General features: G+C 56.2%; 58 protein-coding genes and 1 tRNA gene (2 of these 59 running past the window's edge). 26 read left to right on the forward strand and 33 right to left on the reverse strand.

Annotated elements, in window-relative coordinates; translation table 11 throughout:
* On the reverse strand, positions 1-355 hold the 5' portion of the coding sequence (locus AC2FHW_RS02250) for an SIMPL domain-containing protein (protein WP_271946528.1). It extends 341 nt beyond the left edge of the window; the window shows 355 of its 696 coding nt (coding positions 1-355); its start codon is at positions 353-355; its stop codon lies beyond the left edge, outside the window.
* Positions 356-519: 164 nt separating this feature from the next.
* Here AC2FHW_RS02250 and AC2FHW_RS02255 point away from each other — a divergent pair, with 164 nt between their 5' ends.
* Positions 520-2,397 carry a hypothetical protein gene (locus tag AC2FHW_RS02255; RefSeq protein ID WP_496821363.1) on the forward strand — a complete coding sequence of 626 codons (1,878 nt, stop codon included), beginning with the start codon at positions 520-522 and terminating at the stop codon, positions 2,395-2,397.
* A gap of 43 nt (positions 2,398-2,440) precedes the next feature.
* Here AC2FHW_RS02255 and hppD read toward each other — a convergent pair whose 3' ends face one another.
* The gene (gene hppD / locus AC2FHW_RS02260) at positions 2,441-3,538 is read right to left on the reverse strand and encodes a 4-hydroxyphenylpyruvate dioxygenase (protein WP_271946524.1); all 1,098 of its coding nucleotides are present in this window, start codon (positions 3,536-3,538) and stop codon (positions 2,441-2,443) included.
* 146 nt (positions 3,539-3,684) lie between these two features.
* Here hppD and AC2FHW_RS02265 point away from each other — a divergent pair, with 146 nt between their 5' ends.
* Positions 3,685-4,140, forward strand: a complete 456-nt coding sequence (locus AC2FHW_RS02265; RefSeq protein WP_142634408.1) for an Lrp/AsnC family transcriptional regulator — start codon at positions 3,685-3,687, stop codon at positions 4,138-4,140.
* A gap of 19 nt (positions 4,141-4,159) precedes the next feature.
* On the forward strand, positions 4,160-6,040 hold the full coding sequence (locus AC2FHW_RS02270) for a monovalent cation:proton antiporter-2 (CPA2) family protein (protein WP_142634410.1): 1,881 nt from the start codon (positions 4,160-4,162) through the stop codon (positions 6,038-6,040).
* A 28-nt stretch (positions 6,041-6,068) separates the two neighbouring features.
* On the opposite strand, the gene cobT is transcribed toward AC2FHW_RS02270, so the two are convergent.
* On the reverse strand, positions 6,069-7,082 hold the full coding sequence (gene cobT / locus AC2FHW_RS02275) for a nicotinate-nucleotide--dimethylbenzimidazole phosphoribosyltransferase (RefSeq protein ID WP_142634412.1): 1,014 nt from the start codon (positions 7,080-7,082) through the stop codon (positions 6,069-6,071).
* Positions 7,083-7,161: 79 nt separating this feature from the next.
* Between cobT and cobS the strand changes: the two genes are divergently transcribed.
* Positions 7,162-7,926 (forward strand): adenosylcobinamide-GDP ribazoletransferase, encoded by a 765-nt coding sequence (gene cobS / locus AC2FHW_RS02280; RefSeq protein ID WP_496821364.1) that lies wholly within the window; start codon positions 7,162-7,164, stop codon positions 7,924-7,926.
* A gap of 83 nt (positions 7,927-8,009) precedes the next feature.
* On the opposite strand, the gene AC2FHW_RS02285 is transcribed toward cobS, so the two are convergent.
* From AC2FHW_RS02285 to AC2FHW_RS02305, 5 genes are all read right to left on the reverse strand, one after another.
* On the reverse strand, positions 8,010-8,528 hold the full coding sequence (locus tag AC2FHW_RS02285; RefSeq protein ID WP_142634416.1) for a CarD family transcriptional regulator: 519 nt from the start codon (positions 8,526-8,528) through the stop codon (positions 8,010-8,012).
* 282 nt (positions 8,529-8,810) lie between these two features.
* The gene (fdxA, locus tag AC2FHW_RS02290; RefSeq protein ID WP_085821728.1) at positions 8,811-9,149 is read right to left on the reverse strand and encodes a ferredoxin FdxA; all 339 of its coding nucleotides are present in this window, start codon (positions 9,147-9,149) and stop codon (positions 8,811-8,813) included.
* A 66-nt stretch (positions 9,150-9,215) separates the two neighbouring features.
* Complete coding sequence (locus AC2FHW_RS02295) at positions 9,216-9,581, reverse strand: RNA-binding S4 domain-containing protein (RefSeq protein WP_271946509.1); 366 nt, start codon at positions 9,579-9,581, stop codon at positions 9,216-9,218.
* Between the two features lie 6 nt (positions 9,582-9,587).
* Positions 9,588-12,407: a helicase-related protein gene (locus tag AC2FHW_RS02300; protein ID WP_271946506.1), complete on the reverse strand. Its 2,820-nt coding sequence runs from the start codon at positions 12,405-12,407 to the stop codon at positions 9,588-9,590.
* 22 nt (positions 12,408-12,429) lie between these two features.
* The gene (locus tag AC2FHW_RS02305) at positions 12,430-12,999 is read right to left on the reverse strand and encodes a tetratricopeptide repeat protein (protein ID WP_416383904.1); all 570 of its coding nucleotides are present in this window, start codon (positions 12,997-12,999) and stop codon (positions 12,430-12,432) included.
* Positions 13,000-13,068: 69 nt separating this feature from the next.
* Between AC2FHW_RS02305 and AC2FHW_RS02310 the strand changes: the two genes are divergently transcribed.
* The 3 genes from AC2FHW_RS02310 (at position 13,069) to AC2FHW_RS02320 (ending at position 16,223) form a co-directional block, all read left to right on the forward strand.
* Positions 13,069-13,359 carry an SCP2 sterol-binding domain-containing protein gene (locus AC2FHW_RS02310; RefSeq protein WP_142634424.1) on the forward strand — a complete coding sequence of 97 codons (291 nt, stop codon included), beginning with the start codon at positions 13,069-13,071 and terminating at the stop codon, positions 13,357-13,359.
* Positions 13,359-14,300 carry an alpha/beta fold hydrolase gene (locus AC2FHW_RS02315; RefSeq protein WP_271946500.1) on the forward strand — a complete coding sequence of 314 codons (942 nt, stop codon included), beginning with the start codon at positions 13,359-13,361 and terminating at the stop codon, positions 14,298-14,300. Before AC2FHW_RS02310 ends, AC2FHW_RS02315 begins: the two co-directional genes overlap by 1 nt.
* A gap of 102 nt (positions 14,301-14,402) precedes the next feature.
* Entirely contained in the window at positions 14,403-16,223 is a 1,821-nt protein-coding gene (locus AC2FHW_RS02320) for a M3 family oligoendopeptidase (RefSeq protein WP_271946498.1), read from the forward strand.
* Positions 16,224-16,276: 53 nt separating this feature from the next.
* Here the strand turns inward: AC2FHW_RS02320 and AC2FHW_RS02325 are convergent, their stop codons facing one another.
* Positions 16,277-16,495 (reverse strand): GDCCVxC domain-containing (seleno)protein, encoded by a 219-nt coding sequence (locus AC2FHW_RS02325; protein ID WP_271946496.1) that lies wholly within the window; start codon positions 16,493-16,495, stop codon positions 16,277-16,279.
* 4 nt (positions 16,496-16,499) lie between these two features.
* Positions 16,500-16,823: a hypothetical protein gene (locus tag AC2FHW_RS02330; protein WP_271946493.1), complete on the reverse strand. Its 324-nt coding sequence runs from the start codon at positions 16,821-16,823 to the stop codon at positions 16,500-16,502.
* A gap of 89 nt (positions 16,824-16,912) precedes the next feature.
* On the opposite strand from AC2FHW_RS02330, the gene AC2FHW_RS02335 reads away from it, so the two are divergent.
* Positions 16,913-17,302, forward strand: a complete 390-nt coding sequence (locus AC2FHW_RS02335) for a MerR family transcriptional regulator (protein ID WP_496821365.1) — start codon at positions 16,913-16,915, stop codon at positions 17,300-17,302.
* A gap of 33 nt (positions 17,303-17,335) precedes the next feature.
* On the opposite strand, the gene AC2FHW_RS02340 is transcribed toward AC2FHW_RS02335, so the two are convergent.
* From AC2FHW_RS02340 to AC2FHW_RS02355, 4 genes are all read right to left on the reverse strand, one after another.
* Positions 17,336-17,605 (reverse strand): DksA/TraR family C4-type zinc finger protein, encoded by a 270-nt coding sequence (locus tag AC2FHW_RS02340; protein ID WP_271946490.1) that lies wholly within the window; start codon positions 17,603-17,605, stop codon positions 17,336-17,338.
* Between the two features lie 59 nt (positions 17,606-17,664).
* The gene (locus AC2FHW_RS02345) at positions 17,665-18,642 is read right to left on the reverse strand and encodes a Gfo/Idh/MocA family protein (protein WP_281972403.1); all 978 of its coding nucleotides are present in this window, start codon (positions 18,640-18,642) and stop codon (positions 17,665-17,667) included.
* A gap of 130 nt (positions 18,643-18,772) precedes the next feature.
* Entirely contained in the window at positions 18,773-19,669 is an 897-nt protein-coding gene (rpoH, locus tag AC2FHW_RS02350) for an RNA polymerase sigma factor RpoH (RefSeq protein ID WP_142634432.1), read from the reverse strand.
* 145 nt (positions 19,670-19,814) lie between these two features.
* Entirely contained in the window at positions 19,815-20,849 is a 1,035-nt protein-coding gene (locus AC2FHW_RS02355; RefSeq protein ID WP_271946488.1) for an RluA family pseudouridine synthase, read from the reverse strand.
* Between AC2FHW_RS02355 and AC2FHW_RS02360 the strand changes: the two genes are divergently transcribed.
* Positions 20,848-21,150 (forward strand): DUF6476 family protein, encoded by a 303-nt coding sequence (locus AC2FHW_RS02360; protein ID WP_142634436.1) that lies wholly within the window; start codon positions 20,848-20,850, stop codon positions 21,148-21,150. The two genes, AC2FHW_RS02355 and AC2FHW_RS02360, sit on opposite strands and share 2 nt — an antisense overlap.
* A 2-nt stretch (positions 21,151-21,152) precedes the next feature.
* Here the strand turns inward: AC2FHW_RS02360 and AC2FHW_RS02365 are convergent, their stop codons facing one another.
* The 9 genes from AC2FHW_RS02365 to AC2FHW_RS02405 all read right to left on the reverse strand — a co-directional run bounded on the left by AC2FHW_RS02365 (position 21,153) and on the right by AC2FHW_RS02405 (position 31,700).
* Entirely contained in the window at positions 21,153-22,136 is a 984-nt protein-coding gene (locus AC2FHW_RS02365) for a hypothetical protein (RefSeq protein WP_271946485.1), read from the reverse strand.
* Positions 22,137-22,162: 26 nt separating this feature from the next.
* Positions 22,163-23,161 carry a glycosyltransferase family 2 protein gene (locus AC2FHW_RS02370; protein WP_271946483.1) on the reverse strand — a complete coding sequence of 333 codons (999 nt, stop codon included), beginning with the start codon at positions 23,159-23,161 and terminating at the stop codon, positions 22,163-22,165.
* Between the two features lie 106 nt (positions 23,162-23,267).
* Positions 23,268-25,286 carry a hypothetical protein gene (locus AC2FHW_RS02375; RefSeq protein ID WP_496821366.1) on the reverse strand — a complete coding sequence of 673 codons (2,019 nt, stop codon included), beginning with the start codon at positions 25,284-25,286 and terminating at the stop codon, positions 23,268-23,270.
* Positions 25,283-26,218: a hypothetical protein gene (locus AC2FHW_RS02380; protein WP_496821367.1), complete on the reverse strand. Its 936-nt coding sequence runs from the start codon at positions 26,216-26,218 to the stop codon at positions 25,283-25,285. The genes AC2FHW_RS02375 and AC2FHW_RS02380 overlap by 4 nt, the downstream gene beginning before the upstream one ends.
* 5 nt (positions 26,219-26,223) lie before the next feature.
* The gene (locus tag AC2FHW_RS02385; protein ID WP_496690735.1) at positions 26,224-27,207 is read right to left on the reverse strand and encodes a glycosyltransferase family 2 protein; all 984 of its coding nucleotides are present in this window, start codon (positions 27,205-27,207) and stop codon (positions 26,224-26,226) included.
* A 265-nt stretch (positions 27,208-27,472) separates the two neighbouring features.
* Entirely contained in the window at positions 27,473-28,255 is a 783-nt protein-coding gene (locus tag AC2FHW_RS02390; protein ID WP_271946472.1) for a dimethylarginine dimethylaminohydrolase family protein, read from the reverse strand.
* Between the two features lie 18 nt (positions 28,256-28,273).
* Positions 28,274-29,869 (reverse strand): 5-guanidino-2-oxopentanoate decarboxylase, encoded by a 1,596-nt coding sequence (locus tag AC2FHW_RS02395; RefSeq protein ID WP_496678104.1) that lies wholly within the window; start codon positions 29,867-29,869, stop codon positions 28,274-28,276.
* Positions 29,866-31,053, reverse strand: a complete 1,188-nt coding sequence (locus AC2FHW_RS02400) for a pyridoxal phosphate-dependent aminotransferase (RefSeq protein ID WP_496678107.1) — start codon at positions 31,051-31,053, stop codon at positions 29,866-29,868. The genes AC2FHW_RS02395 and AC2FHW_RS02400 overlap by 4 nt, the downstream gene beginning before the upstream one ends.
* Positions 31,050-31,700: a TetR/AcrR family transcriptional regulator gene (locus AC2FHW_RS02405; RefSeq protein WP_142634456.1), complete on the reverse strand. Its 651-nt coding sequence runs from the start codon at positions 31,698-31,700 to the stop codon at positions 31,050-31,052. Before AC2FHW_RS02405 ends, AC2FHW_RS02400 begins: the two co-directional genes overlap by 4 nt.
* A gap of 96 nt (positions 31,701-31,796) precedes the next feature.
* On the opposite strand from AC2FHW_RS02405, the gene AC2FHW_RS02410 reads away from it, so the two are divergent.
* The 4 genes from AC2FHW_RS02410 to AC2FHW_RS02425 are packed head-to-tail and all read left to right on the forward strand — an operon-like array spanning position 31,797 to position 34,909.
* Complete coding sequence (locus AC2FHW_RS02410; protein ID WP_496821368.1) at positions 31,797-32,573, forward strand: ABC transporter ATP-binding protein; 777 nt, start codon at positions 31,797-31,799, stop codon at positions 32,571-32,573.
* Between the two features lie 31 nt (positions 32,574-32,604).
* The gene (locus AC2FHW_RS02415; RefSeq protein ID WP_281972279.1) at positions 32,605-33,378 is read left to right on the forward strand and encodes a transporter substrate-binding domain-containing protein; all 774 of its coding nucleotides are present in this window, start codon (positions 32,605-32,607) and stop codon (positions 33,376-33,378) included.
* Between the two features lie 47 nt (positions 33,379-33,425).
* Complete coding sequence (locus AC2FHW_RS02420) at positions 33,426-34,139, forward strand: ABC transporter permease (protein ID WP_425595846.1); 714 nt, start codon at positions 33,426-33,428, stop codon at positions 34,137-34,139.
* On the forward strand, positions 34,139-34,909 hold the full coding sequence (locus AC2FHW_RS02425; protein ID WP_425595839.1) for an ABC transporter permease: 771 nt from the start codon (positions 34,139-34,141) through the stop codon (positions 34,907-34,909). Before AC2FHW_RS02420 ends, AC2FHW_RS02425 begins: the two co-directional genes overlap by 1 nt.
* A 160-nt stretch (positions 34,910-35,069) precedes the next feature.
* On the opposite strand, the gene AC2FHW_RS02430 is transcribed toward AC2FHW_RS02425, so the two are convergent.
* Positions 35,070-35,156, reverse strand: a tRNA-Leu gene (locus AC2FHW_RS02430).
* Between the two features lie 142 nt (positions 35,157-35,298).
* On the opposite strand from AC2FHW_RS02430, the gene AC2FHW_RS02435 reads away from it, so the two are divergent.
* Both AC2FHW_RS02435 and lipB read left to right on the forward strand, forming a co-directional pair.
* Complete coding sequence (locus AC2FHW_RS02435) at positions 35,299-35,958, forward strand: DsbA family oxidoreductase (RefSeq protein WP_496728126.1); 660 nt, start codon at positions 35,299-35,301, stop codon at positions 35,956-35,958.
* A 38-nt stretch (positions 35,959-35,996) separates the two neighbouring features.
* The gene (lipB, locus tag AC2FHW_RS02440) at positions 35,997-36,656 is read left to right on the forward strand and encodes a lipoyl(octanoyl) transferase LipB (protein ID WP_496751386.1); all 660 of its coding nucleotides are present in this window, start codon (positions 35,997-35,999) and stop codon (positions 36,654-36,656) included.
* A gap of 292 nt (positions 36,657-36,948) precedes the next feature.
* On the opposite strand, the gene AC2FHW_RS02445 is transcribed toward lipB, so the two are convergent.
* The gene (locus AC2FHW_RS02445) at positions 36,949-37,875 is read right to left on the reverse strand and encodes a cation diffusion facilitator family transporter (RefSeq protein ID WP_496709299.1); all 927 of its coding nucleotides are present in this window, start codon (positions 37,873-37,875) and stop codon (positions 36,949-36,951) included.
* Between the two features lie 81 nt (positions 37,876-37,956).
* Between AC2FHW_RS02445 and AC2FHW_RS02450 the strand changes: the two genes are divergently transcribed.
* Positions 37,957-38,370, forward strand: a complete 414-nt coding sequence (locus AC2FHW_RS02450; RefSeq protein ID WP_281972282.1) for a MerR family transcriptional regulator — start codon at positions 37,957-37,959, stop codon at positions 38,368-38,370.
* A gap of 15 nt (positions 38,371-38,385) precedes the next feature.
* Here the strand turns inward: AC2FHW_RS02450 and AC2FHW_RS02455 are convergent, their stop codons facing one another.
* Both AC2FHW_RS02455 and AC2FHW_RS02460 read right to left on the reverse strand, forming a co-directional pair.
* Positions 38,386-38,805, reverse strand: a complete 420-nt coding sequence (locus tag AC2FHW_RS02455; protein WP_496678134.1) for an HIT family protein — start codon at positions 38,803-38,805, stop codon at positions 38,386-38,388.
* Between the two features lie 81 nt (positions 38,806-38,886).
* Positions 38,887-39,642 carry a glutathione S-transferase family protein gene (locus AC2FHW_RS02460; RefSeq protein ID WP_496700077.1) on the reverse strand — a complete coding sequence of 252 codons (756 nt, stop codon included), beginning with the start codon at positions 39,640-39,642 and terminating at the stop codon, positions 38,887-38,889.
* 188 nt (positions 39,643-39,830) lie between these two features.
* Between AC2FHW_RS02460 and ctaD the strand changes: the two genes are divergently transcribed.
* From ctaD to AC2FHW_RS02475, 3 genes are all read left to right on the forward strand, one after another.
* Positions 39,831-41,504, forward strand: a complete 1,674-nt coding sequence (ctaD, locus tag AC2FHW_RS02465; RefSeq protein ID WP_142634476.1) for a cytochrome c oxidase subunit I — start codon at positions 39,831-39,833, stop codon at positions 41,502-41,504.
* A gap of 139 nt (positions 41,505-41,643) precedes the next feature.
* Positions 41,644-42,243: a 2-hydroxychromene-2-carboxylate isomerase gene (locus AC2FHW_RS02470; protein WP_142634478.1), complete on the forward strand. Its 600-nt coding sequence runs from the start codon at positions 41,644-41,646 to the stop codon at positions 42,241-42,243.
* Between the two features lie 44 nt (positions 42,244-42,287).
* Positions 42,288-42,779 carry a DUF2244 domain-containing protein gene (locus tag AC2FHW_RS02475; RefSeq protein WP_271946438.1) on the forward strand — a complete coding sequence of 164 codons (492 nt, stop codon included), beginning with the start codon at positions 42,288-42,290 and terminating at the stop codon, positions 42,777-42,779.
* Positions 42,780-42,800: 21 nt separating this feature from the next.
* Here the strand turns inward: AC2FHW_RS02475 and AC2FHW_RS02480 are convergent, their stop codons facing one another.
* Complete coding sequence (locus tag AC2FHW_RS02480; protein WP_142634482.1) at positions 42,801-43,280, reverse strand: GatB/YqeY domain-containing protein; 480 nt, start codon at positions 43,278-43,280, stop codon at positions 42,801-42,803.
* Positions 43,281-43,464: 184 nt separating this feature from the next.
* Between AC2FHW_RS02480 and carA the strand changes: the two genes are divergently transcribed.
* Complete coding sequence (gene carA, locus AC2FHW_RS02485; RefSeq protein ID WP_281972285.1) at positions 43,465-44,631, forward strand: glutamine-hydrolyzing carbamoyl-phosphate synthase small subunit; 1,167 nt, start codon at positions 43,465-43,467, stop codon at positions 44,629-44,631.
* Between the two features lie 73 nt (positions 44,632-44,704).
* The gene (locus AC2FHW_RS02490; RefSeq protein WP_496821369.1) at positions 44,705-46,576 is read left to right on the forward strand and encodes a glycosyltransferase; all 1,872 of its coding nucleotides are present in this window, start codon (positions 44,705-44,707) and stop codon (positions 46,574-46,576) included.
* Positions 46,577-46,579: 3 nt separating this feature from the next.
* On the opposite strand, the gene AC2FHW_RS02495 is transcribed toward AC2FHW_RS02490, so the two are convergent.
* Complete coding sequence (locus AC2FHW_RS02495; RefSeq protein ID WP_142634488.1) at positions 46,580-47,227, reverse strand: GntR family transcriptional regulator; 648 nt, start codon at positions 47,225-47,227, stop codon at positions 46,580-46,582.
* A 99-nt stretch (positions 47,228-47,326) separates the two neighbouring features.
* On the opposite strand from AC2FHW_RS02495, the gene AC2FHW_RS02500 reads away from it, so the two are divergent.
* From AC2FHW_RS02500 to AC2FHW_RS02510, 3 genes are all read left to right on the forward strand, one after another.
* A complete protein-coding gene (locus AC2FHW_RS02500) occupies positions 47,327-47,971 on the forward strand; it encodes a pyrimidine 5'-nucleotidase (RefSeq protein WP_142634490.1) in 645 nt (214 codons plus the stop codon).
* 85 nt (positions 47,972-48,056) lie between these two features.
* Positions 48,057-48,305, forward strand: a complete 249-nt coding sequence (locus AC2FHW_RS02505) for a hypothetical protein (protein WP_271946430.1) — start codon at positions 48,057-48,059, stop codon at positions 48,303-48,305.
* A 74-nt stretch (positions 48,306-48,379) separates the two neighbouring features.
* Complete coding sequence (locus AC2FHW_RS02510; protein WP_271946428.1) at positions 48,380-49,576, forward strand: UbiH/UbiF family hydroxylase; 1,197 nt, start codon at positions 48,380-48,382, stop codon at positions 49,574-49,576.
* A gap of 10 nt (positions 49,577-49,586) precedes the next feature.
* On the opposite strand, the gene AC2FHW_RS02515 is transcribed toward AC2FHW_RS02510, so the two are convergent.
* Positions 49,587-50,714, reverse strand: coding sequence for an aminotransferase class V-fold PLP-dependent enzyme (locus AC2FHW_RS02515; RefSeq protein WP_281972289.1), 1,128 nt, complete (start codon positions 50,712-50,714; stop codon positions 49,587-49,589).
* 229 nt (positions 50,715-50,943) lie between these two features.
* Here AC2FHW_RS02515 and hutC point away from each other — a divergent pair, with 229 nt between their 5' ends.
* A complete protein-coding gene (hutC, locus tag AC2FHW_RS02520; protein WP_142634498.1) occupies positions 50,944-51,645 on the forward strand; it encodes a histidine utilization transcriptional repressor HutC in 702 nt (233 codons plus the stop codon).
* A gap of 7 nt (positions 51,646-51,652) precedes the next feature.
* Here hutC and AC2FHW_RS02525 read toward each other — a convergent pair whose 3' ends face one another.
* Positions 51,653-52,111, reverse strand: a complete 459-nt coding sequence (locus AC2FHW_RS02525; protein ID WP_142634500.1) for an Lrp/AsnC family transcriptional regulator — start codon at positions 52,109-52,111, stop codon at positions 51,653-51,655.
* Positions 52,108-52,563, reverse strand: coding sequence for an Lrp/AsnC family transcriptional regulator (locus tag AC2FHW_RS02530; RefSeq protein ID WP_271946422.1), 456 nt, complete (start codon positions 52,561-52,563; stop codon positions 52,108-52,110). Before AC2FHW_RS02530 ends, AC2FHW_RS02525 begins: the two co-directional genes overlap by 4 nt.
* Positions 52,564-52,695: 132 nt before the next feature.
* Here AC2FHW_RS02530 and ilvC point away from each other — a divergent pair, with 132 nt between their 5' ends.
* Positions 52,696-53,718, forward strand: coding sequence for a ketol-acid reductoisomerase (gene ilvC, locus AC2FHW_RS02535; RefSeq protein ID WP_142634504.1), 1,023 nt, complete (start codon positions 52,696-52,698; stop codon positions 53,716-53,718).
* Positions 53,719-53,757: 39 nt separating this feature from the next.
* Here ilvC and AC2FHW_RS02540 read toward each other — a convergent pair whose 3' ends face one another.
* Positions 53,758-54,096, reverse strand: the 3' portion of a protein-coding gene (locus AC2FHW_RS02540) for a hypothetical protein (RefSeq protein WP_142634506.1). Its footprint extends 6 nt past the window's final position; only the last 339 of its 345 coding nucleotides appear in the window; its start codon lies off the right edge, out of view — the gene reads right to left on this strand; its stop codon occupies positions 53,758-53,760.

The following is a 54,096-nucleotide window of genomic DNA, read 5'->3' on the forward strand; positions in this document are numbered from 1 at the left end:
CACGCACCACGACGCTGTTGGATGCGACAAAGCCGGAAATCTCGGGCCGCTCTCCGCTAGAACTGTTCCGCCCAGACCATACCGGCGACAAAGACAGATCACGTGTTTGCACATCACGGGTTTCGATCCCCATCTCATCCAGTCGAGTCAGAATTTTGGCAACCGCGTCCGAAGTCGCCTGCATCGCATTTGATGCCTGTGCATCTTCGTTTGTTACACCCAGGGTAATGGTGGCCATATCCGGGGCCGCATGCACCATGCCTACCGCATCAACAATGATGCGACGTTCTTCCGCAGTTGCCATCCCTACCGACGTCATGGCCAGCACAGCGGCCAGAAAAGCGATTTTCTTCAATATCTTCCCTCCAATTATCCTGATTTCAACATGGGGCTGCACCGGGTCACGGGGCAAGAGGAGACGCAGGCTTTTTCTTTCCCTCGGCGAGATCCTGCTTTAATGTCGGTCTGCGGACGAGGCATCGTTTGCATTGCAACTGACAATTATGGTTCCTCCGGATTATGAAACCCGCTTTTGCGCTGTCCATTTCTACAACCGGAATTTCTTTGCACCACAATTCCGATGGCGACTGGTTCGCCATAGGTGAGGTGTCGTTGGATGCCTCCAACTTGGAAGAGCAGTTGAAAGTGCTTCGGGACAAGGGGTTTGCGCTTGAAAATGACCTGAGTTGCAAGGTCGTTATCCCAAGGGATCAGGTCAAATTCATCAAAGTCGATACGGCCGGATCATCCTTCGAAGACACCGAACAGGCTGTGCAAAATGCTGTATCCGATGCCACCCCTTATGACCTGACAGAGCTGGTATATGTCACGGCAGATGACGGGGCGACCACATGCGTCGCCGTCGTTCCACGCGATACACTGGAGGAAGTTCGGGGGTTTGTGCTGGGATACGGATTCGTTCCGGTCGCGTTCAGCGCTGCATATGAAACAGATGACTTTCCGACCGAACCGTTTTTCCCGCTTGGGGACGCGCCTGCGACCACAAACGCGCCCAAAGTGATCCCCACAGACCCCGCGCAGGATATTACGGTTGTTCATGCGATCGCCGATTCTACCGCTCCGACCAGCTTTTGGCCTGTCCAAAAAGTGGCCGCACCTAACTGGACCTCTCTGCCATCAGTGCGAATTGCAGCGGCGGTGGCTTTGATGTTGGTGGCCGGTGGCATATGGAGTCTTTTCAGAGACGACAGCCCTGCCCCTGCTGATTCAGAACTCGCCCTGCTGGACGAAACAATATCCCAACCCGAACCGAGTTCTGGACCTGTCGAGCCCGCAGAGACACCCGCAGAACAGGCAGAAGTCACAGAGCCCGAGACTGCAGAGCCAGAAATGGCACCGACCTCTGAATCAGAGTCCGAGCTGTCTGCAACCGACCAGGCCATTCTTGAGGCGCTGAACGTTGCGCCCGCGTTGGTAGACGAAATCGAGCTTGAGCCTGAACCTCAGTTAGTTCCGACACAGCCGGAGATCGAAATCACGTCACCGGGCCTTTTGATAGCGCCAGCGCAGGATCCGCAAATTGAGCTGTATCTGGCCTCCAAAGACGACTCGAATCTGTCGCGTGATGCAATCGCATTGCCGCCAGTACACACATACGACACCGACCTACCATTTGATTTCGAACCACTTTCAACCGCTGCCGGGGCAAGGTTCAGCCTTGACGAGCGCGGGCTGGTAATACCAACCAAAGAAGGCGTCTTGAACCCGGACGGAGTGGTTGTCTATTTGGGAACACCTTCGAAAACTCCCCCTCCATCGGCTTTGGTCCGGCTGGAAAAGGCACCTGTTGAGGAAGTGGTCGACAACAGGCTGGCGACATTGCGACCAAAACCAAGGCCCGAGAACCTGACCGAAAATTTTGAACGGCAACGGCTTCAAGGGCGTACATTGAAGGAATTGTCCGGAATTCGCCCGAAACCGCGCCCGGAATCCCTGTTGCGTGCTCCGCCGCCCCCGGAATCGACTGAGCCCCTTGCGGAAATGAGGGTGCCGCGCCCCAAACTCCGACCGGCCGGACTGACCCGGCAGGCCAGTGCAGGTACTGCGACTTTGGGTTCGGCAGCTGGAATTGAACAGCTCAACAATGAGGTCGGAACGTTCCAGCCCAAAACCACAGCGCCCAAAATCCCATCCTCGGCTTCGGTTGCACGGCAGGCCACAATCGACAATGCAATCAACCTGCGGAAACTGAACCTGATCGGGGTTTACGGCAGCCCATCCAATCGCCGCGCATTGGTTCGGCTGCCCAGTGGCAGGTACAAAAAGCTCAAGATCGGGGACAGGCTTGACGGCGGCAATGTCATTGCTATCAGCGACAATGAATTGCGCTATCAGAAACGCGGGCGAAACGTGGTTCTCAAGATGCCACGTGGTTAAGGGGCGGCCTGCGCGAGTGACCACGCAGGATTACCTTCTTGCATCAAGCTGCTGAAATTTCTCCACTTTCAATCTGCTCTCGCTCGATGGATTCGAACAGCGCCTTAAAGTTTCCCTCGCCAAACCCATCGTCGCCTTTGCGCTGAATGAACTCGAAGAAAATCGGTCCGATGACCGTTTTCGAGAAGATTTGCAGCAGAATCCGGGTCTCACCACCGTCCAGAACGCCCTCTCCATCAATCAGAATGCCGTGCTTCATCATCCGGTCCAACGGCTCTTCATGATCGACCACGCGGGTTTTAGACAACTCATAATAGGCTTCGTTCGGGCCGGGCATGAACTTCAGCCCCTTTTCGGCAATCGCATCGGTCGAGGCATAGATATCCTCGCTGCCCACAGCGATATGCTGGATGCCCTCGCCCTTGTATTTCTTCAGGTAGGAAACGATCTGCCCGGTTTCACCGCGATCTTCGTTGATCGGAATGCGGATACGCCCGCATGGAGACGTCAGCGCGCGACTAAAAAGACCGGTGAATTTGCCCTGAATGTCAAAAAAACGGATTTCACGGAAGTTGAACAAATCACCATAGAACTTGAACCACTTGTCCATATTGCCCTTGTAAACATTGTGGGTCAGGTGATCGAGATAATAGAACCCATCCCCCCGGGGCTTGGACTGTTCGGTCCATGTGAATTCCTGATTATAGGGCGATGTTTCGTAATATTGATCAATGAAATAGATCAACGATCCGCCAATCCCCTTGATTGCAGGCACATTCAGTGTCTTGTCTGCCGCGTCATAAGGTTCAGCCCCTTTCGCTACAGCGTGCTCATAGGCTTTCTGCGCATCCACTACGCGCCATCCCATCGCCGGAGCACAAGGGCCATGCTCGTCCACGAACCGGGCAGAATAGCTGTCGGGATCTGCATTCAGGATGTAAGTCACATCACCCTGTTGCCACAACTCAATCGCAGGCTTGTCCTTGTGGTGACCTACCAGCGCGAATCCCATCTTTGCGAACAGATCGCGCAGCTCTTGCGGCTCGGGATGTGCGAACTCGACAAACTCGAACCCATCGGTTCCGGCGGGGTTTTCATCCGATATGATTGATTTCGGGGCGTTGTGAGGGAAAGGACCCATGGCGCGTCTCCGTTAATACAGGAATTTATTTGCTGATTTCAAAATACGTCTTAATCGGCACTTTTTTCGCGCATAGTTTTCCAATAACTTAAAGGGGCGCGCGTAAATTGCGCATAAGATTGGCCAATCACGGAGTTTTTCCGCACATGCTTGATTCCACTGATACGCGCCTGCTGTCAGCGCTGCAGAAAAACGCCCACCTAACAGCACACCAACTTGGAGAGATGTTGAACCTGTCGCCCAGTCAGGCTGGTCGCCGGCGCCAACGGCTGGAGGCTGAAGGGTATATCACCAGCTATGTCGCTCGCCTCGATCCTCTAAAGTTAGGGTTGCAGGTGCAGGGTTTTGTTCAGGTTCATCTGAGTACGCACGGCCCCGAGCAATCTGAAGGCTTTGCCCGTATGGTCGAAACACGCGCCGAAATCACCAGCGCATGGACAATGACAGGTGAGGCCGATTATTTACTACATGTCTATTGCGACGATCTATCCGCGCTTAATCGCTTGCTTCATCAGGTAATCCTTCCACATCCTGCAGTGGCTCGGATACAAAGCCAAATCGTTATGGATCAGCTCAAACGCGACGCCCCCCTGCCCACCTGAGCGCATTGAAAGGACGATCATGGACAACTTCCTTTACCAGGCGACGATCTATCTGGCTGCGGCTGTGATCGCCGTGCCGCTTTCGGCGCGTCTGGGACTGGGCTCTGTACTGGGATATCTGGCCGCGGGCCTTGTCATAGGGCCGTTGTTCGGATTGGTGGGTGCGGAAACGGAAAACCTGCAGCATGTGGCTGAATTCGGCGTAGTCATGATGCTGTTCCTGATCGGACTTGAACTGGAACCGCGCGCTCTTTGGGATATGCGGGACAGGCTTTTGGGGCTTGGCGGCCTCCAGGTGCTTTTATCGACCGCAGTGATCGCCAGCGTCGCCATGTATGCAAATCATCCATGGTCCGTAGCCCTGGCAGTGGGGTTGACGCTTTCCCTGTCATCAACTGCGATTGTTTTGCAGACCCTGTCGGAAAAGGGCTTGATGAAAACGAATGGAGGACGGGCGACCTTTTCAGTACTGCTGACTCAGGACATCGCGGTCATACCAATCCTGGCACTGCTTCCACTGCTGGCTCTGCCTGCCATTCCCCAGATTGCAAATGACGGATCTATCAACCGCATATCCACGGGGCACCACGGCGCGGCGCATCATAGCTTGTCATTGGTCGAGGGGTTGCCAGGGTGGGCGGTAACGCTTGTCACCATTGCCGCGATCGGTTTCGTCATTCTCGCCGGAGTGTACCTGACCAGGCCCTTGTTCCGCTTTATTCATGCGACCCGCCTCCGCGAGATGTATACGGCGCTGGCGTTGATGATTGTGGTTGGCATTTCCTTCCTGATGACGCTGGTTGGCCTGTCACCCGCTCTGGGCGCGTTTCTTGCAGGTGTGGTGCTGGCCAGTTCCGAGTTCCGGCATGAAATGGAGAGCGACCTAGAGCCGTTCAAAGGCCTTTTCCTTGGTCTGTTTTTCATCACCGTTGGCGCGGGCATCGATGTCGCCTATTTCTTTGACGATCCCTTCGACCTGATCGGACTGGCCCTGTTGGTAATCTTGGTCAAAGGGATCATTCTGTTCCTGGTTGGCCGCGCCTTTAAACTGCGCGGACGCGATCACTGGCTGTTTACACTGGGGCTGGCGCAAGCAGGTGAGTTCGGCTTTGTCCTGCTGGCGTTTTCGACCCAGCAGAATGTGATTCCAGGGGATCTGTCACAAAAACTTTTGATGATCATTGCGCTGACCATGCTGATCACGCCGCTTTTGTTCATCATTTATGATCTTCTCTCGCGCCGGATGGGGGATGGCACACCGGCACCCGAACCGGATGAGATCGACGAGAAAGGCCCGGTCATCATCGCCGGGATCGGGCGATTTGGTCAGATCGTCAATCGTCTGGTGCAGGCAAGCGGGTTCAAAACCATCGTTCTTGACCATAACATCGAAACCATCCAGCTGATGCGTCGCTTTGGCGTAAAAGGGTTCCTGGGGGATCCGACCCGTCCGGAATTGTTGCGCGCGGCCGGCCTTGAAAAAGCATCTGTTCTGGTGGCTGCGATGGATGATCGCAAGAAGGTGACGCGTCTTGTCGGCTATGCGCGCCGCCAGCGCCCAGACCTACACATCGTCGCGCGGGCACGGGATCGGACCCATGTGTACGAGCTGTATCAAGCCGGCGCGAACGACATTGTGCGCGAGACATTCGATGGCTCATTGCGGGCCGGGCGATATGTGCTCGAGAATGTGGGTCTCAGCGAATACGAGGCAGCGCAGGCCGAACAGACTTTCTACCACCATGATCGCATGTCGGTTCGTGAACTGGCAGAGCTCTGGATTCCCGGGCTGCCCACCGCCGAGAACAAAAAATACATCGAGCGGGCGCAGCAGCTGGAAAAAGACCTTGAGACCGAACTGCTGGAATTGGCGGAAGAAAACGACAAAAAATCGGCCTGACCTTCAACTGACGGTCAGGCCGCGCGGATCAACTGTCCGAGACGCCAGCTTCGGCAAAGGTCGCCATGCCGGAATGACAGGCAACAGCGCTTTTGAGGATATTGATCGCCAGCGCCCCGCCAGAGCCCTCACCCAGTCGCAGCCCCAGCTTCAGCAAAGGCTCTTTACCGAGCTTGGCCAACACAGCGCCATGCGCACCTTCCGCGCTCTGGTGCCCGGCGATCGTGTGATCCAGCGCGCTCTCTGAAATGTCAGACAGACACGCGGCGGCCGCTGAGCAGATAAAGCCATCCAGAATAACCGGAATGTGCAGCGCGCGTGCGGCGGCAATGGCTCCGGCCATAGCGGCGATCTCGCGTCCGCCCAGACGGCGCAGAATCTCTAGCCCATCGCCCGAACCGCCATGTAGCATAACACCTTCGGCCACCACACGGGTTTTGTTTGCTAGTCCCGCATCATCGACACCTGTTCCGCGACCAGTCCAATCACCCGCCTCACCTCCGAACAAGGCGCAAGCAATCGCCGCTGCGGGGGTCGTGTTGCCGATACCCATTTCACCAACAACAAGAAGATCGGCGTCTGGTCTGACCGCAGCCCACCCGGTGCGCAGCGCCTGCAACAGGTCGTCCTCTGACATAGCTGGACCTGATGTGAAATCCGCGGTCGGTCGTTCAAGCTCCAGCGCGTGGACATCCATCGTAGCACCAGCCGCCTTGGCCAGCTGGTTGATGGCCGCCCCGCCATGTTCAAAGTTCAACACCATCTGCACGGTCACTTCCGGCGGAAAGGCCGAAACACCCTGTGCTGTGACACCGTGGTTTCCCGCAAACACGATAACCTGCGGCGAGGTGATCTGCGGGCGGGCATCCCCGCGCCAGCCTGCATACCAGATTGCCAGGTCTTCCAACCGACCAAGCGCGCCCGGAGGTTTGGTCAGCTGCCCATTACGGTCAGTCGCCCCTTGCGCAGCGGCATCATCGGGCCCGGAGGCTTGCCGGACAGCTTCGCGGAAAGAATTCAGATTGTTAATTTCGGGCAGCATCCAAAGCCTCGTTGCATCAGAGTGGTCCTGCGTGTTTAACCGAAGCGATCAAACCGACAAGACCCTGAAAGGCGCAGGAGTGCTAAAAAACGACACCAAGCTCATTTCTGCCTGGGATATTCCGCTGGCTTTGGTCCTGTTGACGCGTTTGCCCGTGCCGCGGCTGCCTGACAGAGTGTTCTCGCGTCAGGCCAGTGCCGTTTGGGCCTTTCCATTGGCGGGGCTTGTTGTCGGCCTATTGGCCTGTGCCGTGGGATGGATGGCGACGGCCATGGGGCTGCCGTCGATAGCGTGTGCCATACTTGTCGTTCTTGTCCTGACCATCACCACCGGCGCGATGCACGAGGATGGGCTTGCAGATACCGCTGACGGGCTGTGGGGCGGTTTCACGCCTGAACGGCGGCTAGAGATCATGAAGGACAGCCACATCGGCACCTATGGCGTCCTTGCCCTGATTTCTTCGCAACTGCTGCGCGTGTCGTTGATTGCCGCGATCCTTTCGAATGCGGGTTTTACCACCGTATTGGCCGCATGCATCGTTTCGCGGGCTATGATGCCTGTTGTTATGTCCGTCCTTCCAAATGCCCGCCAATCGGGCCTTAGCCATTCAGTGGGCGCACCCGGATCGACCGCGGTGATACTCGGCGGAGTCATGGCGCTGCTGCTCACTCTGCCAATGATCGGGTTGCAGGTGGTTTTCCCTACGCTGATTGCCGCTTTGTCTGCGGTGGCAATGGCGATGCTAGCCAAGGCCAAGATCGAGGGTCAGACTGGTGATATACTGGGCGCCACTCAACAACTGGCCGAGATAGGGTTTCTTATGGCCGTAGCTACGCAGGTTTAGTGGCCCCGATTTCATCTGGTGACTGCAATATAAAAAGGCCACCTCCTTGCGGGGATGGCCCTAAAATTTTGATTTCAGCAGGTTCAGGCCGCCGCTGCCGCGCGCGAGGTCAGAACCTCATCCACCTGCCTGGCCGCAGACACTTCGCCTGCGCCGGACACTGCCGCGACTTCGCGGGTCAGACGCTCAAGCGCGGCTTCATAAAGCTGACGTTCGGAATAGCTCTGTTCGCGCTGATCATCGGTGCGGTGCAAATCGCGGACCACTTCGGCAATCGAGATCAGATCGCCCGAGTTGATCTTCTGTTCATATTCCTGTGCCCGGCGGGACCACATGGCGCGCTTGACCTTGGCCTTGCCCTTCAGCGTCTTCATCGCCTGGCTGATGACATCCGGCGAGCTGAGCGAGCGCAGACCGGACTCGGTCGCCTTGTTGGTCGGCACGCGCAGGGTCATTTTGTCTTTCTCAAAGGAAATGACGAACAGCTCGAGCGAGTATCCCGCAACTTCCTGTTCTTCGATCGAAATGATCTGACCGACACCATGGGCCGGGTAAACAACATAGTCGTTGGGGCGAAACTCAAGCTTCTTCGACTTAGACATACAGGTTCTTCCTTGGTTACGAGAGCGCGGGACAGACAACAAAACGACCCACCCCGTGCCAGTACGGCCCGGTCAGGTTGCTGTGTTTTCAACTAATCAGAACTCCAAAGCGAGCATACTTACGGAGTCATCCCCATCTCAATCAACGTTCAATTTCCGAGTATATCACAAAATTGAGACACTCGAAAGGCTGCCCCTTTCCACTTGAAAGAAAGGTGTTAAGAAACAGATAGATAAGGCGCCATCCCACTGCTGAACTGACAAGTTCAGAGCGCGAATCGCTTAGCCGCCTTCGCCGGGGGCCTCAGAGAAGTATTTCTCCATCTTACCCTCTTCGCCATCACGCTCTTCTGCATCAGGCAGCGGGTCTTTCTTGGTCACGATCACCGGCCACTGCTCGGAGAACTTGCGATTAAACTCGACCCATTGATCCATGCCCGGCTCAGTATCCGGACGGATCGCATCAGCGGGACATTCAGGTTCACATACTCCGCAATCGATGCATTCATCGGGATGGATGACCAGTGTATTCTCACCTTCATAGAAACAATCCACCGGACACACTTCGACACAGTCGGTGTATTTGCAGGCGATGCAGTTTTCAGTGACAACATAGGTCATGGTGAATTTCCCGTTTGCGGTTTGGGCGTCTAGCTAAATCAGTATGGCGTCAGCTTCAAGATATGTTCAGCTATCTTGATTGCGAGAAAGATCAAGTAGACGCCGATCCTTCTTGGTGGGACGACCTTTTCCCTCAAACCCTGGATTTCGCGGCTGCGTGTCCTGCTTTTCGGTCAAATCGGTATACAGTGTCTGCGCCTCGGTTGCCGGTCCGCGCCGATCACCCAGTTTTTCGATACGCACAACGCGCACAATCCGCCCCTGAGGGAAGGTCAGAACATCACCGGGGGCCACAGGCTGCGCCGGTTTCAGGATCCGGTTTCCGTTGACGCGGACATGGCCGCCACTGACCTGTTTGGCGGACAGGCTGCGGGTCTTGAAGAACCGAGCCTGCCACAGCCATTTATCGATCCGAAGCCGGGCCTCGGTCATAAGGCGTTAATTGCCTTCCTTCAAACCCATAAGCGCGGCCGCGAACGGGTTATCGGGATCAATGGGCTTTTCCTTTTTCGGCGGACGAGACGAGAAGGTCTTGGCACCCTGCGGCTTGCCACCTTTCTTGCCCTGCGGCTTGCCCCGGCCATCCTGAGGCTTACCGCGCGGCTTACCTTTGCCCTGCCCCTGCCGCTGTTCACGGCGTGGGCCTTGGTTGGCCTGACGCTGACGGCCCCAGGTGAAGGTATAGAAGACCTCAACCTCGGGTTCATCTGTTGCTGCTGTCGGCGCGGTGGCCTCGGCTGCTGCCTCGGTGCTTTCGGTGGCCTCGGCTGACGCCTCGGTTGGTGCGGCGACCTCTTCGGGGGTTCCCTCTGGTGCGGGTACTTCCTCGGAGGCAGCTACTTCCGTGGCCTCTGCGGCAGGTAGCTCTGCTGGTGCGGGCTTAACCTTTTCACGCTCGGCGCGTTCGGCCTTGTAGCCCAGCCCCTGCATCAGGTCGGCGAATTGTTCCAGCGTCATACCGGTGATCGACAGCATGTCAGGCTTGGCCTCGAACCCACCACGGCTGTCTTCAGCGCGCAGCATGTCGGCCAGACGTTCCAGCATATCGATCCGGATCGAGCGTTCGCCCGCATCGCGATAACCACACATAGTGTCATAACCGTCAGGTGCGCCCTTGGCGATGGGCACAGTAACAAGACCCGGAGGCGGCGCGTCGGGAAATTCCTGCAGGCCATTTGCCAATGCCCACAGAACAAGACGCAGACGCGTTGGGGCCGGTTTCAGCAGCAGCGGCATGAAAATGGTGAACTGACCAAAGCGGATACCGTGTTTGCGCAGCGCGCCACGGGCGTCCTGATCCAGATCCTTGACGTCTTGCGCGACACCTGCGCGCGGCAATACGCCCAGCGCCTCAACCATGCGGAAGGCAAAGCCCCTGGCCAGCCCATTGAGTTCTTCATCGCGCGACAGGTTCAGCAGCGGCTCGAACAGTGCGGCCACTTTGCGGTCGATGAAATGTTGCAGGCGACGCTGAACTTTCTGTTCAACATCGGGGCCCGCGGCCTCGTCCACAAAAACCTCGACCAGCGGCTTGAGAGGCTCTGCCCCGGCAACCAGCTTGCCAACGGCATATTCACCCCACATCAGGCCACCCTGATCGGTAAAATCAATTTCGGTATCGGGTGCATTATAGAAGCGATCGGCACGCAGATGGAATTGCGGCGCGAGGGCTTGCAAGGACGCCGATTTCAAGGCTTTCGCCTCGGCTCCTTGCGCGCTTTTGTCCGGACTGAACCGGAACCCTTCCAGACGACCGACGAATTCACCTTCGACGGTCACTTCACCCTTGTCATTTACTTCGGCCAAAAGGGCCTCCTTCTGTTTGAGCCGGCGCAACAAAACGGATGTGCGCCGGTCCACAAATCTCTGAGTCAAACGGTCATGCAGAGCGTCTGACAGCCTGTCTTCTACAATGCGCGTCTCATCACGCCAATGGGATTCGTCACGCACCCAACCATTTCGTTGCGCAACGTAAGTCCAGGTGCGAATATATGCCAACCTTTTTGACAGTGCATCTATATCGCCATCCGTTCGGTCGATCCGGCGGATTTGCCGCGCCATAAAGTCATCCGGGATCGAACCACCTTCATGCAGGTGGCCAAAAATCACTTCGAGCAGGCTGGCATGTTCGGCATGGCTGATGCCGCGAAAATCGGGGATTCGGCACACATTCCATAACAAACGAACGGATTGCGGATCACTGGCACGGGCCGCAATTTCGGCAACTTGCGACAAGGATTTAAGCACATTCAGATCATCTGCCGGACGGGCTTTGATCAGGTGTTCGCTATCCGGGCTAATCTCGAGCGTGTGGATCAGAGCGTCAATCGAACCAAACTGCAAGGCGGCATTCCGCCAGTTCAGTTTTTTCATCGGCGCAAAGCGGCTGTCCATAATGGCCTGCGCGACACCGTCGTCCAGAGGCGGCGCCTCGCCGGTCACGCCGAAGGTTCCATCGGACATACCGCGCCCAGCGCGGCCAGCAATTTGGGCAAGCTCATTCGGGGCCAGGGGCCGCATGCGCCGGCCATCGAATTTGGTCAGGGACGAGAACGCAACATGGTTCACATCCAGGTTCAACCCCATCCCGATGGCATCGGTGGCAACCAAATAGTCGACCTCACCATTCTGATAGAGCTCAACCTGCGCATTCCGTGTACGCGGACTGAGCGCCCCCATGACCACAGCCGCCCCACCCTTTTGACGGCGTAGCAGCTCGGCGATGGCATAGACGTTGTCGACCGAAAACCCGACGATGGCGCTGCGTGGTGGCATGCGGCTGATTTTCTTGGAGCCGGCATAGACCAGTTGCGACATCCGCTCCCGCCGGACGAATTGTGCTTCGGGCACAAGTGCCGCGATGGGACCGCGCATAGTATCGGATCCCAGAAACAGGGTTTCATTGGTGCCGCGCGCGCGCAGCAACCTGTCGGTGAAGACGTGGCCGCGTTCCGGGTCGGCGCAGAGTTGGATTTCGTCGATAGCCACAAAATCGGCACCCATGCCTTCGGGCATCGCCTCGACCGTACAGACCCAATATTTCGCACGCGGCGGTACGATACGTTCTTCCCCGGTGATCAGCGCCACCACCGACGGTCCGCGAATGGCGACGATTTTGTCGTATACCTCGCGCGCAAGCAGGCGTAGCGGCAGGCCGATCACCCCCGTGCGGTACCCCAGCATACGTTCGATTGCGTAATGGGTTTTGCCTGTATTGGTCGGACCAAGTACGGCCACGATTCGGGATGACCCGCTCACCTTTGCCCCCTGCCCCCGGTTCTCAGAGGGCCGAGCCCTCGACCTGGGCTTTCAGTCGATTCACTGCATTGGTTACTTCTTCGTAATGGGGATGTATAGCCAAGGCATGGGAATAGGCCGCAAATGCCTTTTCGGGCTGACCCAGAATCTCAAATATCAATCCAAGCCCGTAGATGGCCTCATAGTTGTTCGGGTTCAGCGTCAGGGCATGTTCCAGATCTGCGGCAGCCATCCCGAACCTTTCGATCCCAAAAAACGCAGAGGCCCGCGCGTGCCAGCCTTCGGCGAAATCAGGCGCGTGGTCTGTCAGGGCCGTCAAATGCTCGATCGCGGCATAGGTGTCACCATCATCCAGTGCTTCGCGCCCACGCTCCAGCAGCAGGTCGGCGGAGGCCGAACCAGATTGCGACCAGAGCGCCCGTAACTGGCGGTCGATTCCAGTCGCCTGGTCCGGTGTGGCCTGCGCAAGGTTCTGCAACAACTCGGCCTCGTCGCGGGAATCCTCCTGCTGTGCAAGGCAAGTGGAGGAAAACATGACTAGGACAAAAAGTGCCGCAACGGTACCTTTGAGATTGTTGATTGCATTGCTCATAACAAGTGTCAGTGTAGCGTTGCGACCGAGGATGTCCATTCACGGCGTACTAACAAAATGAGGAAGATCATGAGCGATTCATTGGAAAAAGCCGCAGCAGTGCTGAATGAGAAACTGTCGGGCGGCGATTTCGACGCATCGGCTAAATTTGCCATCGCGGATTTGGGCGCGATCGTAGTTGATGCAAGCGGCGCGCGCATCAGCGATGAAGAAACGGACGTGACTTTGAACGCTGATGCGGACACGTTCGAGCAAATTCTCAATGGTGATCTGGACCCGACAAGCGCCTTCATGGCCGGAAAACTGAGCATTGACGGCGACATGGGCGCGGCAATGAAACTCGCCTCGGCCCTGGCCTGATGGAATACCCGTCGGCCCCTTTGTTCGAAGACGTGGCTGGCGGCCCCGCTGGCGGTGTTGCTCATTGGTTGAACACCGCCGACGGTACCCGAATTCGCGTGGCGCATTGGCGCCCCGAAGGTACAGCGAACGGGACTGTCATGCTGTTTCCCGGTCGCACTGAATACATCGAAAAATACGGTGATGCGGCGAGTGAATTCGTCAAGCGTGGCTTTGCCGTGTTGGTGATCGACTGGCGGGGTCAGGGATTGGCAGACCGGTTGCTTGACGATCCGCGGGTTGGCCATGTCGATAAATTCACTGACTATCAGCAAGACGTAGATGTGTCGCTAGAGCTGGCCACAAAGCTTGATCTGCCCAGGCCCTGGCATGTTATTGGCCACTCTATGGGCGGTGCCATTGGATTGCGGGCAGTTTTGGAAAACGATTGTTTTTCTACCTGTGTTTTTACCGGTCCGATGTGGGGGATTTTCTTTACGCCCCTTATGAAACCCATCAGCCGGTTGACCGCAAATTGGGCCCCACGACTGGGGTTTGGCGAAAAGACGCCCCCGACCACATCACTGGACAGCTATGTTCTGACACAGCCTTTCGAAGGCAATAGCCTGACGCGCGATCCTGCCATGTACAAAATGATGCAGGATCATCTGGCCAAGTATCCCGAACTGTCCCTTGGTGCACCGTCGACGATCTGGCTGCGCGAGGCATTGGATGAATGCGACTGGTTGATGGTGCAGACTGCCCCAGCCATTCCATGCCTGACATATCTTGGCTCCCACGAGCAGATTGTGGACCGCAAGGCCATCCGCGCACGCATGGCAAACTGGCCCAACAGCACGTTGATCGAAATTCCAGACGGTGAACACGAAGTCCTGATGGAACCACCAGAGGTGCGCGACCCTGCATTTGACCAAATCGCCGCGCATTTCAAAGCTGCATAGACGGAACACCCCCTGGAACCGGCGCTTTCCCTTTGACTGTCCGCTTGTGATCCTCGTCGGTCGCGCCTAGATGTTTGCCAAAGCAGATTTTCGAGGTGATCCATGCGCGACCTTCCTTTTCCAGTACGTGACGCAAACGCGGTCGGCGGGGCCGATAATCTTGGCAACCTGCCGGAATGGGATCTGACGGATCTCTATGCTTCGGAAGACGCGGCCGAGCTTGCGCGTGACCTGGACTGGTTGGAAACCGAATGCGCCGCCTTTGCCGCAGATTACGAAGGCAATTTGGCGGATCTTGATGCCCTGGGCTTGCTGACCTGCGTGTTGCGGAACGAAAAGATCAATTCGATCGCCGGGCGTATCATGTCCTTTGCCGGACTGCGCTATTATCAGCTGACGACCGACGCCGAGCGCGCCAAGTTCCTCTCGGACATGCAGGAAAAGATCACTGTCTTTACCACGCCGCTGGTGTTCTTCACGCTGGAAATCAATCGCCTCGACGACGACGCGTTAAAAGCGCATTTCGACGCCAACACCGATCTGGCCCGTTACGAGCCCGTATTCCGCCGCATCCGCGCGATGAAACCCTATCAGCTATCAGACGAGCTTGAAAAATTCCTGCACGATCTGGGTGTTGTTGGCGATGCCTGGGAACGCCTGTTCGACGAGACCATCGCGGGCTTGACCTTTGATGTTGACGGAGAAGAGTTGAACATCGAAGGCACACTCAACCTACTGACCGAGCAGGACCGCAGCAAACGCGAAGCGGCTTCTCGCGAATTGGCCCGTGTGTTTCAGGACAACGTCAAGACCTTTGCGCGCGTTCACAACACGCAGGCCAAGGAAAAGGAAATCGTCGACCGCTGGCGCAATATGCCGACTGCGCAGACTGGTCGCCATCTGTCGAATGACGTCGAACCCGAGGTCGTCGAGGCCCTGCGCGAGGCGGTCGTGGCTGCCTACCCCAAGCTGAGCCACCGGTACTACGAGCTGAAACGCAAATGGCTGGGTCTGGACGTGATGCAGGTCTGGGATCGCAACGCACCCCTGCCGATGGAAGACACGCAGATTGTCGGCTGGGATGACGCTGAGAAAACCGTGATGGATGCCTATGAGGCCTTTGATCCGCGTATGGGTGAAATCGCCGCGCCGTTCTTCTCGAAGGGTTGGATTGATGCGGCGGTGAAGCCGGGCAAGGCGCCAGGCGCATTTGCGCATCCCACTGTTACCGACGTGCATCCTTACGTGATGCTGAACTATCTGGGCAAGCCGCGCGACGTGATGACCCTGGCGCATGAGCTGGGCCACGGCGTCCATCAGGTGCTGGCCGCCGATCAGGGCGAGATGCTGTCATCCACCCCGCTGACGCTTGCCGAAACCGCTTCGGTTTTTGGTGAAATGCTGACCTTCCGCAAAATGCTGGACAAGGCCGAAACCCCTGAGCAGCGCAAGATTCTGCTGGCTGGCAAGGTCGAGGACATGATCAACACGGTCGTGCGCCAAATCGCCTTCTATGACTTCGAATGCAAATTGCACGCCGCACGCCGCGAGGGCGAGTTGACCCCGGACGACATCAACGCCCTGTGGATGAGCGTTCAGGCCGAAAGCCTCGGCCCCGCATTTGAATTCATGGAAGGGTATGAGACGTTCTGGGCCTATATCCCACATTTCGTGCACTCGCCCTTCTACGTCTACGCCTATGCCTTTGGCGACGGCCTCGTGAACGCGCTCTATTCCGTCTACGAAAGCGGCGCCGACGGGTTCGAGGACAAATACTTCGATATGCTGCGCGCCGGTGGATCAAAACACCACAAAGAGCTGCTGGCCCCGTTCGGTCTGGACGCCAGCGATCCCAAGTTCTGGGACAAAGGCCTGTCGATGATCTCGGGCTTTATTGATGAATTGGAAGCGATGGAGGGCTGAAGTCGCCTGAAGCGGAGACGGTGATGTCTGCTTTGCGGACAAAGCGGACTTTGTCATCCGCAACAACTATCGCCATTCTGGATCGGTGGGCAAGGCACCGTGGCATAGGAGCAGTAGACACAACAGTCCCCTTCCAATGGCTTCAAGACCGCTGCGCAAGACTTGCATTCATAGAACCACTGGCAAGCATCCGTCGGCATTATTTCGCTTTCGCTGTGACCGCATTTCGGGCACGTCAGGGTGCTTTCAAGCACTACAGTTTGCTCTGTCATTGTTTCACATCTGCATTATCAGGTAATCGTTGATACGGGCCTCGTTATAGACGACGACCCAAGCTGACGCGGTGATTGCGGTAGTCCCCGAAAGCCACCATTTCAACTTTGTTAGGGAACCGCGCTGATAAGATACAAGCCACGATATAGCGACAAGCGCCGTCGATATCGCCAATACGTAGTAGCTTGCCGCCGCGATCTTTCCGAAAATGGCTAGCCAACTGCCCCCCAGTCCCAGCAACATCATTGTCATGGGCAATACACAGCAAGTCGCGACGCCAAGTGCTGTCAGTGATCCCAGATAACTAACGCTGAGGTACTTCTGCATCTCATTCCCTTGATTAGTTGGAGTTGTCAAAGTGACTGCTTCTCGTATAACTTCTGTAGTCGCTACAGGATCAAGACGGGAAAACTCACATGTTTGCGATTGGGGAAGCATCCCGGCAAAGCGGTGTCGGCATTGAAACGATCCGCTACTATGAACGCGAAGGGATCGTGCCCAAACCAGAACGAGCACCTAATAACCGGCGGATGTACTCCGCGCACGATGTTGGAAGGCTTCGTTTCCTGAAAAAATGCCGTAATTTGGGCTTTCCACTAGCCGATACAAAGACGCTTCTAAGCCTGTCCGAAGGCGACGGAGAAGATTGCCGATCCGTAAAAGAACTGGCTGAGCTTCATATCTTCAATGTGCGTGAAAAGATAAACGAGCTGAAGCGATTGGAAGCAGCGCTGAACGAACTCACAGCCAACTGCGACAGCGGGAATCTCTCTTGCCCCATGCTCTCAAAACTGCGTACCGACTAGTGAAGCTTTGGGCTCAAAGCAAACATAATAAACTCACCTCAACTGACTGTCCTTCGACCCGCGCCGGTTGATACCGCCGCGCATTTTGTGCGCCCCGTCACGTTCTTGCTGGCACTCGAGGCACAGTTTCACGCCCGGCAGTGCTGTGCGGCGGTTTTCTGGGATTGGTTCTTCGCATTCGGCACAATGGGTCAGGCTTTCGCCTACGGGCCGTTTCTGGGCCTGCATTCGGGCCAACTCATCCGAAATGGATGCCTCGATCTGTTCGCTTACTGCGCCGTCGCGCGCCCAGCCACCTGCCATCGGGATGCCTCCTGTTAAGGTGTTAGCCGATTTTGCGGCGATTCAAGAAGCGTGGCAAGTCATGGCAGCGCCACTGCATTCTCCAGCACACGGTCAATCACTTCCTGCGTGCCGCGTGAAAACTCAAGCGGGCACGGATATTCGGCACCCTCACGGACCGACCGACAAAAAGCTTCGACCTGCAGCTTATAGTGATCGTCCGCGGGGAAACGTGTGACCTGTATTTCCAGGCCGGGGCGGTGCAATTCGACACGCGCCTCTCCGAACACACGCGGATTGAACGGCGCAGTCAGCCGGATCATGCCGCGGTCGCCATGAAACACCATCTCTTGATGCGGATGCATTCGGATCGAGACATAGCTGGAATAGGTGAAATTCGGGAACTGAGCGCGAATCTCGGTAAAAGCGTCGACCCCATCCTCCCACCGGATGGCGGATTCGACCTGAACAGGCTCCTGCCCGGTGACAAAGCGCGCGCTGCCAATCACATAGACGCCAATATCACGCAGCCCACCTCCGCCGGTCTCAGCCCGGTTGCGAATGTTTGCCGTATCCGCCCGGCTGTCAAAGCTGAACGCACCCGTCACATGGGCCAAATTCCCGATCGCCTTGTCGGCGATCAGCTTGCGTACAAACTTCCATTGAGGGTGTTGGACGATCATATAAGCCTCGGCCGCCAACAATCCGGTCTCATCCCGTTTGTTGATCAATGGGGCAAATTCGGACACGGTCATAGCCATCGGCTTTTCACACAGCACATGTTTACCGGCGTCCAGTGCCTTAAGGCTCCATTCGACATGCAAATGGTTGGGCAGCGGGATGTAAACGGCCTCAATCTGTGGGTCGTTCAGCAACGCATCATAGCTGTCATAAACCGTCAAATCCGGGCAAAAGGCCTGAAACGGTTCGGCTTTGGTGGGATCGGACGTCGCAAGGCCTGCCAGACGCGCGCCCTCAGCTGCGTGGATTGCTGGGGCCATATATTGCCGCGCGAATTTCGCAGCTCCCAATACGCCCCAATTCACCGGATTCTGCATCATGGACACCCCTTATGGCTTTGATCCGGTCTGTTGTAATCGCCCTCAGTCCGAGTGTCATTAGCGCTAACACAAATAGAAAACCCGGCACGACCAATGTCGCACCGGGCCCGTTCAATTAACGAAGAGGTCAGGCTGTGGCCAGCATCCCCTTTTCTCGGGCAAGCTCTCGCATCTTCTTCTGAAGTTTCTCAAAAGCGCGGACTTCAATCTGGCGAATGCGTTCGCGACTGACATTGTACTGCGTACTCAGCTCTTCCAGTGTGACGGCCTGATCCATCAGGCGGCGTTGGGTCAGAATGTCTTTTTCCCGGTCATTCAAAACTTCAAGAGCAGCCGCCAACAGCTCGCGGCGGGCGTCGAGCTCATCGCGGGCCTCATAGTCGCCCGCCTGATCGGCATCCTCGTCCTCAAGCCAGTCCTGCCATTGCATGGTGCCTTCGCCCTCGGACCCGACGGTCGCATTCAGAGAGGCGTCGCCACCGGACATCCGGCGGTTCATGCTGATCACTTCTGCTTCGGTCACACCAAGGTCATTTGCGATCCGGGCCACGTTTTCCGGACGCAGGTCGCCCTCTTCAAGCGCACCGATGCGTGCCTTAGCTTTGCGCAAGTTGAAAAACAGCTTTTTCTGCGCCGAGGTTGTACCCAGTTTGACCAAAGACCATGACCGCAGAATGTATTCCTGAATTGAGGCGCGAATCCACCACATGGCATAGGTCGCCAGCCGGAATCCTTTTTCCGGGTCAAACCGTTTCACGGCCTGCATAAGACCGACATTGGCCTCGGAGATCACTTCGGCCTGTGGCAGCCCATAACCGCGATAACCCATAGCGATCTTGGCCGCCAACCGTAGGTGGGAAGTCACCATTTTATGTGCAGCTTCAGTATCTTGCTTCTCAACCCAGCTTTTGGCCAGCATGTATTCTTCTTCTGGCTCCAGCAGGGGAAACTTCCGAATTTCCTGCATATAGCGGTTCAGCCCGCCTTCCGGCGTCGGCGCGGGGAGATTTGCGTAATTGGCCATGTTTCTTGTCCCTCCGACAAATGTTTAAGTCGTTAACATGGATATGGGAGGTCGTCCCGATCCGTTCAAGAGGTACCGTTAACAGTTTGAAATTAACGTTTGATAAAGGAAACCTAAGAAAACGTTATTCACGCAACTTTGCTTATTATGTCAGCGGTGTGCGCAGCTGTTCAATCAGATTTTCCATATCATCCGGCAACACAGCCTCGAAGCGAAGGTTTTCACCCGATATCGGGTGCTCAAAACCCAAAACCGCAGCATGAAGCGCCTGACGAGGAAAGTCTCGTACGGCCTCTGCGGCAGCCGCGCTAAAGGCTTTGGCTGCGAGTTTCCGCTTGCCCCCATAAACCGGATCACCGACCAGACCATGACCGGCATGGGTCATGTGAACCCGAATCTGATGTGTGCGGCCCGTTTCCAGCCAGCATTCGATCAGAGCCAGCCCCTGCGGCGCCCCAAACGTTTCGACCAGGCGGGCGCGCGTGACCGCGTGGCGACCACCGTGAAACAGCACAGCCTGTCGTTGCCGGTCTGTCTTGTGACGGGCCAGCTGAGTGGTGATCCGCATGATGTTTCCGGGCTCAAAGCTGACACCTTTGACGCCGCGCAACCGGGGATCATTGGCATCCGGGACACCGTAACAGATGGCGCGATAATAGCGTTCGACACTATGCGCCTCGAACTGCGCGGCAAGCCCGTGATGGGCCGCGTCGGATTTGGCCACCACCAGCAACCCGCTGGTTTCCTTGTCGATACGATGCACGATGCCGGGGCGCTTTACGCCGCCTACGCCAGACAGGTCATCACCGCAGTGATGCAGCAACGCATTGACCAATGTCCCGTTCGGAGAGCCGGGAGCAGGATGCACGACCATACCCGCAGGTTTATTGACCACGATCAGGTCGGTATCCTCGAATACGACCTCCAGCGGGATGTCTTCCGGGCCGATATGGCTGTCTTCGGCCTCGGCCACAGTGATCGCCACCACTGCGCCTTCGGCCACCTTGGCCTTGGGGTCGCGGGCGGCGGTTCCGTTGATCATCACGGCCCCCTCTTCGATCAGCTTCCCCAATCGGGTCCGCGACAGGCTTTCCCCCGCTGGCACATCGCGGGAAAGCGCCTTATCAAGGCGGGGCGGCGGATCGGCCGCGATTTGAAACTCAATCTGGCGAGTGCCCATGACTGTCCCTTCCGAACCCCAAGAACCGCAGGAAACGCCGCAGCTTCGCCTGCTGCGGAGAATGGTCATGCTGCTGACCGCGGTGATGATTGGCGGGGTTCTAGTGACATTCGCACTGATTGTCATCCGGCTATCGGACCGGACCCCTACCCTGCCCGATCAGGTTGAGTTGCCCGATGGCGCAAAAGCGCAGGCGGTCACCATTGGAAACAACTGGTTTGCGGTTGTGACTGATGACAATCGCATCCTGATCTTTGACAAAACCACTGGCCGGCAGCGCCAGGAAATTACCGTCGAATAAGGTCAACCCTCTAGCGCCATGCGAAACACGACCTCGGATGCTTGGCGCAGCGCCTGATATTCCGCGGCTGTGTCCCGGCGAAACGACTGATCATGCATGCTCAACCTGACAGGGGCAAAAAGCTGCGTCCGGTCGGGAAAGAACTCTTGATGAAAACTCACATCTTCATTTGCCATAAACGAGTCCAGCCAGGTGCGTTCATCCGGTTCAAGCACATCATTTTTACGCATCATCACGGGATCATCGACAGCCCGACGTCGCAACTGGCGACTTTTCTTGCGTCCCATAGCCCTAGTGACCACACCAAACGCCTCACACGCGGCCCTTGAATGCGAAGGATTGGACGATGTTTCGGTCTTGCTGCCCAAGGGCAGTTGGACGCCGATGCGATCCAGAAAATCATCAACAATATTGCCATTGGCCATTTCAGAGCGCTCATACAGCATAGGCACCAATGAGACGCCCGGAAAAGCTGACCTTATCCGAGCCGCAGCGCTGGCAAAGCTGAAACGCTCAGGATGCGCACGTATCTCGTCCAGCTGGGTACGAATATATTCAGAGCCGCCCCCGGCAAGCCTGCCGTTCTTTGCCCTTTGTTTATAGTCGGCTTCGAAAAAGTCAGAATATCTACGACAGTAGAAAGCAATCCTCATCTCACGCGCGGGGATCTCAGCGAAAATCTCGGCCAGTTTGTGCAGATCGACTGAATACAACATCTCAGACGATACCAAGCATGCCTTATCCTCATGCTCAGCATATTCCCTTGCCATCGCTTCGCGCAGGGCGGTGACCGGCTGATCGGTTTGGTTCATGTGAAAGGCAATCAGGTTATGACTGCTGGCCAGACGCCCATGCCCCTCGGTTCGCCTGCGGCCCGTTTCCATATAGTGTAATCCGGCCCCAGCCATCACTTGACCGTTTTTGCGAACAAACCCCTGTAACGCGGTCGACCCGGTCTTGGGCATTCCTATGTGTAGCCAAAGCATGAAACGTTCCTATTCGCCAAGCGACCTCAGGTCTCGGCCTTGGCTGAGAACCCGGCGGTCATCTGACGCATGAGGTCTTGCATCTCGGGTTGTTCGCGCAACTGGGCAACCTGTTGGCGATGCAGATCGCAGGTCATATGGTGCAGGCGGGCCGTCTCAGCGTCTGACAGCATTTCGTAATACAAAGCCCGTTTCCGATCGAGGATTGTGTCAATCGAGGTCTCAGTTTCGGCGTTTTGGTTCATCATGTTCCAATATTCCATGCCAAGGCTTTCCCCCAGATGATGGGCCCGACCACGCATTTTCTTGACCAGATAGCTTTCGCAGGATTTCAGAGCATAGTGATTGATCTGAACATGCTCGTACCCAACGGAGTCCCGCGCCGATCGCCAACTGGCAGTAAAATACCTTTCGGGCATCGGTTGACCGGATCCGTTGTACCAATGGCATTCTTCCATCGTTTCAACGGTCGGCCTTTTCGGTCGATGGACACCGAGCGCATCCCACAGGCCGCGTTGGAACATGGTCTTAAAGCCCCAAGCTTGCGGCGGTCGAAAAATACGCTCAGGTGCAGCTTGGCGAAACTGATCCGACAGGAAACGGTCCTCGTACCGAACAATGCCGGCGTTTCCGAATAGACGCCAAGTCATTGAAATCGTTTTTGCATCCGGCATGGCACCTGTCAGCGCACGCAATGTATGGTCGCCGGTTCTGACGTTAATATGTTCATCCGCGTCGATAACGATCACCCAATCCTGTGGACGGGCCACTTCCATTTTCAGAAAGGCGTTATAGGCGCGTTTTTGCGGGCTGGTCTGACGTCTCGAGTTGTTGTCGACATGTGTGACAATGCCAAGGTCATGCAATCGCTGCAGCAAGGCATCTGTACCATCGGTACAGTCATTGGTCATGACCACAATCTGGTCCACACCAATGGCACGATTATGGGCGATCCATTCAAGAACGAATGGTCCTTCGTTCTTCATAGGGGTAACGCTGATATATCGAGGATCCTGTTCGGCCATACCTGACTGCCCTGCTTGTTTTCATTGCCCCGGTGGTATCGGAGATTTGTTTAAGATTTTGACCGCAAACTACCGGTATTCAAGCTGGTCACCAAGAGAAATCCGTCTATTTTCCACCTGCACGTTTCAGCTGATTGGAATATCGTTTAAGGGTTGGGCACAGCGCGTGGGCCTTGGAAAGATGAACACGCGCATTCTGCTTTTCACCTCGTTGCAGATATATCCTGCCGGCCTCGCCTTGAATCGCCGCTGTATTGTCATCCAGTTCCGCAGCCTGAATAATTTGGTTTTGCCCCTGTTCTTCGGCCCCGTTCCTTTCAAGGTATTGCCCCATCGCAAAGACCAGAAATGGGTTTCCCGGATCACAGGCCAACGCATCTGCCATGGCCAGCCTTCCGTTTGCAAAATCTCCATCTTTCTCATACAGTTCGGCCAGTCGCTTTAAGTATAACGGGTTATCCGGAAGGCGCTTGGCCACTTTCCGCGCAATATCCAAAGACTGCGCCAAAGAAGTATCTCCCAAATGCAAACGCAGCAAAGATTGGACCCCTTCAAAGCGCGGGTCTTCGCGGGAAATGCGAACGTCCTCGGGCAACTGAGTTGAGCTTTCTAGCCCGTCAGCCAAAGTCTGCAAGCGGGATCGGTTGGAGGTTAGACGGCGCGCCCTTTGATCTACGGACAGACTAGCCCAATCCAATAGGATCAGGTCGAAATTACAGGGCGGGCGACCCAGTACCTTCCTCTGCGCAACGTGCGCATTGTAGTTGAACCAAGGCCTCCGAACAGCCTTCTGCATCACCCAATCCATTGGCGGCATTGCGCGCTGCGCAATCTGTTCACGATACAAAAGCCGAGAGCCAAATATGATGACATCCGGGCGCATTGGTTTTGTCCAAAACGCCCTGCTGAACACCTGCGCAGCCTTCCAGCGTTTCTTCTGCCCTCCAAATATCGCGGCTTGAAGTGCAGTTACCACAGCAAAATCTTCGGGCCAGATATGCGGGTTTTCGAAGGCTGCTTCAGTCATCTCTAACGCTTCGGCCCAACGATTCAGATAAAAGTAATTCAACGCCTGAAGAAGTGGAAGGAATGCATTATCCGAACCTGCATCCATCAACGGCTGCACCAGTTCCAATGCCTCTTCGGCCCGATCTCCCGCGCCCAAACCATGAAGATAAAACGAAGCCTTGGCATAGATATGAGCGGCTTCTGAGAGATTCAGAAATTCTTCTGGACCGCGGTGCAGGCGTGCGATCACTTGTTCGTTGGCGCGTTTGACTTCATCTTCGTTCAAAACATCGCGAAAAACTTTTCCCTGCTGCCCTGAAATTCGCGCCGCTGCCATGGAAAAGGCGGAAACGTATGGCGCTATCACCTGATCCGCGCGCGACATGGTATAGAGTTCCAGAAAGTCTCGTTGTGCGCGGGTCAGCCTGGAAAGATCCGCGATATCTGACATTTGCATAAGGTGCGGAAACTGCACTTGGAATCGGGCCACAAGCTCGGGCTGATCTGAAAACATGATCGCGGCACACCCTGCGTTTTTTTCAAGATGTGCCGCATACAGTTCTTCCGGTTCGATCTTTGCCGGCCAGGTCGTATGCTTCCACGGCAGACCATTCAGGATGTCGCCACGGCGAATGTGATAGGCCGACACCCCCTTGCCACTTAGTTTGGCATCTGCCTTTTCCATAATGTTCCGGATTTCATCCGTGAACCCGATCTTATGGATGAACTCTCGGTACCGGGGACGGATCTGCTCGACATCTTCCCATTGAAAGGCCAGAACCTCAAAGCCTTCCTCGACGACAACAGAGCGGCCGGAATTCAGATGGGATATCAGCCGATCCGGTGTCGCATCGCCCTGAAACGACCATATCGGCAGGGAGTTCTCGCCTAGAGCATCAAAGGATTCGGTGCTCAGGAAATGCTCATCCATCCACTCTAGTGAGAACAATTCTTGCGGCTGGTCCAGCTCTGGCGCATCCGCACCTTTGGGAAACCAGTTGACCCGATAGCTGGTGTCAAAATCCTCGGCCAACCGGATGCAGGTCAGCATCATCAGCAACCGGGCACCCATCCGGTCTTTGCGCTGTCCGATAAAGACTCCCTTTTCGGGCTTCATGAGGCTGCTTCGGCCAAGGCTGCGCGCCGCAGCCGTCGGAACCTCTGCCTTGCTTGCGTAACAAGCTGTGGGTGACGTTCGCCGCCAATCGCCTCGATCCCGCGCATATACAAAGGCAGTCGCCGCCGTGCCCGCATCATTCGGTAATAGGCCTGGGGTTCCAGTGTGCCGTCCATCGCCTCGAGCATAACCGGCTTCAGTATATCCAATTTGCGCAGCATCGGGGCCGCGAAATGGTTTGAAAACCATGTCTTCAGCAGCACGACATTATCGCCTTTCAATCGCGTCACCTGCTGGCGATCAAGATCAAAAAAGGGATCATAGAAAACGTAGGCTTTCCCCACATTTTCAACGGTTTGCGTGGCATCGCTAAAGGGAAGATCCCAGTCTTGCACCTGCCCGAACCGATACCGGGTCTCCCACGGGACCAGCCGTTCATCCAGCGTTGTCTGCGGATTGAAAGCGATGACATTGGCGCCGGGAACAAGGGCCGAGAATGTCAGCGCTCCAAATCCGCCCATCGAAGCGCCCGCAAACACAACCTGATCAAACTGTGCAAAAAAACCCTGATCCGCTTGGGTCTGAAAATACGAGATGATCTCGGGATCGCGGTACCAGGCTTTGGTCCGCGCAAATATCCCCATATGGGACCAGCCTTGGTCACGGAAGAACTTCCAGCCCCAGGGTTCGCGGGAAAAAGACAGGTCGTTGGCATTGGCAATGTTGTCAAAGCTGACCACAAGCCGGGACGCAGACCTTTGGTGAAACAAAACCGAGTGTCTGTTCAACTTTTGCAGAAACCCGGTCCCGTCCCCACCTGGATACAGCTCGACAAACCAAGGGGGCGCAGGGTCTGTCAGAATCCGTTCATACCCCGTCTTACGATCGGGGTGATCAGGCTTGAGCTGCTCTTTTGAAAGGTCTTCTGCCATGGTGATCAGACCAGATTTTCCGCAAGCCAGAGGCGGAAATCCACCCAGTCAGGCCGCAACTTGATCTCTGATATCTTGGTGCGATGCCAGTCACATGCCTTCGCGTGCAGGCAGCCGAGTTCTTCATCGGCTTTCAGTTCGGCCAGCAATGGGGCCGCGCGATGCGCTGCTGGCAGTATCGAGTGATCTGTTTCTTTGTTGGCATTCATGTCCTGCCAATAGGCTTGCCCTTGGTCTACGCGGATATGATTGGTACGGCCCCGATCCCTTTTGACCAGAAACCCATCCAAAGACCGGACGGAATAGTGATGAATCCGCCCCAGCGAATGATCAAATTTCCGCCATGCGCGCCACCCGACCTTCTCGGACGGAAACAGCCTGCCACCGGCATCGGACCAAGCGATTTCGCTTTCTTTCCCTTCTTCGACCCCTTTCGGGCGATGCGGGCCGAACCGCGTAAATTTTCCGTTGTTACGAAACAGGGTTTTCAGACCATAGGCCCGGCCGGAATGATACGGGAATTCCTGATCCCCCATCGAAAAGGACTCGGTCACAGGTTTGTCTTCAAAGCTGATATTCCCCGAACTACCAAACAATTTCCACGCGAATGAGATCGCATCCACCGGCTTTCCGGCCCGCTGTTCGGTTTCTGCGATCAGCGCCGCAAAGCTGTTGTCACCGCAGCGGATGTTCCAGAATTCATCAACATCCAGACACATCAGCCAGTCGGCCTCTTTCACTTTGGGCTGACGCCGCGCGCGCCGTAGCATCTGATGCTGCGGGTTTCCCCCTTCTTTGACCTCGTTCGGGACATGTGTGGCAAGACCCAATTCCTGCAGCCTGCGGGCAATGGCATCCGTGCCGTCTTCACAGCTATTGGTGAAGATCACAAAGTGATCGACTCCCAGTGTTTTGTGGAATGCGACCCATTCCAGCATATAGGGGCCTTCGTTCTTCATCGTCGTGAATACGGTGAGCGCCTGAGACATGTATTTCCTGCCATAACTTCTTTGCCCAAGTCATACACAACCCGGCAAGCACGGGCGAGATGGGATTTGGGTGCAAAAGAAATACTGCGCGAAACTGGTGCAAAGCTACACCCACTGGGTAGGGATCATACTATTTCGAATGAATATCCATGTGGTTGAAGCGGCTAACCTTAATCACGCCAAAATGCGCCCACTCTTTTTTGGTTGCAGCAGGACGCATTTGGCTGGTTCAAGGTTAGTCGGTTCTGAATCGTCGTGAATCAGGTCAGAATCTCAGCGACAGACATGACATTCCGCCATCCAGTTTGGCGCATTCCACATTGTCGATTTCGACCACATCATAACCGTTCTGGCGCAACATCTCGGTGGTACGCGGGAAGCCGGCCGGAGCCAGGACAAATTGGTTGAACCGGATCGAGTTTGCAGCGGCTTCTTCGCCTTCTGCCACATGCAGAACCCGATACCCTTCGAAGCAGCCGGATGCGTCCAGCCGCTTCGTGGACAGGATGGTTTCCCCATCCAGCAACGAACAATCCGTTTTGAAGTGCAACACGCCCGGTGGTGTAAAAACCTCGCGTACAGTGTGGCCCCAGTCGGAAACGATTTCGGTCAGCTCTGTGACACCGGCCGCATCGGTCCGATCTGACCGGCCAACCAGAATTTCGCGACCCGTTACCAGAATGTCCCCGCCTTCAATATGGCCGGGCCCAGCGATCTGCCGAACCTCGTCATAAACGCCGCGGATTGTCGGCTCCATCTCGGCCACCTCACCCATGCGGCTGGGTGCACCGGGGCGCATCATCACCGCACCCTGAGGAAGACACAGTGTGGTATCTTCAACAAAGACGGCATCCGGATACGTCTCAAGGGGAGCCAGTTCGATAACCTCTGCTCCGGTTTTCTTGAGGGTTTCAACATAATGCGCATGAGATGCAAGCATTCGGTCTAGGTCCGGCGTACCGATATCTTCTGCACGCAGACCATCGGTGATGGACGCTGCTGGGCGACGGGTGATCGCGCGCGAGAACTCATAGGTCGGGTCAGTCATTTTCGGTCTCACTTTTCATCAAGAGTGTGATTGGTTGGGCGCGCGGATTTCAACAAGCCGCGGGCCATCTTGGGATTGTGCAGACGACAAAGCTTGGGCCACGTCCAACGGGTCAGGGCCTGTGCGCCAGAACGGCATGCCGCAAGATCGGGCGACGTTTTCAAAATCCGGCGGGGTCGGATCACATCCCAGCACGGTCACGCCGACCGCCTGCATTGATGTTGCGATTTCCTGATAACCGTGATTGTTCCAGATCACGAAGGTGATCGGCAGTTTTTCATCAACGGCGCACATCAGTTCAGGAAGGCTGAACTGCGCCCCGCCGTCGCCTGCGATACAAATGACCGGAGCGTCAGGGTCCGCCAATGCAGCGCCGATCGCGGCGGGTATGCCATATCCAAGCGCTCCGAACCCGGTCGCGGCGTTGAACCACCCGCCGGGCCGATCATGATCGTAGTACAGGTTTCCTGCATAGATCGGATAAGCAGAATCGCCCACCATGATCGCGTTAGGGACTGCATCGCGCATGGCGTTCAGCACATCGAGTAACGCCTGCATTTCTGGCCCGATTTCTTCGGCCGCGTTCTGCCGCGAAGTAGCCGCGCGCGCGGCACCGTTTGCCGACTTGGGCGATGCGGCAAACCGATCCACAAGCTCGGCCGCTGCCATCGCCGCATCACCAACAATGGCGATGTCCGCCGCGTGTCGCTTCAGCTGATCGGGGCATAGGTCCACACGGATCAGGGATGGCATTTCAACCATCGTGCCGGTGGCGTACATATCGTAGTCCGTCTGGCCCAGCTCAGTCCCCAAAGCCAAAACCACGTCGGCCTGTTCGATCAAAGCACGCACTGAATTCAGGCTTGGGCTTGCTGGCACGCTCAACGGGTGATCGTACATCAACCCGCGCGCATTCACGGTTTGAACAACCGGCGCATCCAGCGCTTCGGCAAGCTGCCGGATCGACCTGCCCGCGCTGCGCGCACCGCCGCCGACCAGAATGACCGGTGCTTTTGCCGACCCCAGTAGCTTGGCAGCACGGTCAAGAAGCGTCGGATCAAGAGACTTATCGACGGGACCTTTCGCAGCATCGGTCGGACCAGCAAACTCGTCCCCCGCAACGTCTAGCGGGATTTCGATATGTGTTGGCCCTGGGCGACCGGATTGAAACAGGGCGAAGGCGCGGTCCAACGCGGCGGCTAGTTCAACTGACTTTTCAACTCGGTCCGATGACAGAGCGACTGTGCGCGCCATCGCTCGTTGATCCGGTAACTCATGCAAGTGACCAAGCCCTTTGCCAAGACTGGACAACGTGTTGACCCCCGACACCACCAGCATCGGAACGCTGTCTGCCCGAGCCTGCCCCATCGCCGTGAGTGTATTGGTCAGACCGGGGCCGGTAATCACAAAGGCAACGCCGGGCTTGCCGGATATCCTGGCATAGCCATCAGCCATGAACCCTGCCCCCTGCTCGTGTCGTGGGGTGACATGGCGAATGCCCGATGCGGCCAGCCCGCGGTACAGTTCGACCGTATGCACGCCGGGGATGCCAAACACGGTATCCACATCGCGCCTGACCAGTTGATCAACCAGCGCCTCACCAATGCTCGTCATGCGTTTTCCAGTTGCAGTTGGGTCGCGTGGGCAACGATCCGGTCACAGGCTTCGGTAAAGATCGCGTCGTCCACCGTCAGCGCGATACGGACCCAGTCATCAACCGTGTCACCGAAAGACGGCCCCGGCATCACCGCGACTTTGCCATGTTCGAGCAGATGAAAGGCGTACTCGTTTCCATTCATCCCTGTGGCCGAGACATCAATCATCGCAAACATACCTGCCTGTGGAAGATGCACACGCAGATGTGTCTCGTTCGGCAGCCTGTCGTTCAGCATCCGGGCGCGGCGGGCGTACCGTTGCGCCATGCCTTCAGCCACGGTTGAACCGTTGCGAATGGCCGTCTCGGTCATGTCGGCGATGAAGGGCTGATTTCCAAACAGCATGGTTTCCGACAGCGACAAAAGGCGCGCGGTAAATTCCTCGGGACCAATGCACCAACCGCTGCGGAATCCGGGGGCGGCATGGGATTTTGATATCGAAGAGACGACGATTACCCGATCCGCCAACTCGGACAGCGACAGGGGTGAGGAAAACACAGATCCGTCAAAGATCAGTTCTTCATAAACCTCATCAGAAATGATCCATAGATCATGCTCGATGGCCAGCTTGCCGATTGCGTCGATGTCTTCGCCTGTCAGGATCGACCCGGTAGGATTATGCGGTGTGGTCAACAAAAGCGCAGTGGTCTTCGCGGTAATCCTGTCCGCGATATCATCCGCAGAAATACGAAAACCGTTTTCCGGCCGCAATGGTACCGGCACAATATCCGCACCGCTTGCGCGTACCACACCTTGATAGGTTGCATACATCGGATCGCCCACCAGCACCTCACAACCCGCCTCGGCCACGCCCATCAGGACGGTAAAAAGCGAGGTCTGGGTGCCTGGAAAACACAGCACTTGATTATCCGTGATCGTGCGCCCGGATCTGGCCGAATAACGATCGGCCAGTGCAGAGCGCAGTCCAGCCTCACCACGCCCATTGGAGTAGGTGGTTCGCCCGGCGCGCAAAGCGTCCACAGCGCTTTCCACCAGTTCGGTGGGCGTTGGCACATCCGGCTCGCCAATGGTCAATTCGATGATATCCTGCCCCTGCTCGACAAGTTCTTTGGCCCTGAGATAAACTTCCCATTTGGCGCCACCCAGGCCGGCAAGGCGTTCGGTAATCGCTGTTTTCTTCATGTCTGCCTCTGCTCAAGATCCGTCAATTCAACACCGATAATTGCCCCAACCGAAGCCAGCCCAATCTTGGGCAGCTCATCCGGCTCAAAGGCGTATGGCAGGGCGCCGCCTTCCATCCACAAGCCGTCGACCACGGCGTTGCATGCGATAGCCAACCTGCGCAGTTCCGCCGGGCTGGCTGGTATGCCTACCTCGTTCAGCGCATCTGCAATGAGTGATTCCAAGCGGTCACGAAAATCCCGATATGTCTGTTCGTGGATCGCTTGCATTTTGTCGTCCGCCAGAACTTTGTTCAAAAAGCCCGCCCATAGGGACACTGACCCCGGATCGACCACTGGATGGGTCAGCCCGGTCGTTACAAACGTCGCCAGCCGCAATCTGGCTGTGCTATAATCTCCGTCTGCAGGGGCCGACGTCATATCCGTCAGTCGCCGCATATGAAAGTCATAAGCTGCTGTAATTAAATCTTCTTTCGAAGAAAAATAGTGCCGGATCAGACCCTGAGTTACACTGGCCCGCTCGGCAATCGCCCGAACGGTCGCACCTTGCAAACCTTGCTCGGCGATCAAAGACAGCGTGGCCTGGATCAACGCCTCTTTGCGCTGCTCCGCGGGTTCTCGCTTGAATTTTGTTGCGTGATCCGACATCTATCTTTCCAGAAATTATAATTATACAGTTGCATAATTGTAGGGATTTGCTAAAGCTGCAAGTAAAAAAACGGTTGAGAGGGATGAAACTGCAAAATGAACGCTGACCCAGAAACCACGCCGGATGAAGCCATTCGGGTCACTGACTTGCACAAGTCTTTTGGCTCGCTCGAAGTTCTCAAAGGCGTTTCACTTACTGCCCATCAGGGTGATGTCGTCGCCATCATCGGAGGCAGTGGTTCGGGGAAATCCACGTTCCTTCGCTGTATCAATTTCCTTGAAACGCCCAGTTCCGGAGAAATCGTCGTAAACGGCGAGCAGATTGAGATGCGCCCGGATGGCACGCCTAAGGACCGGCGTCAGCTGGAACGCATCCGCACCCGACTGGCAATGGTGTTTCAGGCCTTCAACCTTTGGACCCACCGCACGTTGCTGGAAAATGTCATCGAGGTGCCCGTTCACGTGCTGAAAGTACCGCGGGACGAGGCGATCAAGCGCGCGCACCAGCTGCTGGAGCGCGTTGGGCTTGGCGACAAGGCGGATACCTTCCCTTCCTTTCTGTCAGGCGGTCAGCAACAGCGCGCTGCGATTGCGCGTGCTCTTGCCGTTGATCCCAGCGTAATGTTGTTTGACGAGCCAACCAGCGCGTTAGATCCAGAACTTGTTGGTGAAGTACTGACCGTAATTCGCGATCTGGCGGCCGAGGGCCGAACCATGTTGCTGGTCACGCATGAGATGAAGTTTGCGCGCGAGGTTGCGACCCATGTTGTGTATCTTTTCGAAGGAAAGATCGAGGAACAGGGGCCACCCGACGAACTTTTCGACAATCCGAAATCCGCAAGGCTGCAACAATTCCTAAAATCAGTCGGCTGAACAAACAAAATATCAAACAGGGAGAATATCAATGAAAAACAAAAAGCTAATCGTGGCCGCTTTGGCTGCTGCTGTGCTTTCGGCTGGAACGGCTGGCGCAGATGAAGTCAAGATCGGGATCGCAGCCGAGCCTTATCCGCCTTTCGCATCGCTGGATGCCTCTGGCGAATGGGTCGGTTGGGAGATCGAGGTTATTGATGCGGTCTGTGCCGCCGCCGAGCTTGAGTGTGTGATCACTCCGGTTGCGTGGGACGGGATCATCCCATCACTGACCGGTCAGCAGATTGATGCCCTGATGGCGTCGATGTCGATCACCGAAGAGCGCATGAAAACGATCGATTTCAGCGACCCTTACTACAACACTCCGGCCGTTATCGTCGCCGACAAGTCGATGGACATTGAACCGACACCAGAATCTCTGGCCGGTAAGATCATCGGTATTCAGGCCTCTACGATCCACCAGGCCTATGCCAACGAGCATTTCAAGGATGCGGCAGAAATCCGGGTGTATCAGACTCAGGACGAAGCCAACCAGGATCTGTTCGCCGGCCGTATCGACGCGACCCAGGCCGACAGCATCGCCATGGCAGATTTTGTCTCTTCTGACACTGGTGCCTGCTGTGAAATCAAAGGCGCGGTCGAAAATGACGTCTCGATCCTGGGTCGCGGCGTCGGCGCGGGTGTCCGCAAGGGCGATGACGCGCTGCGTGAAAGGCTGAATGCGGGTATCGCGGCAATTCTTGCCGACGGCACGCATGACGAAATCACCTCGCGCTATTTCACAGCCAGCATCTACAGCGAGTAAGATCCGTCGTGGAAGCTATCCTCGAAAGCCTGGGTTTGGCCCAAAGCATGGAGTTGCTTGCCCTTAGTCCTCCGGGATGGGGCGGCAACCTTCTGCGTGGCCTCGCTAACTCGTTGCAGATCGCTTTTGGAGCGTTCGGGTTCGGGTTGATCATCGGGCTTTTCGGGGCCTATGGAAAACTATATGGCGGGCCGGTCACGCGTGACCTGCTCGGCATATACACTACTGTAATGCGCGCCGTGCCTGAACTGGTGCTGATCCTAATCCTGTATTACGTCGGGACCGACCTGATCAATCAGGCCGCGCAGGCAATGGGATATGGCCGGGTCGAAATCAGCGGCGTTGTCGCCGGTATATGGGTTTTGGGCATTGTTCAGGGCGCCTATGCGACCGAGGTCCTCAGGGGGGCGATTCAAGCGGTTCCTACTGGTCAGATCGAAGCCGCCCGTGCCTATGGCATGCCCTCTCTTTTGCTGATGCGACGGGTGACGATACCGGCGATGATGTCTTTTGCCACGCCTGGATTGGCCAATCTGTGGCTCATTGCAACCAAAGATACGGCCCTGCTGGCCATTGTCGGCTTTAGCGAATTGACGCTGGAGACCCGTCAGGCTGCGGCCAGCACCCGCGCCTATTTCACCTTCTTCCTTGCTGCAGGTGCCTTGTACTTGATCGTCACGCTTTGTTCCGGTGTCGTGTTCGCGCGTATCGAGAAATGGGCCCGTCGTGGGCAGCCTTCGCTGAAGGGAGGAAGCCGATAATGGACTGGCGAGCACTCATGCAGCCGCATCGGATCGTGCTGATGGCACTTTTTGCTGCTTTCGTTATCTGGTGCGCCGTCTCACTGCGCTGGGATTGGATTCCAACCTATGCCCCGCTGGCGCTTGAAGGTCTGTGGAGGACCATTTGGCTGTTGGCCGTCACCTGTGTGCTTGGGTTCTTGCTCGCCGTTCCACTGGGTCTCGCTCAGGCGATTGGTCCCTGGTACCTTTCGGCACCGGCAAAAGTGTTCTGCACCGTCATTCGCGGCACCCCAATTCTTCTGCAAATCTGGCTGTTGTACTATGGGCTTGGATCGCTTTTCCCTCAGATTCCATGGATACGCGGCAGCGAGCTGTGGCCCTATCTGCGACAGGCTTGGCCCTATGCGGTTCTGGCCCTGACCCTGTCTTACGCGGGCTACGAGGGCGAAATCATGCGCGGTGCCTTTGCCAGCGTTAAGAAGGGTCAACTCGAAGCGGCGCAATCCTTTGGCATGCCTCGGTTTACCATGTTCCGCAGGATCTGGCTGCCTCAGGCCATTCGCAGCGTGCTGCCGACACTAGGCGGTGAGACGATCCTACAGCTGAAAGCAACCCCGCTGGTGGCGACGATAACAGTGGTTGAGATCTACGCTGTGTCGTCCAGAATTCGGGCGGACACCTTTGTTGTCTATGAGCCATTGTTGCTGTTGGCGCTGATCTATCTGATCATTGCAGGCATCATCACGCTGATATTCCGGCGAATTGAATTGCAGGTCCCTGCCCGGTAAGTCGACGCCGAATAGTTCCACAACCTGAATTCTAAGATCGGACAGTTATCCAGCTACCTGTCCTTGTCAGCTGTCTACTTGTGGGCGGCTTTCGCATCGTTGATTGAAGGCGCCCAGAGCGTCGCGAATTTCGGCCTAAAAAGAATGAAATCCAATCACTTGGTGCGGTCGAGAAGACTCGAACTTCCACGGGTGTTACCCCACAGCGACCTCAACGCTGCGCGTCTACCAATTCCGCCACGACCGCACTGTTAGTGACTTGGTAGTGGGGCGTATAGACCTTGATGATCAAGATGTGAAGAGGCAAAAATCACGTTGGTTTGAATTCCCATTCGGCGCTCTTATCTTTAACAGGTTGTCGTCCAAATGACCCCGTCAGGAGCCCCGCCATGACCTCGCCCGACCCTCGCCCCATCGTTCAGATCGACATAGTCTCGGATGTGGTTTGCCCCTGGTGCATTGTTGGATTCCGGCAGTTGGATCTGGCGCTCAAACAGCAAAATATTCTGGCAAAGCTGCGCTGGCATCCGTTCGAATTGAACCCAAACATGGCGCCCGAGGGTCAGAACCTGCGTGAGCACATTGCCGAGAAATACGGCTCCTCGACGGAACAAAGCCAAGCGATGCGGGATCGATTGACGCAAATCGGGGCTGACTTGGGCTTTACCTTCGCCTTTGATGAAGAAAGTCGCATCGTAAACACATTTGCCGCGCATCAGCTTCTTGACTGGGCCGAGGCTCAGGGTCGCCAGCATCCACTGAAACTGGCCTTGTTCGAGGCCTATTTCACCAAGCAAATGGACGTTTCGAATATTGAAGTTCTGCTTGAGGCCGCGGAGACTGCCGGTCTGGATCGGAATGCTGCGCGCACGATGCTTGAATCAGGTGCTCATGCCGCGCCGGTTCGAGAGAAACAGCAATACTGGACCAGTCGTGGTATTTCCGGCGTTCCCGCAATGGTGTTTGGCGGAAAGTACTTGCTGACTGGGGCGCAGGGAGCGGACAGCTATACACAGGTCCTGCAGCGCTGTTTGACCGAAGCAGCCTAGGTCTTTCCATCCATGCATCCAGCCGCTAAGGAGCCGACATGGAATGGAAGATTACTGACGGATTGACCGACTATGATGAGGCCATCGCCTTTATGGAGGCGCGCGTGGCCGATATCGCGGCGGGTGAGGCGGATGAGTGTATCTGGCTACTTGAGCACCCTGCCCTGTACACAGCGGGCACTTCAGCCAAGGTCGAAGACCTGAAAGACCCGGACAGATTTCCAGTCCATACGTCAAAACGCGGTGGTGAATACACCTATCATGGTCCGGGGCAGCGCGTTGCTTATGTCATGCTGGACCTGAACAAACGCGGCAGGGATGTGCGCAAGTTTGTAAAGCAGCTTGAGAATTGGGTGATCGCAGCTTTGGCCGAGTTCAACGTGACCGGGCAAATCCGCGACGGCCGTGTTGGTGTCTGGGTGCAACGGGATGACAAGCCGCTGACGCCTGCAGGCGAAAAAGCCGAGGACAAAGTCGCGGCGATCGGCCTGCGATTGCGTAAATGGGTCAGCTTTCACGGCATCTCGATCAATGTCGAGCCGGATTTGAGCCATTTCTCTGGGATCGTACCCTGCGGCATCTCGAACCATGGCGTGACTTCTCTGGTCGATCTGGGTCTTCCGGTCGCGATGGATGATGTGGACAACGCGCTTAGAAAAACATTCGCTGAGGTTTTTGGACCCGCGGGGGCGGATTAACTCGGATCACGAATCGAAAAACAGCCCGGCACCGACTACAATCCAGCCGTCAGATCCGCTCTGCTTCATAATTTGGAAACAATTCCCGATTGGTCCGTCTGGTTTCCGACGGAATCTAGTTAAATTTCACAAATATGAATACTTGGGTCCCATTAACGCCTAGTATGAATTTACCGTTCTAGAGTGAGTGGTGTGTTAAGCCGGTGATCGCAGGTATACCCTGGGAAAACAGGTATGTGTTTTGGTTACGAGTCTGCCGTTCCGACCCCAAATCGGAACGGCAATTTCTTTTTTAGTGCTCGTGTTTGTCATGTCCAAACCGGGCCGGATGGCCACAAACCTCTTCCCCACTTTCAATTTCAAGCGTTGCATGGCCGATCCCGAACTGATCCTGCAGCGCATTCTTGATGGTTGTGGAAAGCCACCTGGCATCTTCGTCTGCGTGGCTGGTCGCAACCACATGTGCAGTCAGGGCAGGTTCATGCTCCTGCATACTCCACAGATGAACGTGATGGACCGAAACAACGCCCTCGGTGGCCTCGATCATCGAAGCGACCTCTTCTGGGTCAAGGTCGGATGGTGCACCCAACATCAAGACGTGAATGGTTTCGCCAATTTCAGATTTCACATGCCAAAGGATGTAGACCGAGATCAGAATGGTTACGGCGGGATCCACCCATGTCCAGTTGAACACGATGACCATGGTCCCGGCGACGATCACTGCCAACGAGCCCAATGCATCTGCCACATTGTGCAGAAAGGCCGCCCTGATATTCATACTGTCCTTTGCCATCGAATAGGTCAGTGCAGCCGTGATCAGATCGACGATCAGGGCCAGCGCTGCGATCCAGACGACGATCCAGCCATTCACCGGTTCGGGCTCGATAAACCGCATGACACCTTCGTACATCAGATAAACGGCAAGAACGACAAGAGTGGTGTAGTTAACAAGAGCGGCCACAACCTCTGCCCGACCATAACCAAAGCTCATCCGTGGATCTGCCGGGCGTCGCGCAATCTTACGAGCGAAAAACGCGATGATCAGCGCGATGGCATCTGAAAAATTATGCAAGGCATCTGCGATCAAGGCCAGTGAGCCAGACAAAATGCCCCCCACTATTTGTGCAAGCGTCAATACCATATTGACGCCGATCGCTCCGACCACCCTCCGGTCACCGGCATTCGGATCAATGTGAGAGTGGGTGTGGTTATGTGACATGGCAGATCAGATCCTTGTTTTGAACTGCCATCTTATGTAATTCCTCTAGTCACTAGAGGTTCAAGAGGCAAAAAGCACAAAATGTACTCAATCGGAGATTTGTCGCGGCAAACCGGGGTCAAGGTGCCCACGATCCGTTTCTATGAGGAAAAAGGCTTGTTGGCCAAACCGTATCGGACGGCGGGCAATCAGCGCAGATATGACGAGACTGCTCTGAAACGCCTCCAATTTATCCGCCACTCGCGTGATCTGGGCCTGCCTTTGCCGGATGTCGAGGCGTTGCTTTCTTTGGAAGGGGCGCAGGGGGCGGATCTGGACCATGTTCATGAAATCGCGGATCGTCAGCTGACTGAACTGCGCAACCGGATAACATTGCTGCGCAGCCTTGAGGCCGAACTGGAACGCATCACAGCCGCCTGTGACGGCACCCACGACCATGTATGTGAAGTGCTGAACGCGTTTGGCGACCATAGCAAATGCCTTGGATCGCACTGATCCTGTAGCGGGTGATCAGGCCAGCGCGTCTTTGATTTTACCGGCGTTTTTAGCGATCAGGTCAAAATCACCCATATTGCCCGGCGGTCGCATCGAAACGCCTTCGTGCCGCGGCAAAACGTGGAAATGCAGATGAAACACTTCTTGCCCACCTGCAGCCTCGTTGAACTGTTGGATGGTGACACCATCCGCGCCAAACGCCGCTTTCACCGCCTGCGCCATCTTCTGAACCGTTGAGATCACAGAAGCAAGCTGTTCTGGGCTGGCATCCAGCACGTTGCGACAAGGCGTTTTCGGGATCACCAGCAGATGCCCGTCCGTGCGCGGCATGATGTCCATGAAGGCCAGTGTGTCGTCGTCTTCATAGACCCGGTTTGCAGGGATTTCACCACGCAGGATCTTGGCGAAAATGTTATCGGGATCATAGGCAGACATACTCGGCCTCCGTTTGGACGTTTTTCATGAGGTGTTTGTGCGGTGCCGCATCTTGGCGGTCAAGACGCAATGCACATGCGATCAGAGCGACAAAGGTGTTTCCAGAAAATCGCGGTATACCCTGTCCCGATGCAACAGCAAACCTGCCGAAAGAGTATCCCGTATAGGATCGGATATATGCTCGAAAACCCTTCGGGTACTCAGCCGCATAGCACACAACTCTTCCGGCAACGGTGCGAACAAAGCCATGAAGGCAGCGCAATAAATATCTGCTGCAGTGAGCGTGTTGCCAAACAGAAAATCACCACTTTCTGCGAGCTTGCTACTGACGCGTTTCAATATCCCATCAGCGCGATCGGCAGCCATTTCACCTGCTTCTGTATCATAGCCGTATTTCTTGCCAAGATAGTCGGCAATCTTGGGATGGAACCCACCTTCTTGGCCTCGCATACCAGCTTGGATTTGCTGAAGCCGCCTTTGCCAGCCCAATCCATTTGGGGCCGCAAGTAAGTCAATGAAGGCGAGAATGTCGGGCGCCATTGATGCTGGCAACAAATCTGGCTCAGGCGCGATTCGTTGTGCCAAGGCGACAATATCGGCCGTTTCGGAAAGCGGTGCCTCATCTTTCCAGAACACAACCGGTGCGCTGTCCGTTTGCGCCCAGATGGTCTGCGCCCGGTCCTGATGGTCCAGATAAACTGGCAGCCAAGGCAGACGCTTTACGTGAAAAATACCCTTTGCGGCTTCGCTCCAAGGGCTTGGCACACCTCCGACAACGATCATGCGTAGCCCGGTGGCCGCCTGAGCCTTTTCGGTCGTCACGTAGTTCAGAACCATCCGGTCTCCTCCATTTGCCGAAAGTTGTGCTCTTTTTCGAAGCCCTGCAACCGGCACCCGCGACAATTAATCTTGATCCAGATCAAACTCGACCATTGAAGGTCGCCCCCACGCAATCTAAAACCAGCAGGAATCCCGCGCGTTGGAGAGGTCCGACAGCGCGGTGTAGTTGCAACAGGAGGCACCTAATGGCAGACGCAGCCATTCATGGTCACGACCATGAAGACCAGCGCGGGTTCTTTACCCGCTGGTTCATGTCGACCAACCACAAGGACATCGGGATTCTGTACCTGATCGTCTCGGCCCTGGCCGGTCTAATCTCGGTTCTGATGACTGTTATCATGCGGATCGAATTGATGGAGCCCGGGGTACAGCACATGTGCATGGAAGGGTTCCGCTTGTTCGGCAGCGGTGCCGAGCTCTGCACTCCGAACGGGCATCTGTGGAACGTGATGATCACCTACCACGGTGTTCTGATGATGTTCTTCGTGGTCATCCCTGCCCTATTCGGCGGATTTGGCAACTATTTCATGCCGTTGCAGATTGGCGCGCCGGACATGGCGTTCCCGCGGATGAACAACTTGTCCTTCTGGCTCTATGTCGCCGGTACTTCGCTGGGCGTGGCCTCGCTGCTGAGCCCCGGTGGTAACGACCAGCTTGGTTCGGGCGTCGGCTGGGTTCTGTACCCGCCGCTGTCGACGAGCGAGGGCGGAATGTCCATGGACCTCGCGATCTTTGCCGTGCACGTATCGGGCGCCTCCTCGATCCTCGGCGCGATCAACATGATTACCACCTTCCTGAACATGCGTGCCCCGGGCATGACCCTGTTCAAGGTGCCGCTGTTCAGTTGGTCGATCTTCATCACCTCGTGGCTGATTCTTCTGTCGCTGCCGGTTTTGGCAGGTGCGATCACCATGTTGCTAATGGACCGCAACTTTGGTTTCACCTTCTTTGATCCGGCCGGTGGTGGTGATCCAATCCTGTATCAGCACATCCTGTGGTTCTTTGGCCACCCAGAAGTGTACATCGTGATCCTACCTGGATTTGGCCTTATCAGCCACATCATCGCGACCTTCTCGCGCAAGCCAGTCTTCGGTTACCTGCCGATGGTTTGGGCACTTATTGCGATCGGTGTACTGGGCTTTGTCGTGTGGGCACACCACATGTACACAGTTGGCATGTCGGTCCAGCAGCAAGCCTACTTCATGCTGGCAACGATGGTCATCGCGGTTCCTACCGGCGTTAAGGTCTTCTCGTGGATCGCAACCATGTGGGGCGGCTCGATCGAGTTCAAGACACCGATGCTGTTTGCTTTCGGTTTCCTGTTCCTGTTCACCGTTGGTGGTGTGACCGGTGTGGTTCTGTCGCAGGCCGGTATCGACCGCGCCTATCACGACACATATTATGTGGTTGCACACTTCCACTATGTGATGTCGCTGGGCGCAGTGTTTGCGATCTTTGCTGGGATCTATTTCTACTTCTCCAAGATGACAGGCCGTCAGTATTCAGAGTTCTGGGGCAAGGTTCACTTCTGGCTGTTCTTCATCGGCGCCAACCTGACCTTCTTCCCCCAGCACTTCCTGGGCCGTCAGGGCATGCCACGTCGCTACATCGATTATCCCGAAGCGTTCGCGCAGTGGAACTATGTCTCGTCGATTGGCGCCTTTGTATCCTTCGCCTCGTTCCTGCTGTTCTTTGGTATCGTGTTCTACGCCTTGTTCCGTGGCGCACGTGAGACCCGGAACAACCCGTGGAACGAATACGCGGATACGCTGGAATGGACCCTGCCCTCGCCGCCGCCCGAACACACGTTCGAGCAGCTGCCCAAGCAAGAAGACTGGGACAAGGGCCACGCGCACTGATCCCTCTGAACCAACAGAAAACCCCGCCAACTTGGCGGGGTTTTTCATTTCTAAGTGGCGTGCCACCGGAAATTCGCCAGATCGGTCAAAATAGGGTACTCTGGTAAAGGCAAAACAATCGGCAACCCCGAGGGTTCATATGCCCGATCTTGATTTCTGGTACTCTATCGGAAGCACTTACAGCTTTCTGACGATCATGCGCCTGGACGATTGGTGTTCTGAACACGATGCGTCCGTCACATGGCGGCCGTTCAATGTACGCACAGTGATGTCGCAGCAGAAGAACATCCCCTTTGCAGGGAAACCCGTCAAATCCGCCTATATGTGGCGCGACATTGAGCGTCGGGCGGCCAAGTACCATATGCACGCCCAGCTTCCTGCGCCCTACCCCATTTCTGACCTTGCCTTGGCAAATCAAGTAGCGCTGTTGGGAATGGAAGAAGGCTGGGGCAAGAACTTTACGCAAATTCTATATCGGATCTGGTTCGAAGAAGGTGTAGAGGCCGGCAGCGAAACCGCCTTGTCCGAAGCGCTACACCGCAGTCAGCAAGATCCCCGACTGATCCTGTCCCGCGCGCGCAGCCCCGACATTGTCGCCGCACTTGAGGCGGAAACACTACGCGCAATTAAGCTGGGCATTTTTGGCGCCCCAAGCCTGGTTGTGGGGAACGAAGTCTTTTGGGGGGATGATCGGCTGGACGATGCCCTATCGTGGGCCCGCGTCGGGCACGTCATCTGAATTTTCAGCGTCGACTCGGACACTCTTTGGGCTATCTTCCGACCATGCCCTACAGATGGAATCAAACCACCACTTCAGAACTTGAATTGCGCCTGTGGCCGCATAACTCACTGCCGCGTCATTGGGCGGTGCGAGTTGTGTTTGGGGTCTTTCTATTCGGGCTGATCCCGCTTTTGGCCGTTCTTGGCTCGGCCTTGCTTTGGGGGTTGCTGCCCTTCCTGCTGCTAACAGTTATTGGCCTTTGGCTGGCTCTCCGGTCAAACTATCGGGCCCGTAGCATATTCGAAGTCCTGACGCTGACCGGAACACAGGCGCATCTGATACATCATGACCCGCGACGGGGGCAGCAGGAATGGGCCTGTAATCGGCATTGGGCCCGCCCCGAGATCCATCAGAGCGGCGGCCCGGTTCCGAACTACGTCACCCTCAAGGGTGAAGGTCGCGAAGTCGAAATCGGCGCATTCCTGTCCGAGGAAGAGCGGATTGCGCTTTACGATGACCTCAAAGAAAAACTGCGCGAACCAGTCGCGCAGTAAGCTCTCAGCATGTCACGGCAGTCAGCCGCTGGCAGCCGCACAAAGCTGATCTTTGACCATGGGCCCAACTTTCCCAAAATCCATCTGGCCAGTATAGCGTGTCTTGAGCTCGCCCATGACCTTGCCCATATCCCGGATCGACCCGGCACCAGTGGCCGTAATCGCTGATTGGATGGCTTTCGTCACCTCATCGTCGTCCAGTTGCTCGGGCAGGAATTCTTCTATGACTTCTATCTCGCGCAGTTCACGCTCCGCCAGATCGAGGCGTCCACCCTCTTCGTAAGCACGCGCACTTTCCTTACGCTGCTTGGACATTTTCCCTAGAATTTCAAGAACTTCGGCATCACCGCAACCCTTGGCTTCCTCGTTGACCGCAGCACGAGACGCGATATCCCGGTCCTTGATTGCTGCATTGATCAGACGTAGGGTCGACAGACGCTCGGCGTTCTTGTCTTTCATTGCTTGCTTCAGGGCGGAATTCACCCGTGATCGCATATCCATTTAGTTTGTCCATCCCCATGACAAAAGGAACCCCGACCATATCGAAACAAAAAGCGTGATACAACCGGGGGCCTCAACATCTAAGTCATTGATATTGCTCAATAGCCCAAAAATTGAACACACTTGACCCAAGCGCATAACCCCCTTAGGTATGCGCCGATTTACCCTGCAGGAGAGTCGCGCTATGGCCCAGAACGCCCCGTCTAAGCCCACCGCATGTCTGGCTTTGGCCGATGGAACACTGTTCTACGGGGTCGGTTTCGGCGCCACAGGCCAGACCGTGGCCGAGCTGTGTTTCAACACCGCAATGACCGGCTATCAAGAGATCATGACCGATCCTTCTTATGCCGGACAGATCGTGACCTTCACTTTCCCTCATATTGGAAATGTTGGTGTGAACCCCGAGGATGACGAAACCGGTGATCCTGTCGCGGCAGGAATGGTCGTCAAATGGGACCCAACCGAACCGTCCAGCTGGCGGTCTGCTGAAGAGCTGAAATCATGGCTTGCCCAGCGTGGGCGTATTGCCATTGGCGGTGTCGATACCCGCCGGTTAACCCGCGCAATTCGCCAGCAAGGCGCACCTCATGTGGCATTGGCCCATGATCCTGAGGGCAATTTCGACATCGAAGCTCTGGTTTCGGCAGCGCGTGGCTTTGCCGGGCTTGAAGGTATGGATTTGGCCAAGGAAGTGACTTGTGCGCAAAGCTATCGCTGGGATGAGATGCGTTGGGCCTGGCCAGATGGCTATAAACGGCAAGAGGCCCCAGTACATAAGGTTGTGGCACTGGATTTCGGGGCAAAGCGCAATATCCTGAGATGCCTTGCCTCGACCGGGTGCGATGTCACTGTGCTGCCCGCAACGGCCACCGCGGCTGAGGTTCTGGCCCATAATCCCGACGGCGTATTCCTGTCCAATGGCCCCGGTGATCCAGCGGCTACGGGTGAATACGCAGTACCGATGATCAAAGAGGTATTGGACACCACCGACCTACCCGTATTCGGGATTTGCCTTGGTCATCAGATGCTTGCGCTGGCCCTTGGCGGTCAGACTGTCAAGATGAATCACGGCCACCACGGGGCGAACCACCCGGTAAAAGATCTCGAGACTGGTAAGGTGGAAATAACGTCTATGAACCATGGGTTTGCGGTAGACGCTCAAACCCTTCCCGACGGTGTCGTTGAGACTCATCGTTCGTTGTTTGATGGTTCAAACTGCGGAATTCGCATGACGGATCGACCGGTCTATTCGGTACAGTACCACCCAGAGGCATCTCCAGGCCCACAAGACAGCTTCTACCTGTTCGAGCGGTTCTCGCATGCGATGGCCGCCCGGAAGGCACAGGCATAATCATACAGCCTTAACGGCCTGTTAACCTTAATCGATCCACCCTGACGCAGATTACCACGTCTGGGTTGATTGAATGGTTGAACTGAACCTGCAGCATTTCGCATCGGCCGCGCCGATTTCTGCAACGGTGCGCAAGCCTTTGGGGGCTTGCCTGATCGACCGCGGGCTGCTTTCGAACCATCAGTTGCAAAAAGCCCTGCACCTGCAATCCAGACAAAATGTTGCACTGGGCGAAATCCTGGTCGGCGAAGGCTGGGTAGATCGGTCCGAGGTTCTGACGGCGCTGTCTGAACAAACAGGATTGCAGATCGCGGACCTGGATCTGCATCCACCAAATCCGGACCTTTGCAAAACCCGCCCCGCCAGCTTTTGGCTGGATCACAACATCATTCCCTGGATGCGCATCGGTCCCATTCTCCTGGTCGCTACCGCCAATCCCGATCAGTTCGACGCAGTTCGCAAGCAGTTGGCAAAGGAAAAGCAAACGATCATACCCGTGCTTGCCGATGCGGACCGGATCGACGACGCGATCGCCAGCATTTTCTCGGAAAGCCTTGCTGAAAAGGCTGAAACCCGTGTGGCAATAGCTCAGAGTTGCCGGTCCTGGACTCGGCACTCGCGTATTGGGCCGATTGCCATAGTGCTTGGCCTAGCCACACTGTTCCTGGCGCAACCCATTCCGGGGCTGCTGGCTCTGGTCGTATTGGCCGTTACGTCGCTTGTATTATTCCTGACATTGCGACTGGCGGGATTGCTCTCGTTTCTATGTTACAAAGGAAAACGCCACAGTCAGACCGCCACCACGCTTCCTCTTCGACTGCCTCGCGTTTCCATCATGGTCCCTTTGTACAAAGAGCGAGAGATTGCTGGCGCTCTGATCCGTCGATTGCGACGTCTGACATATCCCAAAGCTCTTTTGGACGTCATTCTGGTTTTGGAAGAAACGGATATGGTAACCCGTGCAACCCTGGCCAAAATCGAGCTGCCCTGTTGGATCCGCACGATCGAAGTACCGGCATTAAGCGGGCTGACGACAAAACCGCGCGCGATGAACTATGCGCTGGATTTCTGTCGTGGTGATATTCTGGGCGTTTGGGATGCCGAGGACGCCCCTCTTCCCGATCAAATCGAACGCGTCGTCGGACATTTCACCCAAGCCAGTGAAGACGTCGTCTGCTTGCAAGGCGTTCTGGACTATTACAACCCGCGCACCAACTGGCGGTCTCGCTGCTTTACCATCGAGTATAACAGTTGGTTTCGGGTCATCCTGCCTGGCATTGCCCGGTTGGGACTGGTGGTTCCACTTGGTGGTACAACCTTTTTCTTTCGTCGCGAAAAGCTGTTGGAACTGGGCGGTTGGGATGCCCATAATGTGACCGAAGACGCAGATCTGGGCGTCCGCCTCAGCCGCGCGGGTTATCGGACCGAGATAGTTGATACCGCCACTTTCGAAGAAGCAAACTTTCGGGCCTGGCCTTGGGTCAAACAGCGTTCACGATGGCTCAAGGGCTTTATGGTCACATATCTTGTCCACATGCGCGCGCCGATCCATCTGCTGAAAGAGCTGGGTGTGCTGCGCTTCCTTGGGCTTCAGGCGTTTTTTCTGGGCACCGTCGGACAATTCCTGCTGGCCCCGGTTTTGTGGCTGTTCTGGCTTACCACATTCGGATTGGCCAGCCCGCTGGATCCCGTCATTCCGGGCAAGGTCATGACCATACTGATAGCTCTGTTCGTATTTGCAGAGATCACGAATGTGACCATCGGGATACTGGCTGTCTCTGCCCGTGAAAGACGGTTTCTGATGCCGTGGGTGCCGACAATGCCGTTGTATTTCCCCTTGGGTGTGCTGGCAGCTTACAAAGCCCTTTGGGAATTGGCTATCAACCCGTTCTTCTGGGACAAAACCCAACACGGTCAAGCCAGTGAAGAAGCCTTCGACATGTGACCGTCAGCTTTCGCGACGAACCGCATCCTGCTTGAGACGCGTCATGAAAGCGACCGAGATATGCTCTTTCAACGCACGTTCCGCGGCTTGCTCGTCACGGGCGGCTATCGCCTCGACGATGCCTTTGTGTTCACTTTGCGCGATCTCACCGCGCCCGGAAACCGCAAGCGATGTCGTTGCCATCAAGGCCATTGTGCGGTGCACAAGGTTCAGCTGTTGCACCAAATAGCGGTTGTGCGAGGCCAGATGGATCTGTTCGTGAAACCGCCGGTTCGCCCGAGACAGGGCGTTTGGATTGTCCACCAGCGCATCATCTTCGGCAACCATTTCCTGCAGCACCTTGATCTCTTCCTCGGTCGCGTGCTTGGCGGCCAAACTTGCAGCGAGACCTTCAAGTTCACGGCGAACGACATATAGCTCTGCCATCTGATTGTGGTCCAATGAGGCCACAATCAGCGAACGCCCGTCGCGTTCAAGCAAGGATTGGGTCTCTAACCGCTGCAACGCCTCGCGGATTGGCGTGCGCGAAACACCGAACCTTTCGGCCAGCTCGCTTTCGACCAGCCTGTCACCGGGCTTGTAGATGCCCACATCAATCGCTTCGAGAATAAGGCTGTAGGCGTCGCTGTTGGACTGCTTGGATTGGGGCATCTTTTGTTTTTCTCCTCGTTCGGACATGTCTATCCGTCTGCAGTGCGCACAATCAAGTACTGCATTGAAAACCTGCGCTGCGCCGCTTAAACGGCAGGTATGGTCAAACCTGCCTTCAGCCATGTCTCCCAATGGGTGTTCGATCTGGACAACACCCTGTACCCGCCGCATATGCGCCTGTTCGATCAGATCGAGGTGCTGATGACGGATTATGTGGTTCAGGCCATCGGCGTCGACCGGGCCGAGGCCGACCGACTGCGATCCCATTACTGGCGCGAATATGGCACCACACTGGCCGGGCTGATGGCCGAACATGATCTGGATCCCGACCCTTACCTGCATGCCGTGCATCAGGTGGATATGAGCCATATGGACCCGGACGTGGATCTGGCGGCACATATTCGTGCTCTGCCCGGTCGCCGCATTGTCTATACCAATGGCAGCGCGCCCTATGCCGAACGCGTCCTTGCGGCGCGTGGCCTCAGCGGTTTGTTCGATGCCATCTATGGGGTCGAGCATGCGGGATACCGTCCTAAACCCGAGAAGGCCGCATTCCAGGCCATCTTTGCGCAAGACGGAATCAAGGCAGAAAAAGCGGCCATGTTCGAAGACGATCCGCGCAATCTGGCGGCCCCGCATGAGATGGGGATGCGCACGGTTCATGTCGCGCCCGAACCGCACATGGCCGATCACATCCACCACCATACAGACGACCTGACCGCCTTTCTGGCCCGCCTGCGATAGGCTGTCACACTGCGACGATCTGCACGTACTGCGACCCGGGCGCCGCCCCTATATCCCAACTGCGACGAACAGAACGGAGACCCAGATGTCCGCAATCGAAATGCCCCCGCGCTCACCCATCTGGCAGCGCCTGCTATTTGCTGTTCCTCTGTTTGGCTGGATGGCGCGCGATGCGGCCGATGCAGATGGGGACGACTGGTATTACACCGCTGCCGCCATCTTCAGCATGTGGGGCTGTTCAGTGATGCTGTTTGGCTTGCCGGGCTTGTATATCCCCGCCGTCGTGATGGTGCCCGTGATATTCCTGATCCTCATCCTGATCTCGCGCGGCTGACCTGCGAGACAGGATGTCACTTGGCGCGGGAAGTCGAACCACTCTAGGGTCGGGTTAGAACCAAAGAGGGCGCCATGAACGACCAGTGTGACATCCTGATTTCCGGCGGCGGAATTGCCGGTTTGACCGCAGCGGCGGCCCTTGGCGCGGCTGGATTCAATGTGGTCTGTGTTGATCCTACCCCACCTGTGACCCAGCGGGACGTGGACGGATCGGATTTACGGACCACCGCGTTTTTGCAACCAGCCCACGGTCTTTTGGAACAATGCGGGCTGTGGGAAAAACTCGACGCGCATGCCGCCCCTCTTCAGATCATGCGGATTGTGGATGCAGGCGGCGATGTGCCCGAGCCGCGCGTGGTGCGCGACTTCAATGCCGCGGATATCTCGGACCAGCCCTTTGGTTGGAACCTGCCAAACTGGCTCTTGCGGCGCGAAATGGTGGCCCGTCTCGCTGAACTGCCCAATGTCGATTTTCGCCCCGGAACGGGCACGGTCAGCTTGTTCACCCGTACAGCCGAAGCCCGCGTTGGCCTGAGCGACGGGACGCGCATCCGCTGTAAACTGGTGATCGCCGCAGATGGTCGCAACTCGCCCATGCGAGAGGCCGCCGGGATCAACGTGCACACCACGCGCTATGGGCAAAAGGCGTTGGCCTTCGCGGTTACACACTCGATCCCGCATCAGAACGTCTCGACCGAGATTCACAGGTCCGGCGGCCCGTTCACGCTCGTTCCCCTGCCCGACTGGCAGGGTCAGCCCTCGTCCGCGATTGTATGGATGGAGCGTGGCCCGCGCGCGGTAGAGCTGTTGAACACCGATCCGGAAAGCTTTGAAGCGCTGATGACCGAACGGTCCTGCGGGTTGTTCGGTCCGTTGAAACTGGCCTCTCGTCGGACCATCTGGCCGATCATCAGCCAATCGGCAGAGCGTCTGTCGGGCGAACGCGTGGCCCTGATGGCCGAAGCCGCCCATGTCGTGCCCCCCATCGGTGCGCAGGGGCTGAACATGTCCTTGGGTGATCTGCGATGCCTGCTGGATTTGGCACAGGCCCGTCCCGAGGGCCTGGGTGACGCGCAGATGTTGGATGCCTATCACAAAGCGCGTCATACCGAGATCGAGGCCCGGGTCAAGGGTATCGACCTGCTGAACCGCGCCTCGATGATCGAAGCGCGGCCTTTACGGGACATACGTGCAATGGGGTTGAACGCGCTGTATTCGCTGCCGACCGTGCGCAAGACGCTGATGCAGATGGGCCTCGGCGTCCGCTAAAGCCCGATGGTCACAAAACCTGGTCCAGCACGCGCTTTAGACGCGCGATTGTGCCGTCAACATCGTACAGCTTGTCCAGACCGAACAGGCCCAGACGGAAGGTGCTGAACCCGTCTGGCTCATCACATTGCAAGGGTACACCAGCAGCGATCTGCATGCCCAGGGCGGCGAATTTGCTGCCGTTCTGGATATTGGGATCCGAGGTATAGCTGACCACCACACCCGGCGCACCAAACCCATCGGCAGCGACAGAAACAATGCCCTTCTCCTTCAGCATTGCCCGTACACCGTCCCCCAATGCCCACTGGGCGTCACGCAGTTTGTCAAAGCCATAGTCTCGAGTCTCAGCCATCGTGTCGCGGAAGGCTTTCAGCGCATCTGTTGGCATCGTGGCGTGATAGGCGTGACCGCCATTTTCATAGGCTTGCATGATCTGCCGCCATTTCTTCAGGTCGACGGCAAAACTGTCCGAAGTCGTCTCCTCCAGCCTTGCCTCAGCCTGTTCGGACAGCATGACAAGACCCGCGCAAGGCGATGCGCTCCACCCTTTCTGAGGGGCCGAGATCAGGACATCCACACCCGTCGCCTTCATGTCCACCCATGCGCAGCCCGAAGCGATGCAATCCAGAACCATCAGCGCCCCAACCTCGTGGGCTGCGGCTGCCATCGCCGAAATATAGTCGTCGGGCAGAAGGACCCCGGCCGCCGTTTCGACATGCGGCGCAAAGACCACATCCGGGCGCCCATCGCGGATCGTTTCGATGACTTCCTCGATCGGAGCAGGCGCAAATGGGGACGTTGCCGAGTTGCCGGTCTGGCGCGCCTTCAGAACTGTTGCCGACGCCGTCAACCCACCGGACTCGATGATCTGGCTCCACCGATAGGAAAACCAGCCATTCCTGACCACCAGAACGTTGGCATTGCGGGCAAACTGGCGCGCGACTGCTTCCATAGCGTAGGTACCACCGCCCGGGATAACGGCCACACCGTCAGCGTTGTAAACGCCTTTCAGCATCTCAGAGATGTCGCGCATCACATGCTGAAACTGAACCGACATGTGATTAAGCGAGCGATCGGTGAAGACGACCGAAAACTCCTCTAACCCATTGGGGTCAATTTTGTCCAAAAGCGGGGGCATTGGTATTCCTTTCAAATTCCACGAAACGAGCGGGTGTTCGCAACTTCGCTCACTGCCTCTCAGTTATTACTGAAAATTGACCCAACGGAACCCGGTTTCCTAAGAAAATTTTAACGCCTCAAAGGCCCTATCGACAACTAATGACGCCAAACAGTGTCAGCAACCCTTTACACCCCTACGTGTTTCTGACCAGATACATACACTTTGGAGAAGAAAGGTATTTTCACTCGTGACTGCGCATAAGCGGATCAGTTTTCAGTTTGTACGTGACGAAGTAAAACGACGAATAGAAACCAGAGTTTGGCCACAGGGGTCGGTGCTGCCGACAGAAACTCAGTTGGCAGAAGAATTTAATTGTGCCCGTGCCACGGTGAATCGTGCTTTGCGGGAACTGGCAGATCAGGGCTTCGTTGAAAGAAAACGTAAAAGCGGAACGCGGGTCAAAAAAGAACCCAGCAAACACGCAAAACTGGAGTTTTCCCTGACCCGACTGGATGTCGAGGGGCAGAACTCCACCTATCGTTATGCGCTGGTCGAGCGTAATATCGTCTCCAGCCCCGGATGGCTTGCCTCTCAGTTAAGCGTCTCGCAAGAAGCGCGTGTTTTGCATATTGTCTGCATGCACTATGCAGACAACCGGCCGTTTCAACTGGAAGAGCGCTGGATCAATATCGATGCAGTTCCAGAAGTGGAACATGCTGACCTCGACACCAAAGGCCCGCATGAGTGGCTGTTGCACGCCGCCCCCTTCACCGATGCTGAAGTCGCCTTTTGCGCGATTTCGGCAGATGGACGGCTGGCTGAATTCATGGGGACAACCTCGGGGACGTCCATGATCCAATTAGAGCGCACGACATGGAAAGACGGGCAGCCAATTACCTTTGCGCGCATGACACATCATCCCGGATATTACATCCGTACCAGGTACTAAAACGGGCCTAGCCGATAGGCCCGGGTAGCCTCTCTTCGCTCAGCAATACATTGGCTTCGACATCTCCGGCCCCGGGCAAAGTCATTATCCGGCGGCGCAGAACACGTTCAAAGTCCGAGAGATCCCGTGCCACGACGCGCAAACGGTAATCATAGAGGCCCAACACATGTTCAACGGTTTGAACCTCGGGGATCGCACTGACGGCACGTTCGAAATCTTCAAGGCTGACCTGACCTTTCCGCGCTAACTTGACCCCCAGAAAAACTGTCACCCCAAACCCCAACGCTTCTGCATTCAAACGCAGGTGGCGCCCCTTTATGATCCCCGTCGTTTCAAGCCTCCGGATACGGCGCCACATCGCGGGCTGAGACAGGCCAAATCTACGCCCCAAGGCACCCGCGCTTTGCGTTGCATCCTGGATCAGAGCGCGCAGAATTTTGCGGTCGAGCTCATCCAATTCGGTCATAGCGGCAGCACCTCATCGCTTTTGACCCGCGCGATATGCATCAATGCCTCGATATCTGCGATATGCGGCAAAGTCAGGATACGGTCACGATACAGCTGCTGGTAATGTGCCATATCCTTGGCAAGCACAGATAAGCGCACATCCACGCGGCCCAAAAAGGTCTGAATCTCGATCACCTCGGGAACCTCGCGCGCGACACCCATGAACTCGTCGAATGCACGCGGTTGGGTCTTATCCAGCGTCACCCGCAATGAAACCTCGACTGCATATCCCAATGCGGCCCAGTCAATGATCGCCTCTTGGGCTTGAATAATCCCGGCCTCTTGCATTTTTTCGATACGTCGCCAGCAGACACTTGTGCTGATGCGACAAAGCTCGGCCAACTCAGCGGTTGTCAGTGTCGGGTCGGCCTGGAAATGACGCAGAAGCCTGCGGTCAACATCATCAAGCATGATTTTTTCTTTTTTACTATACTTCAAGAATAGATACTCGAGTTATCCTTGATAATTCAAGGATAACAGTATCGCTATCCTTGGAAAATCGCCTTAAAACCCACAGCAATCGAAACAGAAAGGACCAGCATCATGCGCGTCTATTACGATCGCGATTGCGACATCAACCTGATCAAAGATAAAAAAGTGGCCATCCTGGGTTATGGCAGCCAGGGTCATGCACACGCGCTGAACCTGCGCGACTCGGGCGCGAAGAATCTGGTCGTTGCCCTGCGCGAAGGCTCGCCTTCGGCTAGGAAAGCCGAAGCCGAAGGCCTGGCGGTCATGGGCATTGCAGAAGCGGCAGCCTGGTGTGATGTCATCATGTTCACCATGCCCGATGAATTGCAGGCCGAAACTTACAAGAAATACGTGCATGACAACATCAAGCCGGGTGCTGCGATTGCGTTCGCCCACGGCCTGAATGTTCACTTTGGCCTGATCGAACCGAAAGCAGGCGTAGACGTCATCATGATGGCCCCCAAAGGCCCCGGCCACACCGTCCGTGGTGAATACACCAAAGGTGGCGGCGTTCCCTGCCTTGTGGCTGTTGACACTGACGCAACCGGCAAAGCGCTGGAAATCGGTCTGTCCTATTGCTCGGCCATCGGTGGCGGCCGTTCGGGCATCATCGAGACCAACTTCCGCGAAGAATGCGAAACCGACCTATTCGGTGAACAGGCGGTTCTGTGTGGCGGTATCGTCGAGCTGATCCGCTGCGGCTTTGAAACTCTGGTCGAGGCAGGTTATGCACCCGAAATGGCCTATTTCGAGTGTCTGCACGAAACCAAGCTGATCGTGGACCTGATCTATGAAGGCGGAATCGCCAACATGGATTACTCGATCTCGAACACTGCTGAATACGGTCAGTACGTCACTGGTCCGCGCATCCTGCCTTATGAGCAGACCAAGAAGGCAATGAAAGAGACCCTGTCGGACATCCAGAGCGGCAAATTCGTACGCGACTTCATGCTGGAAAATGCTGTGGGTCAACCCACCATCAAAGCCTCGCGCCGTTCCAATGACGAGCACCAGATCGAAGTGGTCGGCAAAAAGCTGCGGGACATGATGCCCTGGATTTCGGCCGGTAAACTGGTCGATCAGGAAAAGAACTGATCCTATCGTGACGCCGCCCCCCGGGGCGGCGTCATTCATTTAATGGGCGTCAAAAATTTCTATCGACGGCCCGCCAACAATATCCACATGGGTATACATCGGGTTCGAATGCTGCTCGAACCGCACCGGCTTGTCGACAACCACCGAGGGCCATTTCCCGGGCTTCTGACAGAGGAAGATGTTGAGCAGCAAATGGCTGGGATTGATCCCCTGCGGATTGGCGATAACCAACATGGGCTCGACCCCTGGATTACCAACCGTGACAATGCCCGTCACAATCAACCTAGCGGGCCCCGGAGGCATCTTGTTGTTCCAAGCATACCAATCTCGTGAAGCCACATCGTCTCCGGGCTGGCAAACAGCATTCACTTCTTTGTA

This window comes from Ruegeria sp. YTSA108, assembly GCF_059610185.1.

What these genes read in the sequence shown, in the direction of transcription:
- AC2FHW_RS02255 (WP_496821363.1), top strand. Translation starts at nt 520, where the DNA reads ATGAAACCCGCTTTTGCGCTGTCCATTTCTACAACCGGAATTTCTTTG.
- hppD (WP_271946524.1), bottom strand. Translation starts at nt 3,538, where the DNA reads ATGGGTCCTTTCCCTCACAACGCCCCGAAATCAATCATATCGGATGAA.
- AC2FHW_RS02265 (WP_142634408.1), top strand. Translation starts at nt 3,685, where the DNA reads ATGCTTGATTCCACTGATACGCGCCTGCTGTCAGCGCTGCAGAAAAAC.
- AC2FHW_RS02270 (WP_142634410.1), top strand. Translation starts at nt 4,160, where the DNA reads ATGGACAACTTCCTTTACCAGGCGACGATCTATCTGGCTGCGGCTGTG.
- cobT (WP_142634412.1), bottom strand. Translation starts at nt 7,082, where the DNA reads ATGCTGCCCGAAATTAACAATCTGAATTCTTTCCGCGAAGCTGTCCGG.
- AC2FHW_RS02285 (WP_142634416.1), bottom strand. Translation starts at nt 8,528, where the DNA reads ATGTCTAAGTCGAAGAAGCTTGAGTTTCGCCCCAACGACTATGTTGTT.
- fdxA (WP_085821728.1), bottom strand. Translation starts at nt 9,149, where the DNA reads ATGACCTATGTTGTCACTGAAAACTGCATCGCCTGCAAATACACCGAC.
- AC2FHW_RS02295 (WP_271946509.1), bottom strand. Translation starts at nt 9,581, where the DNA reads ATGACCGAGGCCCGGCTTCGGATCGATAAATGGCTGTGGCAGGCTCGG.
- AC2FHW_RS02305 (WP_416383904.1), bottom strand. Translation starts at nt 12,999, where the DNA reads ATGAGCAATGCAATCAACAATCTCAAAGGTACCGTTGCGGCACTTTTT.
- AC2FHW_RS02310 (WP_142634424.1), top strand. Translation starts at nt 13,069, where the DNA reads ATGAGCGATTCATTGGAAAAAGCCGCAGCAGTGCTGAATGAGAAACTG.
- AC2FHW_RS02315 (WP_271946500.1), top strand. Translation starts at nt 13,359, where the DNA reads ATGGAATACCCGTCGGCCCCTTTGTTCGAAGACGTGGCTGGCGGCCCC.
- AC2FHW_RS02320 (WP_271946498.1), top strand. Translation starts at nt 14,403, where the DNA reads ATGCGCGACCTTCCTTTTCCAGTACGTGACGCAAACGCGGTCGGCGGG.
- AC2FHW_RS02325 (WP_271946496.1), bottom strand. Translation starts at nt 16,495, where the DNA reads ATGACAGAGCAAACTGTAGTGCTTGAAAGCACCCTGACGTGCCCGAAA.
- AC2FHW_RS02330 (WP_271946493.1), bottom strand. Translation starts at nt 16,823, where the DNA reads ATGCAGAAGTACCTCAGCGTTAGTTATCTGGGATCACTGACAGCACTT.
- AC2FHW_RS02335 (WP_496821365.1), top strand. Translation starts at nt 16,913, where the DNA reads ATGTTTGCGATTGGGGAAGCATCCCGGCAAAGCGGTGTCGGCATTGAA.
- AC2FHW_RS02340 (WP_271946490.1), bottom strand. Translation starts at nt 17,605, where the DNA reads ATGGCAGGTGGCTGGGCGCGCGACGGCGCAGTAAGCGAACAGATCGAG.
- AC2FHW_RS02345 (WP_281972403.1), bottom strand. Translation starts at nt 18,642, where the DNA reads ATGCAGAATCCGGTGAATTGGGGCGTATTGGGAGCTGCGAAATTCGCG.
- rpoH (WP_142634432.1), bottom strand. Translation starts at nt 19,669, where the DNA reads ATGGCCAATTACGCAAATCTCCCCGCGCCGACGCCGGAAGGCGGGCTG.
- AC2FHW_RS02360 (WP_142634436.1), top strand. Translation starts at nt 20,848, where the DNA reads ATGACTGTCCCTTCCGAACCCCAAGAACCGCAGGAAACGCCGCAGCTT.
- AC2FHW_RS02355 (WP_271946488.1), bottom strand. Translation starts at nt 20,849, where the DNA reads ATGGGCACTCGCCAGATTGAGTTTCAAATCGCGGCCGATCCGCCGCCC.
- AC2FHW_RS02365 (WP_271946485.1), bottom strand. Translation starts at nt 22,136, where the DNA reads ATGCTTTGGCTACACATAGGAATGCCCAAGACCGGGTCGACCGCGTTA.
- AC2FHW_RS02370 (WP_271946483.1), bottom strand. Translation starts at nt 23,161, where the DNA reads ATGGCCGAACAGGATCCTCGATATATCAGCGTTACCCCTATGAAGAAC.
- AC2FHW_RS02375 (WP_496821366.1), bottom strand. Translation starts at nt 25,286, where the DNA reads ATGAAGCCCGAAAAGGGAGTCTTTATCGGACAGCGCAAAGACCGGATG.
- AC2FHW_RS02380 (WP_496821367.1), bottom strand. Translation starts at nt 26,218, where the DNA reads ATGGCAGAAGACCTTTCAAAAGAGCAGCTCAAGCCTGATCACCCCGAT.
- AC2FHW_RS02385 (WP_496690735.1), bottom strand. Translation starts at nt 27,207, where the DNA reads ATGTCTCAGGCGCTCACCGTATTCACGACGATGAAGAACGAAGGCCCC.
- AC2FHW_RS02390 (WP_271946472.1), bottom strand. Translation starts at nt 28,255, where the DNA reads ATGACTGACCCGACCTATGAGTTCTCGCGCGCGATCACCCGTCGCCCA.
- AC2FHW_RS02395 (WP_496678104.1), bottom strand. Translation starts at nt 29,869, where the DNA reads ATGACGAGCATTGGTGAGGCGCTGGTTGATCAACTGGTCAGGCGCGAT.
- AC2FHW_RS02400 (WP_496678107.1), bottom strand. Translation starts at nt 31,053, where the DNA reads ATGAAGAAAACAGCGATTACCGAACGCCTTGCCGGCCTGGGTGGCGCC.
- AC2FHW_RS02405 (WP_142634456.1), bottom strand. Translation starts at nt 31,700, where the DNA reads ATGTCGGATCACGCAACAAAATTCAAGCGAGAACCCGCGGAGCAGCGC.
- AC2FHW_RS02410 (WP_496821368.1), top strand. Translation starts at nt 31,797, where the DNA reads ATGAACGCTGACCCAGAAACCACGCCGGATGAAGCCATTCGGGTCACT.
- AC2FHW_RS02415 (WP_281972279.1), top strand. Translation starts at nt 32,605, where the DNA reads ATGAAAAACAAAAAGCTAATCGTGGCCGCTTTGGCTGCTGCTGTGCTT.
- AC2FHW_RS02420 (WP_425595846.1), top strand. Translation starts at nt 33,426, where the DNA reads ATGGAGTTGCTTGCCCTTAGTCCTCCGGGATGGGGCGGCAACCTTCTG.
- AC2FHW_RS02425 (WP_425595839.1), top strand. Translation starts at nt 34,139, where the DNA reads ATGGACTGGCGAGCACTCATGCAGCCGCATCGGATCGTGCTGATGGCA.
- AC2FHW_RS02435 (WP_496728126.1), top strand. Translation starts at nt 35,299, where the DNA reads ATGACCTCGCCCGACCCTCGCCCCATCGTTCAGATCGACATAGTCTCG.
- lipB (WP_496751386.1), top strand. Translation starts at nt 35,997, where the DNA reads ATGGAATGGAAGATTACTGACGGATTGACCGACTATGATGAGGCCATC.
- AC2FHW_RS02445 (WP_496709299.1), bottom strand. Translation starts at nt 37,875, where the DNA reads ATGTCACATAACCACACCCACTCTCACATTGATCCGAATGCCGGTGAC.
- AC2FHW_RS02450 (WP_281972282.1), top strand. Translation starts at nt 37,957, where the DNA reads ATGTACTCAATCGGAGATTTGTCGCGGCAAACCGGGGTCAAGGTGCCC.
- AC2FHW_RS02455 (WP_496678134.1), bottom strand. Translation starts at nt 38,805, where the DNA reads ATGTCTGCCTATGATCCCGATAACATTTTCGCCAAGATCCTGCGTGGT.
- AC2FHW_RS02460 (WP_496700077.1), bottom strand. Translation starts at nt 39,642, where the DNA reads ATGGTTCTGAACTACGTGACGACCGAAAAGGCTCAGGCGGCCACCGGG.
- ctaD (WP_142634476.1), top strand. Translation starts at nt 39,831, where the DNA reads ATGGCAGACGCAGCCATTCATGGTCACGACCATGAAGACCAGCGCGGG.
- AC2FHW_RS02470 (WP_142634478.1), top strand. Translation starts at nt 41,644, where the DNA reads ATGCCCGATCTTGATTTCTGGTACTCTATCGGAAGCACTTACAGCTTT.
- AC2FHW_RS02475 (WP_271946438.1), top strand. Translation starts at nt 42,288, where the DNA reads ATGCCCTACAGATGGAATCAAACCACCACTTCAGAACTTGAATTGCGC.
- AC2FHW_RS02480 (WP_142634482.1), bottom strand. Translation starts at nt 43,280, where the DNA reads ATGGATATGCGATCACGGGTGAATTCCGCCCTGAAGCAAGCAATGAAA.
- carA (WP_281972285.1), top strand. Translation starts at nt 43,465, where the DNA reads ATGGCCCAGAACGCCCCGTCTAAGCCCACCGCATGTCTGGCTTTGGCC.
- AC2FHW_RS02490 (WP_496821369.1), top strand. Translation starts at nt 44,705, where the DNA reads ATGGTTGAACTGAACCTGCAGCATTTCGCATCGGCCGCGCCGATTTCT.
- AC2FHW_RS02495 (WP_142634488.1), bottom strand. Translation starts at nt 47,227, where the DNA reads ATGCCCCAATCCAAGCAGTCCAACAGCGACGCCTACAGCCTTATTCTC.
- AC2FHW_RS02500 (WP_142634490.1), top strand. Translation starts at nt 47,327, where the DNA reads ATGGTCAAACCTGCCTTCAGCCATGTCTCCCAATGGGTGTTCGATCTG.
- AC2FHW_RS02505 (WP_271946430.1), top strand. Translation starts at nt 48,057, where the DNA reads ATGTCCGCAATCGAAATGCCCCCGCGCTCACCCATCTGGCAGCGCCTG.
- AC2FHW_RS02510 (WP_271946428.1), top strand. Translation starts at nt 48,380, where the DNA reads ATGAACGACCAGTGTGACATCCTGATTTCCGGCGGCGGAATTGCCGGT.
- AC2FHW_RS02515 (WP_281972289.1), bottom strand. Translation starts at nt 50,714, where the DNA reads ATGCCCCCGCTTTTGGACAAAATTGACCCCAATGGGTTAGAGGAGTTT.
- AC2FHW_RS02525 (WP_142634500.1), bottom strand. Translation starts at nt 52,111, where the DNA reads ATGACCGAATTGGATGAGCTCGACCGCAAAATTCTGCGCGCTCTGATC.
- AC2FHW_RS02530 (WP_271946422.1), bottom strand. Translation starts at nt 52,563, where the DNA reads ATGCTTGATGATGTTGACCGCAGGCTTCTGCGTCATTTCCAGGCCGAC.
- ilvC (WP_142634504.1), top strand. Translation starts at nt 52,696, where the DNA reads ATGCGCGTCTATTACGATCGCGATTGCGACATCAACCTGATCAAAGAT.